This is a genomic window from Serratia sp. NPDC087055 (genome assembly GCF_044900985.1).
Classification (GTDB): domain Bacteria; phylum Pseudomonadota; class Gammaproteobacteria; order Enterobacterales; family Enterobacteriaceae; genus Serratia.
In genome coordinates this window covers 173,015-227,506 of sequence record NZ_JBJDOG010000006.1, presented here as the reverse complement: position 1 = coordinate 227,506, position 54,492 = coordinate 173,015, and the positions used below count along the sequence as shown (strand labels likewise).

Here is a 54,492-nt window from a genome sequence, read left to right as displayed (position 1 = left end):
AAAGCACGTGCAGAACCGCCGTAGGTTTTAGCCAGAACGGTGGTGATTGCTGCAGTCAGGGTAGTTTTACCGTGGTCAACGTGGCCGATAGTACCAACGTTAACGTGCGGTTTGGAACGTTCAAATTTTTCTTTAGACACGGCTATATTCCTTACTCTTATGCTCTCCCCTCATGGAGAGAGCACTGATCAATGTGTTAAACCCGAAAGCTTATTTACCACGGGCTTCAATAACGGCCTGAGCGACGTTGTTCGGCGCATCATCGTACTTCAGGAACTCCATGGAGTAAGAAGCACGGCCTTTGGTCAGAGAACGCAGTTGTGTCGCGTATCCGAACATCTCGGACAACGGAACTTCAGCGTGAATCTGAACGCCAGTAGCGTTAGATTCCTGACCTTTCAGTTGACCACGACGACGGCTAAGGTCACCGATGACGTCACCAGTGTTCTCTTCCGGCGTTTCAACTTCAACCTTCATGATTGGCTCAAGCAAAACAGGTTTCGCTTTTTTAAAGCCATCTTTAAAGGCGATAGACGCGGCCAGTTTAAACGCCAATTCGGAGGAGTCAACATCATGGTAAGAACCGAAATGCAGACGCACACCGAGATCAACTACCGGATAACCGGCCAGTGGACCAGACTTAAGCTGCTCCTGGAGGCCTTTATCAACGGCAGGGATGTATTCCGTTGGGATCACACCGCCTTTAATGTCATTGATGAACTCGTAGCCTTTCGGGTTTGAGCCCGGCTCCAGTGGGTACATGTCGATAACAACATGACCGTACTGACCACGACCACCAGACTGCTTGGCGTGCTTACCTTCGATATCGGTAACTTTCGCGCGAATCGCTTCACGGTAAGCAACCTGTGGTTTACCGACGTTCGCTTCAACGTTGAATTCACGCTTCATGCGGTCAACGATGATGTCGAGGTGCAGCTCACCCATACCTGCGATGATAGTCTGGTTAGTTTCTTCGTCAGTCCAAACGCGGAATGATGGATCTTCTTTAGCCAGACGACCCAGAGCCAGACCCATTTTTTCTTGGTCAGCTTTGGTTTTTGGTTCTACCGCGATAGAAATTACCGGCTCAGGGAATTCCATACGCTCCAGAATGATCACATTGTCTGGATCACACAGAGTGTCACCGGTAGTCACGTTCTTCAGGCCGATTGCCGCAGCAATGTCGCCTGCGCGAACTTCTTTGATCTCTTCACGTTTGTTCGCATGCATCTGAACGATACGGCCCAGACGCTCGCGATCCGCCTTCACGGAGTTCAGTACGGTGTCACCGGAGTTAACCACACCTGAGTACACACGGAAGAAGGTCAAGTTACCTACGAACGGGTCGGTAGCGATTTTGAACGCCAGCGCCGCGAACGGCTCATCATCGGTAGAGTGACGAACAGCTGGAGTATCTTTACCGTCATCCAGCATACCGTTGATTGCAGCAACGTCAGTAGGAGCTGGCAGGTAATCAATTACCGCATCCAGCATCGCCTGTACGCCTTTGTTCTTAAATGCAGAACCACAAGTCACCAGGATGATTTCGTTGTTCAGCACGCGCTGACGCAGAGCTTTCTTGATTTCTTCCTCGGTCAGCTCATCGCCGCCCAAGTATTTGTCCATCAGCTCATCTGAAGCTTCCGCTGCAGATTCAACCAGGTTCTGGTGCCATTCAGCAGCCAGCTCTTGCATGTCTGCAGGGATCTCTTCGTATTCGAAGGTCACGCCAGCATCAGCTTCGTTCCAGTTGATAGCTTTCATTTTCACCAGGTCAACAACACCGGTGAATTTCTCTTCCGCGCCGATAGCCAGTTGCAATGGAACTGGATTCGCGCCCAGACGAGATTTGATCTGACCAACAACTTTCAGGAAGTTAGCACCCATGCGGTCCATTTTGTTAACGAACGCGATGCGTGGAACTTTGTATTTGTTAGCCTGACGCCATACGGTTTCAGACTGCGGCTGAACACCACCAACAGCACAGTAAACCATTACCGCACCATCAAGAACACGCATAGAACGTTCTACTTCGATGGTGAAGTCAACGTGCCCTGGGGTGTCGATGATGTTTACGCGGTGCGGCTCGAACTGCTTGGCCATACCAGACCAGAAAGCAGTAGTCGCTGCAGAAGTGATGGTAATACCACGCTCCTGCTCCTGTTCCATCCAGTCCATGGTGGCTGCGCCATCATGAACTTCACCGATTTTGTGGTTTACACCGGTGTAGAACAGAATACGTTCGGTAGTGGTCGTTTTACCGGCGTCGATGTGGGCGCTGATACCGATGTTACGATAGCGCTCAATGGGTGTTGTACGAGCCATTTGATTCCTCTATTGCCTTAGGCGTTCAAGTTCAGTTAACCCAAGCGGGTTGGCTTCTTGAAGCGCCCGCTTGGTTAGCATAACTACTGCGTGGCAATTACCAGCGGTAGTGGGCGAACGCCTTGTTAGCTTCGGCCATACGGTGAACGTCTTCACGTTTCTTAACAGCAGAACCTTTGTTCTCAACTGCGTCAGAAAGCTCGTTCGCCAAGCGCAAAGCCATGGATTTATCACCGCGTTTACGAGCAGCATCAACGATCCAACGCATTGCCAGAGCATTACGACGGACCGGGCGAACTTCAACTGGTACCTGATAAGTAGAACCACCAACGCGGCGAGACTTAACTTCTACAGTCGGGCGTACGTTGTCGAGAGCTACTTCGAAAGCTTCCAGGTGATCTTTACCAGAACGCTGAGCCAGGGTCTCCAGCGCGGTATAGACGATTGCTTCTGCAGTAGATTTTTTACCATCTACCATCAGGATATTTACAAATTTGGCCAACAGTTCGGATCCGAACTTAGGATCTGGAAGGATTTTACGTTGGCCGATTACGCGACGACGTGGCATGGAAATACTCCGTTGTTAATTCAGGATTGTCCAAAACTCTACGAGTTTATTTTGACATTAAAGTGAAAATGTTTGGCCTTACTTAACGGAGAACCATTAAGCCTTTGGCTTCTTCACGCCGTACTTGGAACGAGCTTGCTTACGGTCTTTAACGCCGGAGCAGTCAAGTGCACCACGAACGGTGTGGTAACGCACACCTGGCAAGTCTTTTACACGACCGCCACGGATCAGGATCACGGAGTGTTCCTGCAGGTTATGACCTTCACCGCCGATGTAGGAGGTAACTTCAAAACCGTTAGTCAAACGCACACGGCATACTTTACGCAGTGCGGAGTTTGGTTTCTTAGGAGTGGTGGTATATACGCGAGTACATACGCCACGTTTCTGCGGGCAGGCTTCCAGCGCTGGAACGTTGCTTTTAGCAGCCTTCACAGAGCGTGGTTTGCGTACCAGCTGATTAATTGTTGCCATTAAAAAGCTCCTGGTTTTTGCTTCGTTTGTTGCTTCGTAAACATGTGATAAATCCCCCCGTATGCACTACTGGCAAAGTACGGGACGCAGAATTTTATGGCTGAGCAGTTGAGGTGTCAAGAAATATACAACATTACTCTCATCACCAAGCCATTTGGCTGCGGTGTTTTTCGGTTAATTCGACGAAATGATTATAGCCGACAACAGTAATATTGTGCGAAAAATGACCAACCAATCCTCTGGCTTCCAGGTCGTTCTGCAGCGCATAAAGGGATATGGGGGCGCTGAGTAGCAATTCAAGGTGCGCGCTGCCAGCCAAGCCAGCCAGCACGCCATCTTGCAACAACAGCAAGTCATCACCTGGGGCAGTTAAGCGCAGCAATGCTGGCAAATCACATTGTGTGGGGGAACGGCTAAGGGTATACAGCATCAGGATTTCCTAAAAAGTCATCACCACGTCATAGCTGGCCAACTGCAGGCGCAACGCATCCGGTGGCAGTATTTCAGCATCCAATACCCAGTCGGTCACCTGACCCAAACCGCGTTCCTGTAAGGATGCCTGGCACAGATAGCATTGCTCAACGTCATACAACGGCAACACGCCGAAGGTCGCAATGTAATTACGCGCCAGAATTTTTTCCGGCTGCTGCCCTGGCAAAAGCTGCAGTACGCCGTCGCCAATAAAAAACACACCCACCTCTTCGCTCAACGCAGACGTGGCCAGCAATGCATCCAGCCCTTCCCTGCCACCGGCACTACCATGAGGACTCTGGGTAAAAACAAAAGCGACTCGTTTCATAAACTCTCTCAGAACTGCACCAAACGGTCACAGCTCAGCGAAGCCTCCGCCAATGACCCCAGCCCGCTGAGGATGAAACCCGGCTGAAGATTGGCGGTAGCCAGCCCCTGCTGGGCAGCCTCTTGCTCGTCGGTCACTCCACGTCGCAGCGCGGCTGCCACACAGACATTGAGTGCAATACCGTGCTGTTGCGCCAGTTGCGTCCAGCACCGTACCAAATCGAACTCATCACCGGCCGGTGCCGTCAGTTGATTGGCGTTCAATACGCCTTCACGGTAAAAAAACACGCTGGAAAGGCGGTGCCCTTTAGCTAAAAGGGCAAGTGCAAATTGATAGGCACTGCTAGCCTGCTGGGTGCCATACGCCGGGCCAGTGACCAAAAGACAGTAATCCAACATCAACGTTCGGTTCCCAACAGATCGCCGCTTTTGAACTGGCGAATGTACAAGTACACCGTGTGTTTGGAGATATTCAGCCGATCCGCCACCTGGTTGATCGCATCCTTGATATCAAAAATACCCTTCTCGTAGAGGTTCAGTACCACCTGGCGATTTTTCGCATTGTTGGAGACAGTGCGATCGGCATTCACTTCTTCAATGGTGAACTCCAGCGTTTGCGCCACCAAGTCGTCAACGGAGGACGCAAAGTTGACCGACGGGGCGACATCTTGCGTTTCCGGTGGCATGAAGGTCTGCATGACCTGGGAGAAGGGAACATCGAGGTTCATGTTAATACACAGCAAGCCAATCACTCGCTGCTCGCGATTGCGAATGGCGATAGTTACCGACTTCATCAGCACGCCGCTCTTGGCGCGGGTAAAATAGGCTTTCGACACGCTGCTATCGTCACCCGCCATGTCGTGCAGCATACGCAGCGCCAGATCAGTGATCGGCGAACCGATTTGCCGACCGGTATGTTCGCCGTTAGCAATGCGCACCGCAGAGCATTTCAAATCTTCCAGTGCGTGCAGCACAATTTCGCAATGCCCGCCGATTAACATCGCCAGGCCATCAACAACGGCTTCGTAAGACTTCAGAATTTCATGATCCGTCTGAGTAAACGGACGTTCATTCAGCAAATCAAGTTCGCTGGCTTCGCTGGATAAAAGCGAATTAGACATCGAAAATACCACCCTCAAAGATCGCCTGTGCCAGGGGGCGCAGCTAAAACTGCTCGTGCAGGCTGCTTTCCACAGGCGGCGCACCCTTGTGATAAAACAGGGTGGGCTGGCTGATATCAGTCTGAAACAGCACGACGAACGTCCGCAGGCCGAAACGACCAGGAACAGTTTTAGATACACGCCCTAAGGGGCAGGCGCATGACTTATAAGCCCGGATTATTAGTCTAGCAAAACAACCAGAGTAAAATCCTTGCGTTTGCGCGTGGTATTGACGTTAAGCCCGATGCCCGGCAGGCGTCAAGCGATCAGTGGGTAAGGCGTGAAAGTGGCACGTAATTGGGTGTGCTAAAATAAAGCCGCCGCGAAGAATATTCGCGGCGGTGAGGTACTCAGACAGGCTTATTGCGCTTTAGCATCAGCCGCTGCGTCAGCGGGCTTCTCTGCCTTAGCGTCGGCTTTTGGTGCCGCTTTCACGTCCAGCAGCTCAACGTCGAATACCAGGGTGGAGTTAGCCGGGATGCCCGGAACGCCAGTTTTACCGTAGGCCAGTGCCGGTGGGATAACCAGCTTGATTTTGCCGCCTTTCTTGATGTGTTTCAGGCCTTCAGTCCAACCTGGGATCACACCGTCCAAACGGAACGACAGCGGCTCGCCACGGGTGTATGAGTTGTCGAACTCGGTGCCGTCGGTCAGGGTGCCTTTGTAGTTCACCACAACGGTATCGCTGTCTTTAGGCGCAGCACCGGCACCTGGTTTTTCTACCTGATACAGCAGGCCAGATTCAGTTTTCTTCACGCCTTTTTCTTTAGCGAAGGTGTCGCGGTACTTAGTGCCTTTCGCTTCGTTATCTTTCGCGTCCTGCTCCATCTTCGCCTGAGCGGAAGCCTTCACGCGTGCTTCAAAGCTCTGCAGCGTTTTTTCGATATCTGCGTCGTTCAGTTTGCTCTTGTTAGCAAAAGCGTCTTGAACGCCTGAGATCAACTGGTCTTTATCCAGTTTAATGCCAAGCTTTTCTTGCTCTTTCAGTGAGTTGTCCATGTAACGACCCAGTGATGCACCCAGTGCGTAAGCCGCTTGTTCGTCATCATTCTTGAACTTGCCAGTGCTTGGCGCCGCGTCAGCAGGTTTCGCCGCTTCTGCCGGTTTAGCTGCATCAGCAGCCATGACGTGGGTCGCATTCAGAGCAAAAGCCATGGTGGTTGCCAGAAGCGTGACTTTAAACAAAGATTTCATCCATTTCTCCAGTGTCTGAAGCGGTGCCCCAAACAATCATTAAGTAAGATAACCGGGCTACTATAGCTGTCCGAAAGAAAACAAAACAGTCACACAGGTAACCAATCGAGTCAAAGTGTGACTCCCGCTTTAAACAGAAGTTTCGTTTAATGTGCTACCCGCATGATAAATCAGATTTTTCTTTCATCCCGCAGCGCAACAGTAACAAATACCGTCAAAGCAAGCGCTCTATTTTTCAGCACTTTACACAGGCCCCCGCGCTTTCGTGAAGTTGCCTCACGGAGCGGGTGAAATAGCACAGCGCAAAGCCAGCGGTAGCTGTTAACATAGTGTCAGATCCAGGATTAAACCGTGTCAGAGGTAGCATCATGCACAACGCCGATACCCAAAGCCTGTTAATGCGGCTTGAAGAGCTGGAAAGCCGCCAGGCCTTTCAGGAAGTCACCATCGAAGAACTCAACCAAACGGTGGTACAACACCAGCTTGAAATGCTGAAATTGCAGGACCACCTGCGCGTTCTGACCGACAAACTGCGTTCGACCCAAACGTCGATGATCGCCTCGCAGTCGGAAGAAACGCCGCCGCCACATTATTGACAGACCATAAAAAAGGCAGCCCCAGGGCCGCCTTTTTTTTGCCGTTACTGCGCTGCGATTAGTGGCAGCCGCAACCGCCGTTACCGCAACCGCCTTTCTTAGCCTGATCCTGGCCATGCGCGTGGTCATGGTCGTGATCGTGGCCATGGCCGCCGCAGCAACCTTCACCGTGTTCGTGGTGATGATCGTGCTCGCCGTGTACGTGACCGTGCGCCAGTTCTTCAGCAGTAGCTTCGCGAATCGCGACAACTTCTACATTGAAGTTCAGGTTCTGGCCAGCCAGCATGTGGTTGCCGTCAACCACGACGTGATCGCCGTCCACTTCGGTGATTTCGACTGGAACTGGGCCCTGATCGGTATCAGCCAGGAAACGCATGCCAACTTCCAACTCGTCAACGCCCATAAAGACGTCTTTAGGCACACGCTGCACCAGGTTTTCGTCGTAGTTGCCGTACGCATCGTTAGCGCCAACATTCACGTCAAAACGATCGCCAGCTTCGTGGCCTTCAAGTGCTTTTTCCAGACCTGCGATCAGAGAACCATGCCCGTGCAGATAGTCCAGCGGCGCACTCACCGGAGACTCATCAACCAACACACCGTCTTCTGTACGTACTTGATAAGCCAGGCTGACCACCAAGTCTTTTGCTACTTTCATGATATCTCCTACCGTTAGACACTTGGCGCAACTGTCTTTGGGCTACGCCTTAACCGGACAGATTGTATCGGAAATCTGCCCCGCTGTACCCTTCAGCATAAAAAAACGCGCCCGATAACGCTACTCAGGATGGAAAATACCGATCACCTGCTCCTGCGGCCTCACGTGTTTTGCGACCTGCTCTTCGGTCTGTCGCTGATGGTGGCCACACTTAACGCACTCGACCACTTCAACCTGGTCTTCGCGCCAAACGGCCAGCGTATCCATAGCTTTGCAGCTTGGGCAAACGGCTCCGGCAATAAATCTTTTGCGTGTTGCAGACATCTCAGTGCTCCAAATTATTCGTATTCATCCCAGCCGTCGAACTGGCGACTCTCTTTTTGCATTTCTCGGTGGAAAAGTTCTTCCAGCTCGCGCCGCGCTTCTTTCACGCGGGAAATCTGCGCCACATCGCCGTGATGTGGTGGCATCAGCTCACGTAGCATCCGCATATCCAACCGACGGAAGTGTTGCTGAGCACGATAGGCCTGATGCGGATGCATGCCCTGCTCCATTAGCGCTTTGCGCCCCAGTTCCAAGGCACTGGAGAAGGTTTCACGAGTAAACTGTTTGACCCCCGCCTGCAATAATTCGTGCGCCTCCACGCGACCACGTGCACGCGCCAAAATGCTCAGTTCGGGAAAATGCTGCTGACACAGGCGCACAATTTCCATCGTGTCCTCCGGCTCATTACAGGTGATCACAATCGACTTGGCCTTCGCTGCCCCGGCTGCCCGCAGCAATTCCAGCTCGGTGGCGTCACCGTAATACACCTTATAACCGTAGCGACGCAGCACACCGACGGCGCTGACGTCCCGTTCCAATACGGTAATACGCATCTTATTGGCCATCAGCAGCCGGCCGATCACCTGACCAAAACGCCCGAAGCCGACGATAATCACCTGCGGATCGTCATCTTCCACGTACGGCGTCTCTTCGTCTTCGTCTTCGTCTTTGGCGTTGTAGCGGCGTACCAAAATACGGTCGATAATCTGCATCAGTAACGGCGTAGTCATCATCGACAACGTTACTACCACCAACAGCAATGCAAGCTGATCGGGCTGCAAGACCTTCTGTGCACCCGCGGCCGAAAACAGCACGAAGGCAAATTCCCCACCTTGGCTAAGCACGCCGGCAAACTGCAAACGCACGGAACTGCGCAGCCCAAAAATACGCGACAGTGTATAAAGCACGCCTGACTTGATCGTCACCAGCACCACAACACCGAACAACACTTCGACCAAATGGGTATAGAGTACGCCGATATTTAACGCCATACCCACCGAGATAAAAAACAGCCCCAGTAACAGCCCTTTGAACGGCTCGATGGCGATTTCCAACTCATGGCGATATTCACTTTCCGCCAGCAGCACACCCGCGATAAAGGTGCCAAGCGCCATCGACAGGCCAAGCGCATCCATAAACAACGCGGCCCCGAGCACCACCAACAATGCGGCGGCAGTAAAGATCTCTCGCACTCCAGAAGAAGCGATGTAGCGGAACAGTGGCCGTAGCAGGAAACGCCCACCGATCAGCATGCCGCCGAACGCCGCAACCTTGAGTGCAATTTGTGCCCAATCGTCACTGCTACCACCGGCACCGGCCAAAATCGGGATCAGGGCCAGCGCCGGGATCACCGCCATATCCTGGAACAACAACACCGAGAATCCCAGTTGCCCGCCCTCATTGCGGTTCATACCTTTTTCGCGCATTAATTGCAGCGCCATGGCCGTTGAAGACATCGCCAGTCCTATGCCCCCAATCACAGCGGCCTGCCAAGCGAAATGGGTAAGGTAGAGCAACGCCCCCAGTACAGCGGCGGTAATCAGCACTTGTCCCGCGCCGACACCAAAAATGGAACGCCGCAGCTCCCACAGCTTGCTCGGGTTCAGTTCCAGCCCGATGATAAACATCAGGAACACCACACCCAACTCGGAAAAGTGCAGGATCTCGTCAACGTCGCGAATGAAGCCCAGCCCCCAGGGGCCGATGGCAATGCCGGCGATCAGGTAGCCCAATACGGCGCCAATCCCTAACCGGCGGGCGATCGGTACCGTAACCACCGCGGCGAACAGAAACAGTAAAATTGCGGTCAATAAGGCGGAGCCTTCCATGTTCATCTCCCTCCCTGTGGCAGCGGATGACGCAACCAGTCACCGTACGCGGCAGCATGGCTTTCCAGCACCTCTGGTTTCTGCCTGCGTGCCCAATACACCAGCATCGGCGTCATCCAGTGCATGTGGCACATGGCGGCGGTCAGTTCGAACGGCCGCAAAATATCTTCCATCGGATAACGGTTATAGCCGCCAGTACGGTAGGCACCCTCAGGCTCACCGGTGGTGATCACCGAACGCCAATACTTTCCCGTCAGCGCATTGCCGCCGATACCGCTGGCAAAGCCGCGCGACAGCACGCGATCCAACCATTCTTTCAGCAGGGCCGGGCAACTGTAGGTATAGAGAGGATGTTGAAAAACAATGACCTGGTGTTCACGCAGCAATTGTTGTTCGTGGTGAATATCAATAAAAAAATCAGGATAGTGCGCGTATAAATCGTGCACGGTGACATGTTCCAACTGCTGCGCCGGTCGAAGCAAAACCCGATTCGCTACCGAGTCCTGGGATTCCGGATGGGCATACAGCAGCAAGACCTTCGGCGGCTGTGACATCATTCCCCTCCAAAGCGTCGTCAGAGTAGCGGTTTTCCGTTACCATGGTCCGCAAAGACTAATAATAGGACAGCATACCCGTCGCTTTTCAAACTGCAGCGGTGCTACCTGCGTGCGTTAACCCCAGCCACTTACCTTAGTAGCTCCTGGGATAAGCGCCCTTGTCGCCTGGCTGCAACGTGAAATTCATAGGGCATATAAGGCCTGTTAATTTAGAATCACCTCAATTTAACATACTCTGAACATACGGCGCTTTATGATTGTATTCTCCTCGCTACAAATCCGACGCGGCACCCGCGTCCTGTTGGACAACGCCACGGCGACGGTTAATCCAGGTCAGAAGGTCGGTCTGGTGGGAAAAAACGGCTGCGGAAAATCAACGCTGCTGTCATTGCTGAAAGGCGAAATGACCGCAGACGGCGGCAGCTACACCTTCCCAAGTAACTGGGCTTTGGCCTGGGTAAATCAGGAAACCCCTGCGCTGGATGTACCGGCGCTTGAGTATGTGATCGACGGCGACCGTGAGTTCCGCCAACTTGAAGCCGAATTGCAGTTGGCAAACGAAAAAAACGACGGCCACGCCATCGCCACACTGCACGGTAAACTGGACGCACTCGACGCCTGGACCATTCGCTCACGCGCCGCCAGCCTGCTGCATGGCCTGGGCTTTTCCAACGAGCAGTTACTCAATCCGGTTCGCGCCTTCTCAGGCGGCTGGCGCATGCGTTTGAACCTGGCGCAGGCGCTGGTCTGTCGCTCAGACTTACTGCTGCTCGATGAACCGACTAACCACTTGGATCTGGATGCGGTGATCTGGCTGGAACGCTGGTTGAAGGGTTATCAAGGTACGCTGGTGCTGATTTCGCATGACCGTGACTTCCTTGATCCTATCGTCGATAAAATCCTGCACATTGAGCAAGAAACCATCAACGAATATACCGGCAATTACTCCTCATTCGAACGCCAACGCTCGACCAAATTGGCACAGCAACAAGCGCTGTACCAGACCCAACAGGAGAAAGTGGCGCATCTGCAAAGCTACATTGTTCGCTTCCGGGCACAGGCGACCAAAGCCAAGCAGGCGCAGAGCCGCATCAAAATGCTCGAACGTATGGAGCTGATTGCACCGGCCCACGTCGATAACCCGTTCAGTTTCAGCTTCCGTCAGCCAGAAAGCCTGCCAAACCCTTTGCTACGTATGGAAAAGGTCAGCGCAGGTTACGGCGACAAAGTGATCCTGAAATCGATCAAGCTGAACCTGGTACCCGGCTCGCGTATCGGCCTGCTGGGCCGCAATGGGGCAGGTAAATCCACGCTGATCAAAATGCTGGCCGGCTCGCTGGAGCCACTGAGCGGTGAGATTGGTCTGGCGAAGGGCATCAAGCTGGGTTACTTCGCCCAGCATCAGTTGGAGTTTTTGCGCGCCGACGAATCCCCCTTGCAACATCTGAGCCGTATAGCACCCCGAGTGCTGGAACAACAACTGCGCGACTATCTGGGCGGTTTTGGTTTCCAGGGCGATAAGGTCACCGAGGTCACCGAGCGCTTCTCCGGCGGCGAAAAGGCACGACTGGTACTGGCCTTGATTGTCTGGCAGCGCCCTAACCTGCTGCTGCTCGATGAACCCACTAACCACTTGGACCTGGACATGCGCCAGGCGCTCACCGAAGCGTTAATCGACTTCGAAGGCGCGTTGGTGGTGGTATCGCACGACCGTCACCTGTTGCGCTCCACCACTGACGATCTCTATCTGGTGCACGATGGCCAGGTCGAGGTGTTCGAAGGCGATCTTGACGACTATCAGCAATGGCTGAGCGACCTGCAACGGCAGGAAAACCAGCAAGATGCGCCAGACAAAGAAAACAACGCCAACAGCGCACAGGCACGTAAAGATCAGAAACGCCGCGAGGCCGAATTCCGCACCCAAACCCAACCGCTGCGCAAGCAGATCGCCAAGTTGGAACTGCAGATGGAAAAACTGGGTGCCGAACTGACGGCGATAGAAGAGAAACTGGCGGACTCGGCGCTGTACGACATCAGCCGTAAAGCTGAGCTGACCGAATGCCTGCAAAAACAAAGCCAGACCAAATCCGCACTGGAAGAGACGGAAATGACCTGGCTGGATGCGCAAGAGCAGTTGGAAAGCCTGGCCCAGGAATTTGAATCTTAACATTCAAGGCAGCTATCGTTATCGGAGAATGCCTGTACGGGGGCGAGCTCACACCGCCGCTGCGCCGTGCAGACATTCTTACGCGCGATAAAAAGGTTTATCCCCCAGAATGGTCGCGCGGTGCATAATACGCCGCTGCGGCAGATAATCCGCGTTGGCGTAATGCTGCGTCACGCGGTTATCCCAAATGGCAATGTCATTTTCCTGCCAGCGCCAACGCACCTGGAATTCCGGTTTGGTAATATGCGCAAACAGGAAATTCAGCAGTGCATCGCTTTCCTTTGGTGCCAAATCAACAATCCTGGTGGTAAAGCCTTCATTGACGAACAGTGCCTGACGACCACTCACGGGATGGGTCCGCACCACCGGATGCAACAAAGGGGGATTTTTCTGCACCGCCAACTGCCAGCGCTGGTGTTCCTCTTCGCTACCACGATGCTTATGCTCCGGGAATGACTTGGTAAAATCATGTTCCGCCCTCAACCCCGCCAACAATTGCCTGAACGGTTCAGACAACGCGTCATAAGCCGCAATACCGCTGGCCCACAGCGTGTCACCACCGGCAGAAGGCAGCGTTTTCGCCGCCAAAATTGCCCCCAGCGGCGGGTTTTCGATAAAGGTCACGTCGGTATGCCAGTTATCATTATCCGGCGGATTATTATCATGGGTATCCAGCACGATGATCTCTTTCACATCGGCGGCCTGCGGGTAGACCGGGTGGATGTGCAGATCACCGAAGCGACCGGCTAAATTACGCTGCTGCAAGGGTGTAATTGGCTGATTACGCAAGAACAGCACTTGGTGTTTCAGCAAGGCATGGTAAAGCTGCTCGAATTGGCCGTCGCCCAAGGGTCTTGCCAGCTCAACGTTTTCCACCAGCGCACCGATATAGGGGCCCAACGGGATGATATTCAAACGTTCGTTCATTGTTGTACTCCATGCCACGGGGTCAATCGGCGCTGCAAGGCGCGCAGCCCCAGCTCCAACCCAAATGCAATAATCGCAATCACGCCAATGCCAGCCAGCACCACATCGGTAGCCAGAAACTCACCGGCGGATTGCACCATAAATCCGAGGCCGCGAGTGGCGGCAATCAACTCCGCGGCCACCAACGTCGACCAACCGACCCCGAGCCCAATACGGATGCCGGTCAAAATCTCAGGCAGTGCGCTCGGCAACACCACAAAACGCAGCACCTGCCAGCGGCTGGCGCCCAAGGCTTGGGCAGCCCGCACACGAACCTGAGCCACACTGCGCACGCCAGCGACGGCCGACAATGTTACCGGGGCGAAAATCGCCAGATAAATCAGTAATATCTTTGAGGTTTCGCCGATGCCGAACCAAATCACCATCAGGGGTAAATAGGCCAATGGCGGCACCGGCCGATAAATTTCAATCAGCGGATCGAGAATGCCACGCACCGTCTCATTCAATCCCATCGCGATCCCCACCGGGACCCCGATAATCACCGCGGCCAGCAGCGCTACCAGAATGCGCCCCAGGCTGGCGGCCAAGTGTTGCCACAGCGTGGCATCCATAAAGCCCTGCGGGCTGGCAATCGTGATGAGCTGATGCAATACCTGCTGCGGAGCAGGCAAAAATAATGGGCTAATCAGGTTCAGCGCCGTGACACCCCACCAGGCGGCCAATACCAACAACAAGGTCGCACTGCTTAGCCAGACATTACGCGGTACGCTAAACCGACGACGCACAACCACCTGCGGCTGAGCAACCTCTTTGAGAGCGGAATGCAGACTCATAGCAAGGCCTCGCGCTGTTGGAATACTTTGCCCAGCACATATTCGCGCTGCGCGATAAATTCGGGATCGGATTTGATTGAACGGCAAGCCTCGCCGTCGGCATAACGCTGGCCGAAGTTCAGCGACAAACGTTCCACCACCTGGCCCGGCCCCGGCGACAACAGCAACAGCTCGCTAGCAAGGAACACCGCCTCTTCAATATCATGGGTGATCAGAAGCACCTGCTTGCCGGTATCACGCCAAATGGTCAGTAACAGCTCCTGCATTTGCTCACGGGTAAAAGCATCCAGCGCGCCGAACGGCTCATCCAGCAATAGCAGGCGAGGATCGGCTGCCAGCGCACGTGCAATACCCACCCGCTGCCGCATGCCACCGGAAAGCTGCCAGATGAAATGCTGTTCGTAACCCGCCAAGCCGACGTGCTGTAACATCTGCTGCGCCACCTGGCGACGCTGTTGTTTGCCAACGCCGGCCAGCTGCAGGCCAAACTCAACGTTATCCACCACATTGCGCCACGGCAGTAAACCCTCATGCTGGAACACCACGCCCCGCTCGGCGCCAGGGCCATTCACGGTCGTTCCATCCAGCGTGATGCTGCCAGCTGAAGGCTCAATAAACCCGGCGATCAAATTCAGCAGCGTGGTTTTGCCGCAGCCCGAGGGGCCAAGCACCACCACCAGTTGCCCTGCGGCAATTTGGAACGAGACGTCGCGCAGCGCTGGACGCCCCTGATATTCTGCTGAAAGGTGATTAACGTTTAGCATTCTGCTCCCTTACGACTGCGGCGCAGCCTGCACCTGTTTTACAAAACGATCGGTGACATAGGCACTGTAATCACTGTCGACCTGTGGAATTTTGCCCTGTTGTTTGAGGAATTCCGCCGTATCGTGAATAGCCTTGTCCACCGGCTGACCCAACTGGGTGATCTGCTCCGCAACCGGCAGGTAGGTATTGCCCTTCACCAAGACCGGTATCTGCTCTTCCGGCACACCGCTTAGACGGGCCAGCGTGCTGAGATTTCCTTTGTCCTTCAGCCACTGATCCGGCTGCGCCAGATAGGCTTTTTGGGCATTCAGCGCACTGGCAGCAAAGGCCGTTACCACTTCAGGATGTTTTTCTGCAAAGTCTTTACGCACCACCCAGACATCAAGGGTCGGAGCCCCCCACTGTCCGACCTCAGCAGAATCCGTCAGCACCTTGCCTTGTTTGGCCAACTCATTGACCACCGGTGCCCAGACATAGGCCCCGTCGATATCACCGCGTTGCCAGGCAGCGGCAATGGCCGGGGGTTGTAAATTAAGAATGTTGACCTGCTCAGGTTTGATACCCCAGTGCTTCAACGAGGCTAGCAGGCTGTAATGGGTGGTAGAGATAAAGGGCACAGCGATGCGTTTGCCGATCAAGTCCTGTGGACTTTTAATCGTCTTCTTCACCACCAGGGCCTCGGAGCTGCCAAGTTGTGAGGCGATCAAGAACACTTCGATAGGGAGTTTCTGGCTGGCGGCTACTGCCAGTGGACTGGAGCCGATATTACCGATCTGCACGTCGCCGGAGGCTAACGCACGCAACACGCTTGAGCCGCTGTCAAACTTACGCCAGTCAACGGTGGCACCGGACTGTTTAGCGAAGCTATTTTCCGCCTGCGCTACCTTGGCAGGTTCCGCCGACGTTTGGTACGCCACGGTCACGTCCACTGCGTAGGCGCTGGCCGTACTGAGTGACAACACCAGAAGTGCCGCGCTGCGTAATGAAAAGAGTTTGCTCGCCATGGTCCGCTCCAATGATAAAAGTCTGTTCAGTTGCTGACAGTTTTATCTGAGCGGTGACGAGCTATAAAAGAATAAAAAAAACTTCGTTATTACCCTAGAGAATATGAATTGCAGGAAATCATCATCACGCCAACAGCTCCCCACGCAGGAAAACCCGGGCGTAACCACCAATCAAGGTGCGATCCCCCTTCAGTTCGCAGAACAATTCACCACCGCGCACCGAAACCTGGCGTGCGCGCAGTTGATGACGCCCCAGACGAGCGGTCCAATACGGCATCAACGTGCAGTGTGCTGAGCCGGTTACCGGGTCTTCGCCGCCGTCGAGGGTGAAATAGCGGGAGACAAAGTCTACCGTTTCGCCCGGAGCACTGACGATCACCGCACGGCCGGTCAGGGCAATTAATGCCGGAACATCGGGGTGTACTGCCCGTACCTGCGCTTCATTTTCCAGCACCACCAGCAGCGCATTGGCCTGCCACACTTCCTGCACAGGGATCCCCAATAGCGCCGCCAACCCGGCAGGCTCTTCGATCTTCTGCGGTGGCCGAGACGGGAAGTCCAAAATCAAACGTTCACCATCCTCGACATCACGCTTAACGTACAGGTCGCCGCTTGCCGAGCGGAACCGAATATCTTGCAACGCCGGGTTTACCGCACTGAATATCACGTGCGCCGCCGCTAACGTGCCATGGCCACACAGATCGACCTCGCGCTGAGGTGTAAACCAGCGAATAGCCGACATATCGCCATCGTCCCAGACAAAACTGGTCTCCGGCAGACTCAGTTCATTGGCGATAGCCTGCATCTCTGCGGCCGACAATGGATGCTTCAGCAGGCAGACGCCGGCAGGGTTGCCACGGAACCCTTCGCCGGTAAAAGCCGCCACGTGGAAGTAATTTTCTGCCATCTGCAATTCCTTAATGCCAGATGAGTAACACACAGGCCGCCGTCAGCAGCCCCATAGAAACATTAAAGATGATCCAGGCCTTTTTGCTGCGCAACAGGCGGCCAATCACCGTACCAAATCCCAGCCAAATCACCCCGGCGACGATATTCACCACCAAAATGCCCAGCGAGATTGCCAGAATCGACGTATTGTATTTATCGCCCGCCAGGCTGAAGCTTGCCACCGCCCCCAATGCCATCAACCAGGCCTTGGGGTTAAGGAACTGCAACAGCCAGCCCTGGTACAGACGTATCGGTTTGGGTGGCGCCACATCGGTTTCCAGTTTTTCATAGGCTGCCGTCGCCACTTTCCACGCCAGCCACAGCAGGTACAGGCTGCCGAGAATTTTCAGCACCAGGTGCAATGCGGGGTAAACCAGTATCAGGCTACCCACGCCGAACGCCACCAGCAGCAAAATACTTTGCATGCCCAACATGATGCCAATCATCAGCAGCAGTGAGCGCATAAAACCAAAGTTGGCGCCGGAAGTTGTCAGTAACATATTGTTTGGGCCAGGCGTGATCGCAGCAACCCACAAGAAGCCTAACATCGAAAGAAATAAACTCGGTTCCATGAGGTGGGTGCTCCTCACCCAGGGGGATTTTTTGCAGTATTATTGTTAACTCAGGTAGTGAAGCTAACAGCGCACTATTAATCTCACAATAGCCGCCAAAAAGATTTTTATTCACGTTATGCATGAATCCTTTCGCCCTTTGACCGGGGCCAGTAATCCACATTTACAGACACTGTTGCCACGGTTGGTGCGCCGCCGCGTGCAGCTAAAACCGCACTGGCAAAGGCTGGAATTGCCCGACGGTGATTTTGTCGATCTTGCCTGGAGCGAAGATCCCGCCCTGGCCAGCCACAAGCCACGCGTGGTCCTGTTTCACGGGCTGGAAGGGAGTTTCTATAGCCCCTATGCCCACGGTCAGCTCAGCGCCTGGCGCGAAAAAGGGTGGCTCGGCGTGGTGATGCATTTTCGCGGCTGTAGCGGCGTCCCCAACCGTAAATCACGTATTTATCATTCCGGCGAAACGGAGGATGCACGCTTCTTCCTGCAGTGGCTACGAACCACCTACGGAGAAGTACCAACCGCCGCGGTGGGCGTCTCGCTCGGCGGCAACATGTTGGCCTGCTATCTGTCCCAGCAAGGAAACAAGAGTCTGCTGCACGCTGCCGTCGTGGTATCTGCGCCGCTGATGTTGGAACCTTGTTCATGGCGAATGGACCAAGGCTTCTCACGGGTTTATCAGCGATACTTGCTCGGGCAATTGAAACAGAATGCCACCCGTAAATTATTGCACTACCCAGACACCCTGCCGCTTAAGCTGACGCAGCTTAATGCGTTGCGCCGCATCCGTGACTTTGACGATGCCATTACGTCACGCATCCATGGTTTCAACGACGCCACTGACTATTACCGTCGTTGCAGTGCCTTACCGCTGTTGCCGGCGATCCAAACACCGCTGCTGATCATCCATGCCAAAGACGATCCCTTTATGACCGCCGAGGTGATCCCCGACGTGGCCACACTGCCGCACAATATCGAATACCAGTTGACCGAGTTTGGCGGCCACGTCGGCTTTGTCGGCGGCACGTTGAACAAACCCCATATGTGGCTGGAATACCGTATTCCATCCTGGCTTGCCCCTTATCTGGAAACAACCTCGTGATTATCCCCTGGAAAGAACTGGAAACTGAGACCCTTAATAGCCTGATCGAGTCCTTTGTGCTGCGAGAAGGGACGGACTACGGTGAGCACGAACGCTCGCTGGAGCAAAAAGTGGAAGATGTGCGCCGTCAGCTGAAAAATGGCGAAGTATTGCTGGTGTGGTCAGAACTGCATGAAACCATCAACATCATGCCGCGAGGGCAGTTCCGTGCCGGGCAAGAAGAAATTTAGTCTTGCTCGGTTCTATGACTGACGGAAAAAATCAGGTAACAATGGGCTATTGCAAACCAACGCGCGGAATTTTGCCCTTGGCGAAAGGGCGTCAAACAGACCAATAACCATAACTGACGCCTGCGCATTTAACACGGAGTGAGCACCACTATGTCCGCCAAACATCCCGTTATCGCAGTGACCGGTTCTAGCGGAGCCGGCACTACCACGACCAGCGTGGCGTTCCGTAAAATCTTTCAGCAGCTGAATATCCGCGCCGCAGAGCTGGAAGGCGACAGTTTCCACCGCTATACCCGACCGGAAATGGATGCAGCTATCCGTAAAGCACGCGATCTCGGCCGTCATATCAGTTATTTCGGCCCCGAAGCCAACGACTTCGGCCTGCTGCAACAAAGCTTTCTCGACTACGGCAAGAACGGTACCGGCCGTTCACGCAAGTATCTGCATACCTACGATGAAGCGGTGCCCTATAACCAGGTTCCCGGTACCTTTACACCTTGGGAGCCTTTACCGGCACCGACTGACGTGCTGTTCTATGAAGGGCTACACGGCGGCGTTGTGACCGAACACAACGACGTGGCCAAACATGTCGACCTGCTGGTTGGCGTGGTGCCTATCGTGAATCTGGAATGGATTCAGAAGCTGATCCGCGATACCGGTGAACGCGGCCACTCCCGTGAAGCGGTGATGGACTCGGTGGTACGTTCGATGGAGGATTACATCAACTACATTACGCCGCAGTTCTCACGCACCCATATCAACTTCCAGCGGGTACCCACGGTCGACACGTCGAATCCGTTTGCCGCCAAGGCGATCCCTTCGCTGGACGAGAGCTTTGTGGTGATTCACTTCCGCGGCCTGGATCAAATCGACTTCCCCTATTTACTGGCGATGCTGCAGGGATCCTTTATCTCACACATCAATACGCTTGTGGTGCCGGGCGGCAAAATGGGGCTGGCGATGGAGCTGATCATGGCACCCTTGGTGCAGCGTCTGCTGGAAGGCAAAAAAATCGAATAAGTGGATAGAGCGCGGCGATGGGCCGCGCCTTTTCGCCATTAGACCACGTCGCGGATTTCAAAGCTGTGAGTCACGCTGGCGGCCTTACTCAGCATCAATGACACCGAGCAGTATTTCTCCGCCGAAAGGTTCACCGCCCGCTCAACGATTTTGTCGCTCAGATCTTTACCGCTCACGATAAAGTGCAGGTTGATATGGGTGAACAGCCGCGGTGCTTCTTCACGTCGTTCAGAAGTCAGCTTGACCTCGCAATCACGCACATCATTACGCCCTTTTTGCAGGATCGACACCACGTCGATAGCACTACAGCCCCCTACCGACATCAGCACCATTTCCATCGGGCTGGGCGCTTTGTCGCCCGCATTGCCGTCCATCAACACCTGATGGCCAGACGCGGATTCACCCAGAAACGTTAACCCTTCCACCCACTTAACTCTTGCCTGCATACTGGTCACTCCGGTTAATTTCTTAAAATCAGGGTACGCTTTCGCATAGAAACTGGCAACGGAACCTGATGCTAATCATGCTGAAGCGAGACAACACAAGACACCCGCCTCACTCTGTGCTACAAACAGAGCCGCAATAAATCTTTCCGGGACACTGATTTCAGGGAAACTCCCAGGGAAAGGCTCCTTTACCGGTATGTTAACAGAATGTAGCTTGCAGCTCTCCCGGCAAGTTAATATGCTAGAGCGACAGCGTATATTTATGACACGCCTCAAAATCTGCTGATAGCCACCATTAAAACAACGGCGACAACAGGTTTTACAGGGAACTCTGACCCCTGTGACACAAGGCAGCGATAACAACAGAGGATAACAGCGAATGGTTCTCGGCAAACCGCAAACAGACCCTACTCTCGAATGGTTCCTGTCTCATTGCCATATCCACAAATATCCATCCAAAAGTACGCTGATTCACCAAGGTGAAAAAGCCGAAACGCTTTACTACATCGTCAAAGGCTCCGTCGCGGTGCTGATTAAGGATGAAGAAGGTAAAGAGATGATTTTATCCTACCTTAACCAGGGGGATTTCATCGGCGAGCTTGGATTATTTGAAGAAGGTCAGGAGCGTAGCGCCTGGGTTAGGGCGAAGACCGCCTGCGAAGTGGCTGAAATTTCCTACAAGAAATTCCGCCAGTTAATTCAGGTCAACCCGGACATCCTGATGCGCCTGTCAGCCCAGATGGCAAACCGTCTGCAGATAACATCTGAGAAAGTGGGTAACCTCGCCTTCCTGGACGTTACAGGCCGTATCGCGCAAACACTGCTGAACCTGGCGAAACAACCTGATGCCATGACCCATCCTGATGGTATGCAGATTAAAATTACTCGTCAGGAAATTGGCCAAATCGTCGGTTGTTCACGTGAAACCGTTGGCCGTATTCTGAAAATGCTTGAAGATCAAAACCTGATCTCCGCCCACGGCAAAACCATTGTCGTTTACGGCACGCGTTAATCACTGAAAAAACGGCGCGATGATTCGCGCCGTTTTTTTATGCCCCAAGTCATCATGTGGCGCAGACTGATTTACCACCCGGAAGTCAACTATGCACTGCGGCAAACGCTGGTGCTGTGCCTGCCAGTGTTACTCGGCCTGTTGATCGGCCAACTGCAATACGGCCTATTATTTTCCCTGGTTCCTGCCTGCTGCAATATTGCCGGGCTAGACACCCCTCACAAACGCTTCTTCAAACGTCTGATTGTCGGTGGCTCTCTATTTGCACTCAGCAGCCTGCTATTACAGCAAGCATTACTTTGGCACTTGCCGTTGCCGGTGTTGATGCTTGGCCTGGCACTGCTTCTCGGCGTCAGCGGTGAAATAAGTCCGTTACATGCCCGCCTGTTGCCCGCCTCGCTGGTTGCCGCCATTTTCTCCCTCAGTATGGCCGGTACAGTTCCGCTTTGGCACGCACCGCTGCTATACGTCGTGGGTACCGCCTGGTACGGGCTGTTTACCTGGTTTTGGTTCACGCTGTGGAAAGAACAACCGATGCGCGAATCGCTCAATCAGCTCTATTTGGAACTGGCGGACTACTTTGAGGCCAAATATTCGCTGCTGACCCAGCATACCGATCCACAGACCGCATTACCGCCACTGTTGATACGCCAGCAAAAAGTGATGGATCTGATCACCCTGCTGTATCAGCAGCTTAACTTTCTACCGCACGCCAGTAACCTCGAACAAAAGCGCCTACAGCGTACTTTTCAGGTCGCACTGGATCTGCAGGAACACATTACCGTCAGTCTACATCTGCCGGAAGAAGTGCAAAAACTGGTGGAGCAAAGCCAGGCCGAAGCCATCATCCGCCGCAATGCACAGGTGATTGCCGGCCGGCTGCGCACGGTGGCACACGATATTCTCTATCACCAGCATTCTCAGCGTTTCAATATGGACAATGAACTGGCGGCACTAGAGAAAGTGGCAGCGCAGCACCCGGATAACCCCGTTGGGCAGTTCTGTTACTACCATTTCAGCCGTATTGCCCGTCTGTTACGCACCCAACACCCGCTTTACCGACGCGATCTGATGGCCAACCAAAACCGTTTGCCGTTCTGGCCTGCACTGGTCAGTTACCTGTCATTTAAATCCAACGCCCTGCGCAATGCGGCACGCCTGGGTGTCACACTGGCTGCCGGCAGTAGCCTCGGGATGATTTTCAACTTACCGAAGCCTTACTGGATACTGTTGACCATCATGCTGGTGAGCCAGAATGGCTACAACGCCACCCGGGTACGTATCCAGCACCGTGCGCTTGGCACCCTGGTTGGGCTGGTGCTCGCCGCCGGCCTGCTGCAACTGCAGTTGCCTGAGGCTGAAACGCTGAGCGTAATGCTGGTTATCACCCTGCTGGCCTACTTGGTCTCGCGTAAAAACTACGGGTTGGCAGTGATTGGTTTTACGGTAACGGCGGTCTACACCTTGCAATTACTGGCGCTAAACGGTACCCATTTTTTGGTTCCACGCCTGATCGATACCTTGATCGGTTGTGTGCTGGTGTTCGGCAGCACCATCTGGTTATGGCCACAGTGGCAAAGCGGTTTGCTGCGTAAGAACGCTCACCAAGCGCTGGAGAACGATCAACAGGCATTGCGTTTACTGTTGGAAGAGCAAGAGCCCGATCCCAGTGCGCTGGCCTATGCCCGCATGCAGGTCAATCAGTCACACAATGCGCTTTTCACCTCGCTTAATCAGGCAATGCAGGAGCCGGGGTTTGAATCGAGCTATCTGGCGGATATGCGCCTGTGGGTGACACACAGCCAGTTTATTGTTGAGCATCTTAATGCAATGACCATTCTGGCGCGTGAACACTATATGCTGACGCCAAAGCTGGCGGAGGAGTATCTGCAAACCTGTGAAATCGCGCTGCAAAGCTGTCAGCAGCGCCTGGAATACGACGGGCCGAGCAGCAACGCCATCATGCAGCCGCCGGATCTCCACCCAGAGATGCCGATTACCGAGATGGAACGCCACCTGCGGCGCATTTTGTCGCACCTGAGCGTGATGCACACCATTTCGTCACTGGCCTGGCGCCAGCGTCCGCACCACGGCATCTGGCTGAAGCGTAAATTACGCGATCAATAAGGGCGCCGTAGGGCGCCCTTAGGTTGATGACATAGTGCTCTGTTGTTTAGTGGGAGGGGCGCGCCCCGTAATCCATGCAACGCATTAAGCGTTAATCACATCCTGCACGGCCAACTCAAACAGTGCCATACCCTCGTCAATATCCTGAGTCTCCACCACCAGCGAAGGAGCAAAGCGGATCACATTTGGCCCGGCGTTAAGAATCATCAGCCCACGTGCAGCGGCAGCGGTCAGGAAGTCACGCGCTTTACCCTGATATTGCGGTGTCAGCTCAGCACCAATCAGCAGGCCCATGCCACGGATGTCGCTGAAGATACCGTACTTCTCGCCCACCTTCTTTAACGCCTGCACGTACAAACCATGGCGCAGTTCAATGCCGCTCAGCACCTCTGGCGTATTGATCACGTCCAGTGCGGCTTCTGCCACGGCACAGGCTAGCGGGTTGCCACCGTAGGTGGTGCCATGAGTGCCTACCTGCATTACCGACGCAATGTCTTCGGTGGTCAACATGGCGCTGACCGGGAAACCACCACCGAGAGCTTTGGCTGTGGTAAGAATGTCCGGCGTCACACCATAATGCATGTAAGCGAACAGTTTGCCGCTGCGCCCCATACCGCTTTGTACTTCATCGAATACCAGTAGCGCCTGGTGCTTGTCGCAGAGTTCACGTACGCCTTTGAGGAATTCGGCATTTACCGGGGTAATACCGCCTTCACCCTGAATAGGTTCCATCACTACCGCACAGGTGTGGTCATCCATCACGGCTTTTACCGCAGCCAGATCGTTGAACGGCACGTGCACGATATCCGCAGGCTTCGGCCCAAAGCCGTCAGAATACTTGGCCTGCCCACCCACTGAGACGGTGAAGAGCGTACGACCGTGAAACGCGTTATAAAACGCGATGATTTTGGTTTTGTATGGACTATGCCGGGTAATCGCGTAATGGCGTGCCAGTTTGAAGGCCGCCTCATTGGCTTCCGCACCGGAGTTGGCGAAAAACACCCGATCGGCAAACGTGGCCTGGATCAATTTGGTGGCCAAGCGCAGCGCCGGTTCGTTCGTGAAGACGTTGCTGGTATGCCACAGGGTTTCACCCTGCTCTTTCAGCGCCGCCACCAGCGCCGGGTGGCAATGCCCCAACGCCGTCACCGCGATGCCGCCGGAGAAATCGATGTACTCTTTCCCCTGTTGATCCCATACACGGCTGCCTTTACCGCGTACCGGCACGAACTGAGCAGGTGCATAAACAGGCAGGATAACCTGATCAAAGGTACTGCGGCTTACTGCGGATTTTTCGGTCATTATTGGGTCCACCCTAGGGGTTCTTCAGCGTAATCTTGATGATCAAGTGAAAATATAATCACAAAATATGCATAAAAAACCAATAAAGGGCAAACGCAAATCACCTTCCCGGCGAAAAAAAAGCTAACGGTTTAACTTTTAAGGAAATTATCCAGCAGTTGGTGCCCCTGTTCGCTGAGAATGCTCTCAGGATGGAACTGCACCCCTTCCAGCGCCAACTGGCGGTGGCGAATGCCCATGATCTCATCGTGCACACCGTCGCGCTCACTCCAGGCCGTCACGTCAAAACAGTCCGGCAGCGTCGCGGCTTCAAGCACCAACGAGTGATAACGGGTCACCGTCAGCGGATTGCGCAACCCGTGAAAAACACCAGAATCAAAATGGCGGATCGCCGAGGTTTTGCCGTGCATGACTTCTCGTGCCCGCACCACCTTAGCGCCAAAGGCCTGCCCCAGCGCCTGATGGCCCAGACAAACACCGAGAATCGGCAATTTACCGGCAAAATGACGGATGGCATCCAGCGAAATGCCGGCTTCGTTCGGCGTGCAGGGGCCGGGAGAAATCACTAAACGCTGCGGCGCCAGCCTTTCGATGTCGGCCAGTTGCAGCTCATCGTTGCGCTTTACCACCACCTCGGCGCCCAATTCGCAGAAGTACTGGTAAAGGTTGTAGGTAAAAGAGTCGTAGTTATCGATCAACAGCAGCATAGTCTTTCCAACGGGCATCATCGTAGGGGGCAAATACCTTGCCCCGATTTACACGGGCGCAGTATACAACGCCCCTACAATATCGCCGCTACCGATAATTTCAGCTTACTTTTTGCGACCGCCCATAATCGAGCCCAGTACACCGCGCAAGATCTGACGGCCCAGATCGCGTGCCATGCTTTTGGCCGCAGTCTGGACAATGCCATCATGCTTGCCGCCGCGCGGGCCGGTAGAACCAAACAAGATTTCATTCAGCCCCCCCATCAAGCCGCCACCCGCCTGCTGTTGTGCCTGAGGTTGCTGTGCAGACTGGCCTGCTTGCGGGGTGCCGACGGTAGAAAACCCCTGAGCCGACAGCTTTTCATAGGCCGACTCACGGTCAACCATATCTTCGTAACGCCCATACAACGGCGACTTATTGATCGCACTGTTGAGCCCTTCCGCCCCCAGCATCCCCATTTTGGATTCCGGCGCGATCACCATCGCCCGCTCCACCACATTAGGACGCCCTTTTTCGTCGAGGAAAGAGACCAACGCCTCGCCAACGCCCAGCTCAGCGATCGCCGTTTCGGCATCAAAGGCCGGGTTGGCACGCATGGTTTGTGCCGCGGCCTTCACGGCTTTCTGATCGCGTGGCGTAAAGGCCCGCAACGCATGCTGCACGCGGTTGCCCAACTGCCCCAGCACGCTGTCCGGGATATCCAGCGGGTTCTGGGTCACAAAGTAAATTCCGACACCTTTGGAGCGGATCAAACGCACAACCTGTTCGATTTTGGTCAGCAAGGCCGCCGGCGCATCGTTGAACAACAGATGCGCTTCATCGAAGAAGAACACCAGCTTTGGCTGTTCTGGATCGCCCACTTCTGGCAGGTGTTCGAATAGCTCGGCCAGGAGCCACAGCAGGAACACCGAATACAGCTTCGGCTGATTAATCAGCTTATCTGCCGCCAGCAGGTTGATAACACCCTGCCCATTGGCGTCAGTTTTCATCAGGTCATTGATGTCCAGCATCGGTTCGCCGAAGAACATATTGGCACCCTGTTCTTCCAGCGTCAGTAACCCGCGCTGGATCGCACCTACCGAAGCGGAAGAAATATTGCCGTATTGAGTCTGGAACTGTTTGGCGTTGTCCCCCACATACTGCACCATCGCGCGCAGATCTTTCATATCCAGCAGCAGCAACGCATTATCGTCAGCAATTTTGAATACCAACTGCAGTACACCGCTTTGTACGTCGTTCAGATCCAGCAAGCGGGCCAGCAGTAACGGCCCCAGATCAGACACGGTGGCGCGGATCGGGTGGCCCTTTTCACCGTAGATGTCCCATGGAATGATGGTGCAAGCTTGCGGCTGCCAGTCAGTGACGCCTATTGCCGCCAAACGCGCCTGCAATTTCTCCGAGGGCACGGCTGCGGTGCCAATCCCTGAGAGATCGCCCTTTACGTCCGACAAAAACACCGGCACGCCAATACGTGAAAACTGTTCAGCCATTTTTTGCAGCGTCACGGTTTTACCCGTCCCGGTCGCACCGGTGATCAGACCATGGCGGTTCGCCAACGCGGGCAAAATAACCAAATCTTGTACCGGTTTCCCGTCTTTCATCGCTTTGGCAATAATCCGTGCTTCACTCATTTTCGTTTCCTTGGGCGCTCTGACACGGCGCAAAAAGCGCCTGTTGATGTCAATAAAGCTATAAGCGCGGCGTAACCCCGTCAAGGACAAACAAAAAGGGCGTCATCAAGACGCCCACAAAGCCAATATTTTCAGAATCTACCTAGCCCCGCAGCCCCAATTCTTCCTTCAGGGTTTTCAGGTAGCGGCGGCTGACCGGCACCGGCTCCCCTACCGGCATGATCATTTCTGCCGCACCACTGTCATCGAACCGAATTTCACGCACCTGCTCCAGGTTGACCAAATACTGACGATGGCAACGAACCAACGGCGTTCGGAGTTCCAACGTCCGTAGCGTCAGCTCGGTGAAACACTCCATGCCGTCATTACGTACAACAAACACCCCACTCAATCGTGAACGGACAGCCACCACCTCATCAAAACGCAGTAGATAAATACGGCTGTGGCCCGTGCAGGGAATGTATTTCAGGTCACCGGCGCTTTCATCCAACACGGCCATATTTTGTTGCCCGCGATGCTGTTGCAAACGCTGCAACGTTTTGCTCAACCGCTTGGGTTCCGCCGGTTTCAACAGGTAATCAAAGGCGTGTTCTTCGAAAGCCCGCACCGCGTATTCATCATAAGCGGTCAGAAACACGATATGCGGCATGCGGTTGGGATCGAGCATGCCAACCATCTCCAACCCGGTGATTCGCGGCATCTGTATATCCAGAAAAACAACGTCAGGTTGCAGCCGATGGATGCCGCTGATGGCTTCTATTGCGTTAGCACATTCACCAACAATGCTGATCCCCTCTTCTGCTTCCAGTAAATGCCGCAGGTTATCGCGCGCAGAAGGCTCATCATCGACAATCAGTACGTTTAACATCAGGCTGCCCTCGCCAAGGGTACATTGAGCGTAATACGGGTGAATAATTGCGGCTCACAGGCCACCTGCACGCCATAGCCATCGCCGTAGCGTACACGAATACGCTTATCCACCAGGTTCATTCCCAGCCCGCTGTTATTTGCCTTCGGTTGGAATAGGCCTGCATTGTCAGTCACCTGCAGGAGTAAACACCCGTCTTCAAGGCGCGCACCGATATCGATTTTCCCTACGCCCAGCAGCTGAGACGTGCCGTGCTTAATGGCATTTTCAACAATAGGTTGCAGTGAAAATGCCGGTAACCGCACCGCCAGCAACTCTTGCGGCAACGACATGGAGATCTCCAGCCGATCGGCAAAGCGCGCCAGTTCGATCTGCAAATAGGCGTTCACATGTTCAAGCTCATCGGCCAGGCTAACCTCGTCATCTGAACGTTTCAGGTTCTTGCGGAAAAAGGTAGAAAGGTACTGCACCAACTCGCAGGCCCGGTTACCGTCACGCCGGATAACCGCCACCAGCGTATTCAGCGTGTTAAACAGGAAGTGCGGGTTGACCTGCGCATGCAGCAATTTGATTTCCGACTGCGCCAACAACTGTTTATGGCGCTCATACTGCCCGGCCATAATCTGTGCGGATAACAGGCTGGCAATCCCCTCGCCCAACGTCCTATTGATGGTGCTGAACAAACGGCTCTTGGGTTCGTAGAGTTTGATGGTACCAATCACCCGTTGGTTTTCACCACGCAGTGGGATCACCAGCGTTGAGCCCAGTTTGCAAGCGGGGTTGATCGAACAGGAGTAGGAAAGCTCATTGCCATCAGCGTAAACCACTTCGTTGTTGTCGATCGCGCGGTGTGAGTGACACGATGAAATCGGCGTGCCAGGCAGGTGATGGTCGTCACCGATGCCCATAAACGCCAGCAGCTTCTCGTGGTCGGTGATCGCCACGGCGCCAATCCCCAGCTCCTGGTAGATAACCCGTGCCACTTTCATGCTATTTTCCTGATCAAACCCCTGTCGCAAGATACCTTCGGTACGCTCCGCTATCTTCAACGCCTTGGCCGAAAACGCCCCGGTGTATTTCTCGAACATCGCTCGTCTATCGAGCAGGATTTGCATAAACATCGCGGCACCCAGGGTATTGGCGATCAGCATTGGCAACGCAATGTGCTCCACCAGCCGCAGCGCTTCGTCAAACGGACGGGCAATCGCCAGAATAATTGCCATTTGCAGCACTTCAGTGACGAGCGCTACCCCCGCGACAAACAGCGGATTAAACAGCAAATCGATGCGACGATGGCGCATCGCGATACTGTGCACGACGCCGCCCACCAACCCTTCAGCCACGGTGGATACCGCGCAGGCAACATCGGTCATGCCGCCCAGGGTGTAGCGATGCAGCCCCCCCGTCAGCCCGACCAGAAAGCCCACCGAAGGTCCGCCCAACAGGCCACCCAGAACGGCGCCGATCGCGCGGGTGTTGGCAATTGAACCTTCTACATGCAGGCCGAAATAGGTACCCATGATGCAGAACACAGAGAAGATGACGTAGCACAATAGCTTGTGCGGCAGGCGAATGGTCACCTGCGTCAGCGGAATGAATAACGGGGTTTTGCTCAGCAAATAAGCAATGACAAGATAGACGCACATTTGCTGTAGCAACAGCAGAACCTGGCTAAATTCAAACATGGCAGCAGCTCATCCCTTAACAAAACAAATGCATCCCCACGTGGTTGACGTTGCAGCAAGGCGACAAGGGCGAAAATCCTCAGGAACTTACGCAGGTAAGTGACTGGGGTGAACGCACGTAGCCAACAATGTTGCGGCTTCAGGCAAGAGGGGTATAACGCCGGGTTTCCGGTCTGATTATGAGCTGGCGATTAAAGCATGTGGCGGGGGAAAAAACAGTGATGCAGGCAAGGCTTCCAGGGGAAAGCAACGCAGCCGGCCCGCTTGGGGCCGGCGCAAAATCATTATGGCAGCACTTTTGCGGACAGAATGACGATAGGCTTACTCGGGACATTCTGGTACGGACCAACGTTACCGGTGGGTGCCTGGGAGATTTTATCCACGACATCCATACCTTTGATCACTTTACCGAACACCGCATAGCCGAAATCACGTTGGCCGTGATCCAGAAAGGCGTTATCCGCCACATTCAGGAAGAACTGGCTGGTAGCGCTGTCTTTGTCGGCAGTACGCGCCATCGAAATGGTGCCGCGCAGGTTACGCAAGCCGTTATCCGCTTCGTTCTTGATTGGCGCCTGGGTTGATTTTTGCTGCATATCCGCAGTAAAGCCACCGCCCTGAACCATAAAGCCCGGGATCACGCGGTGGAAAACGGTGTTGTTGTAATAGCCGCTGTTCACGTAGTCGACGAAGTTCTTGGTGGAAACCGGAGCCTTCTGACTGTCGAGCGCTAATTCGATATTCCCTGCCGACGTGGTCAGCATGACATGAGTTTCACCGGCGGCGAACGCAGCGGGCGCCATTGCTGTCAGGGAACACAGCGCAACGAAGGTCACTAAAGTACGTTTGAACATTAACGGGTCCTTTCTCTGGGAGACAAACAACGGAAAAGCGCCTTGATTCTAAAGAGCCGCACCTGCGAGTGCCAGCCATTTACCTATATTTACGTAATTGTGGGATATATCTCAGTCACCCCCGAAATTTACTGCCAAAAGTATGATCGCCTTAGACCTTTTTGCCAACCGCATCACGCATTTTTTGCCCTTTTTACCCCTTCGTCACTTTTTGCGACACAACTCCCGGTTTCGTTTCTCATTCTGGTTAATCTAAACAAATGAGAGCGCTCTCATTTTGAGGCGACACTGAAAACAATGACTATCCGCCGGCATGACTGTCGCGCATTAACTGGAGAAATAATGTGAGTGAATTGATGACTGAAACTGAAATCAGCCCCGATTTTGAAAGTACCATCATGGAGCTGCTGGTGTTCTCCGGTGGTGCCCGCAGCAGTGCGCTGATGGCGCTACAGCAAGCGCGTGCCGGCGACTTTACCGCCTCGGCCAAGCATATGGCCGAGTCCAAAGCATCGGTAAAAAAAGCCCATCGTATTCAGACCCAGCTGATCGGTCTGGACGAAGGCTGCGGCAAACTGACTATCAACCTGATCACCGTTCATGCCCAAGATCATTTGATGAATGCCATGGTGATCCAGGATCTGGCGGACGACATGATTGAACTGTACCGCCGTCAGGCCCAGTTGGAGGTTCGCGCATGAACACGTTGAAAATCGCTGTTATTGGCGGCGGCAGCAGCTATACACCTGAATTGGTCGATGGGTTGATCCAACGTATCGAAGAGCTGCCGGTGACTGAATTGGCACTGGTAGACGTTGAGCCTGGGCGTGAGAAAGTAGAAATCATTGCCGCACTGACCCAACGCATGTTGGCACGCCACGGGTTAGAGCAAGTGAAGGTTAGCGTGCATTTCGAGCTCGATGACGCGATTCGCGGAGCCAGCTTCGTATTGACGCAGTTCCGCGTCGGGCAACTGCCGGCACGCGCCGCCGACGAGCGTTTAGGGCTGAAATATGATCTTATCGGCCAGGAAACCACCGGCGTTGGTGGCTTTGCCAAAGCGCTGCGCACCATTCCAGTCATGCTGGATATTGCACGCAGAGTAGAAAAATTGGCACCCGATGCCTGGATCATCAACTTTACCAACCCTGCCGGCATTGTCACTGAAGCGGTCTCTCGTTATACCAAAGCGAAAATTATCGGCCTGTGCAACGTGCCGATCAGCATGCATCACATGATCGCCAACATGCTGAAGGCACCTTATAGCGAAGTACAGCTGCAGTTCGCCGGCCTCAATCATATGGTGTGGGTACATCAGGTTACGCAAAACGGTCTCGACGTGACCGACCAGGTCATCAACATGCTGTGCGACGGTGCAGCTCTGACGATGAACAACATCAAGGAAGAGCCGTGGCAGCCTGATTTCCTGCGTGCCGTCGGTGCGATCCCATGCCCGTATCACCGCTATTTCTATCAGACCAAAGAGATGCTGGCTGAAGAAATTGCCGCAGCGGCCGAACGCGGCACCCGCGCCGAGCAGGTGATGAAAGTAGAGAAAGAATTGTTTGAACTGTATGCCGATCCACATCTCGACAGCAAACCGGAGCAGCTCAGTTTCCGTGGCGGATCATACTATTCAGAAGTCGCGCTGGAGCTTATCCGTGCGATCCATAATAATCTCGGTACGCAATTAGTCGTCAATACAGCAAACCGTGGTGCTATTCGCGGTTTGCCAGACGACGCTGTGATAGAAACTAACTGTATCGTCGATGCGCAGGGTGCACATCCGCTGACGTTTGGCACCTTGCCAGACGCCATGCACGCGCTAACCCAGCAGGTCAAAGCCTATGAACGTCTGACCATCGACGCTGCCGTACATGGCTGCCGACGTAGCGCTCTGTTGGCGTTGGTTACCAACCCACTGGTGGGCAATGCTAACGTGGCACAACCCCTGCTGGATGAAGTGCTGGCGGTGAATGCGCCTTATCTGCCACAGTTTAAATAACTGTCTGGCAAGCCAGAGTCGCTGATAGATTGCTATAACGAGTATGTCGGGGTTCGGTTCGCCGGACCCGTTTCTTTGCCGTAATCAGGAGTCGGATGATGGTGACACTGGAAGATGTCGCAGCTTTGGCAGGCGTGTCCCGCGCCACCGTGTCACGCGTAGTGAATGGCGATACCAACGTTAAAGGGCAAACCCGCGAGAAGGTTGAGCGCGCGGTGACTCAGCTCGGCTACACCCCCAATCCTGCCGCCCGTGCGCTGGCCTCCAGCCACAGTAATACCCTGGGACTGGTCACCACCTCGTATCGTGGCGGCTTCTTCGGCGCACTGATGGACTGCGTCCAAACCGAAGCCGAATCTCACGGCAAACAACTGCTGGTAACCCAGGGACGTAACAGTGCGGAAAATGAATGGCAGGCGATTCAGCGGCTGTTCAGCCTGCGCTGTGATGGCGTGATCCTGCACGTACGCTTTCTCAGCGATGACCAACTGCGCCAATTGGCGACAGAGCAACGCCGCTTTGTGCTGCTCGATCGTCTGGTGCCTGGCCTGGAAGACCGCTGCGTCACCTTCGATCATCCACGCGCCAGCCAAATGGCAACACAGCAGTTGATCGATGCCGGTCACCGACACATCGCCTGTATCAGCGGGCCGCGTGACCGCCCTTCCAGCCGATTGCGGCTCGACGGTTTTGAACAAGCGATGCAGTCTGCACATATCAAACCGGTCGCCTGCGTCGAAGGGCTCTACGATCTTGAAAGTGGCTATCGCTGCGCCGACCAGCTGCTGCAAATGGAAACTGTCCCGACCGCAATCTATTGCTGTAACGAAGAGATGGCTATAGGTGCTTTATTGGCGATCAACGAGCACCGTTTGCGGGTACCGCAAGATATCTCATTAATTTGTTATGACAGCGGTGAACGCGCGCCCTTCGTGCGGCCTGCTCTGACCAGCGTGCATTTCCCCATTACCGAAATGGCACAGTACGCTGCACGTCTGTTGATTGACCCGACCACCGCCGGTGCGCACTTCTCGCCAAAAGTCATCAGCCGTGATTCGATCGTGACGGCAAGAAAATAGATCACAAAAATATCTCAGCAGCTTTCATTGATTGCATCAAAAAATCGACAGCCATCACAAAAACTCCCGTTGTCTGTGCTAGGATCCGCTCCCTGGTGGCTTGATCGGGACTTTTTTCTGCTTTTGCCAGGAAAAACCAGCGGCCTTAATCCAGCGTTATACCCTATGAATTTCAAATTGCAGTCAAGTGTCCAGTGCATTTATCCCCTGGTATTGTAGGGGCGTTGCATGCAGCGCCCGTGTTAATCGGGGCGAATTTATTCGCCCCCTACGGTGACTGGGATCAATGGACGCAGGCAACCACGCTGCGGTTTGAAAGGCGACGGGAGTAATCCTAACAGACATAATCAGGCCTATATAATGAATGACAGCAACCGTCTACGGCTTACCTGGATCAGCTATTTTTCTTACGCGCTGACCGGTGCTTTAGTTATCGTCACAGGGATGGTGATGGGAAACATTGCAGAGTACTTTAATCTGCCGGTTTCCAGCATGAGTAATACGTTTACCTTTCTCAACGCCGGTATTTTGATTTCGATCTTCCTTAATGCCTGGCTGATGGAAATTATCCCGCTGAAACGCCAACTGATGTTTGGCTTTATCTTGATGGTATTGGCTGTCGCAGGACTGATGGTGAGCAAAAGCTTAACCATGTTCTCGTTATGCATGTTTATCTTGGGTGTGGTCAGCGGTATCACCATGTCGATAGGCACCTTCTTGATTACCCATATGTATGCGGGCCGCCAACGCGGTTCACGTCTGCTGTTCACTGATTCCTTCTTCAGCATGGCGGGGATGATTTTCCCGATTGTCGCCGCAATGCTGCTGGCGCGTCAGATTGGTTGGTACTGGGTGTACGCCTGTATCGGCCTGCTGTACGTGGGCATCTTTGTGCTGGCCTTGTTCTCCGAATTCCCGGTACTGGGCAACAAAGGCGCCGACGCGGGTCAGCCGGTAGCGAAAGAAAAATGGGGTATCGGCGTATTGTTCCTGTCGATCGCCGCATTGTGCTACATCCTCGGTCAGCTCGGCTTCATTCAGTGGGTACCGGAATACGCCACCAAGTCCTTCGGGATGGATATCAGCCAGGCAGGTAAACTGGTGAGCGACTTCTGGACGTCGTACATGGTCGGTATGTGGGTGTTCAGCTTTATCCTGCGCTTCTTTGATTTGCAGCGTATCGTCACCATTCTGGCCGCGTTGGCGACTGGCGCAATGTACCTGTTCGTCAGCACCGACAACCCGGAACACCTGGGCTACTACATTATGGCGCTGGGCTTCGTTTCAAGTGCGATCTATACCACGCTGATCACACTGGGCTCGTTGCAGACCAAGGTTTCCTCACCGAAACTGGTTAACTTCATCCTGACCTGCGGCACCATCGGCACCATGCTGACCTTCGTGGTTACCGGCCCGATTGTCGCAAAAGGTGGCGCGCACGCGGCGCTCACTACCGCTAACGGACTCTACCTGGCAGTATTCGTGATGTGTCTGCTGCTCGGTTTCGTGACCAAGCACCGCAGCCACGGCCACGTAACGCACTAATCTGCTACCCTGATGTGAAAAGGGCGCCTCGGCGCCCTTTTTTATCAGTTCAGTCTGCACCTTAGCGCCGGAAATCCACCTTCTCATCCTGTGTCAGGTACAACGTAGTCTCCGCTGGCTGGGTTTCGGCAATCACCGCCCCTTCACGTATTGAATAGCGCACTGGCGTCTGCCGGCGCACGGCATCAAACCCGCTTTCTGCAGGCAGGATCACCAGATTGGCACTGTTGCCTGCCACCAAGCCGTAATCCGTCAGGTGCAACGTCCGCGCACTGTGGCTGGTGATCAATTTCAATCCGTCGTCTATCTGGCCATATCCCATCAGTTGGCACACGTGCAGCCCCATGTGCAGCACCTGCAACATGTTGGCGGTACCCAGCGGGTACCAGGGATCGAACACGTCGTCATGACCAAAGCAGACATTAATCTCTGCTTCCAGCATCTCCTTCACCCGGGTAATACCACGCCGTTTAGGGTAGCTGTCGAAGCGCCCCTGCAAGTGAATATTCACCAGCGGATTCGCAACAAAGTTGATGCCGGACATTTTCAGCAGGCGGAATAGCCGCGACGTGTAAGCACCATTGTAAGAATGCATCGCCGTGGTGTGGCTAGCCGTCACCTTGGCTCCCATACCCAGCTTCAGCGCCAGGGCGGCGACGGTTTCAACAAAGCGTGACTGCTCATCATCAATCTCGTCACAATGCACGTCCACCAGCCGATCGTACTTTTGCGCCAGGGCAAACGCCTTGTGCAACGACTCCACGCCGTATTCACGGGTGAACTCAAAGTGTGGAATGGCCCCCACCACGTCAGCCCCCAGCCGCAGTGCCTCTTCCAACAGCGCCTCTCCGTTGGGATAAGACATGATGCCCTCCTGCGGAAAAGCGACGATCTGCAAAGTGACCCAGGGCGCGACCTCTTGCTTCACTTCCAGCATCGCTCGCAACGCCGTCAAGGTAGGATCCGAGACGTCAACGTGAGTACGCACATATTGCACGCCGTTGGCGATCTGCCACTTCAGCGTCTGCCAGGCCCGTTGCTTAACGTCTTCATGGGTGAGCAGCGCCTTGCGTTCAGCCCAGCGTTCAATGCCTTCGAACAGGGTACCAGACTGGTTCCAAGTCGGCTGTCCGGCTGTTTGGGTCGTATCCAGGTGAATATGCGGTTCAACAAATGCCGGCATCGCCAACCCACCCTGCGCATCCAGCACATCACTTCGCCACTCCGGCCCTTCCGGCTGCGGCACGATATGAGCGATGCGCCCCTGTTCAATGGCCAGTTGCCAAAGACCTTCATGCCCGCTTAATCGCAGGTTATCGATAAACTTTAATGGACTCTTGGCCACCCTTCACCTCTGCTGTTCCAACCTGTTTTCTTCATCATACTGGTAGCGGATCATACTGACAAAGCCGCCTTGGGGTGGCTCCCCCCACCATTACTCCCAAATGAGTAAAATTCGTATCAACTGGCTCGTTTCAGCTAAAGATGAATAAAAACCGCAACTTATCAAATATCGATAAAAATCATCTATATACCACATTAGAGGTATATGGAGGGACGATTGATTTGCATCAATAAATTGCCCGTTGGGAAGAATAAGGTAACCCTAGGAAACCAGAATTTTGAGGCAATAATGAGCAGAGTCAAACTTGCTGTCATCGGGAACGGCATGGTCGGCCACCGATTCATAGAAGATCTGTTGGAAAAAGCAGACAAAGACCAGTTCGACATTACCGTATTTTGTGAAGAACCGCGTATCGCTTACGATCGCGTTCACCTGTCTTCTTATTTCTCTCACCACACTGCCGAAGAGCTTTCGTTAGTGCGTGAAGGCTTTTACGAAAAACAGGGCGTTAAGGTATTGGTTGGCGAGCGCGCCATTACCATCAACCGCAGCGAAAAAGTCATTCACTCCAACACCGGCCGTACGGTGTACTACGACAAGCTGATCATGGCCACCGGTTCTTACCCGTGGATACCGCCGATCAAAGGCGCCGAAAGCCAGGACTGTTTCGTCTACCGCACCATTGAAGATCTGAACGCCATCGAAGCCTGCGCACGCCGCAGCAAACGCGGTGCGGTCGTCGGTGGGGGCCTGCTGGGATTGGAAGCTGCAGGCGCATTGAAAAGCCTGGGTGTAGAAACCCACGTCATTGAGTTCGCGCCGGTACTGATGGCAGAGCAGCTCGACCCGATGGGTGGCGATCAACTTCGTCGCAAGATCGAGCGTATGGGCGTAAAAGTCCATACCGGTAAAAATACCCAGGAAATCATCAACGGCGGGGAACAAGCACGCAAGACCATGCAGTTTGCCGACGGAACCGCGCTGGAAGTCGACTTTATCGTTTTCTCCACCGGCATCCGGGCCCAGGACAAGCTGGCTCACCAGTGCGGCCTGGCGACCGCACGCCGGGGTGGCATCGTGATTAACGACAGCTGCCAGACGTCCGATCCAGACGTTTACGCCATCGGCGAATGTGCGTCATGGCGTGAGCGTACCTTCGGTCTTGTCGCTCCTGGCTATAAAATGGCGCAGGTCGTGGCCGACCATCTCCTGGGCCGTGAAAACACCTTCCTGGGTGCAGACATGAGCGCCAAGCTGAAACTGCTGGGTGTCGACGTCGGCGGCATCGGTGATGCTCACGGTCGTACCGAAGGCTCTCGTAGCTACGTTTATCTGGATGAGAGCAAAGAAGTTTATAAACGCATCGTGGTCAGCGCAGACAACAAAACCCTGCTTGGCGCGGTGCTGGTCGGTGACACCAGCGATTATGGCAATTTGCTCCAATTAGCGCTTAACGCCATCGAGCTGCCAGAAAATCCGGATGGCCTGATCTTGCCAGCGCATGCGGGCAGCAAACCGGCTATCGGCGTCGACTCACTGCCGGAAACGGCCCAAATCTGCTCCTGTTTCGACGTCAGCAAAGGCGACATTATCAAAGCAGTCAGCATGGGCTGCCACACCGTCGCGGCGATCAAGTCCGAAACCAAAGCCGGTACCGGGTGTGGCGGCTGTATTCCACTGATCACACAGGTGCTGAACGCCGAGCTGAGCAAACAGGGCATCGAGGTTAATCACCACCTGTGCGAACACTTCGCCTATTCGCGTCAGGAGCTTTACCACCTGATCCGCGTCGAAGGCATTAAATCCTTCGATGAACTGCTAACCAAATACGGCAAGGGCTACGGATGCGAAGTCTGTAAACCGACCGTCGGCTCGCTGTTGGCTTCCTGCTGGAATGAGTACGTGCTTAAACCGCAGCATACGCCGTTGCAGGACACCAACGATAACTTCCTCGGCAATATCCAGAAAGACGGTACCTACTCGGTGATCCCACGTTCCGCCGGTGGCGAAATCACACCGGACGGACTGATGGCCGTTGGCCAGATCGCCAAGGAATATAATCTGTACACCAAGATGACCGGCTCCCAGCGTATCGGCATGTTCGGCGCGCAGAAAGACGACCTGCCAGCCATCTGGAGCAAACTGATTGCCGCCGGTTTTGAAACCGGACATGCCTACGCCAAGGCGTTGCGTATGTCGAAAACCTGCGTCGGCAGTACCTGGTGTCGCTTTGGCGTCGGCGACAGCGTCGGGTTTGGCGTCAAGCTGGAACACCGCTACAAAGGCATTCGCACCCCGCACAAAATGAAGTTTGGCGTTTCTGGCTGCACCCGCGAATGTGCTGAAGCTCAGGGCAAAGACGTCGGCATTATCGCCACCGAGAACGGCTGGAACCTGTATGTGTGCGGCAACGGTGGCATGAAACCACGCCACGCCGACCTGCTGGCGGCGGACCTCGATAGTGAGACGCTGGAGCATTACCTCGATCGCTTCATGATGTTCTATATTCGCACCGCCGATAAGCTGCAGCGTACGTCGGTATGGCTGGAAAGCCTGGAAGGCGGCATCGATTATCTTCGCAAAGTGATCATTGACGACAAGCTGGGCATCAACGCTCAACTGGAAGCCGAGATCGCCCGCCTGCGCGATGCGGTGATCTGCGAGTGGAAAGAAACCGTTGAGCACCCGGAATCCCAGGTGCGTTTCTCCCACTTTATCAACAGCAACCTGCGTGATCCGAACATCCAGGTCGTCGCCGAGCGCGAACAGCATCGGCCGGCGCGTCCAGATGAACGTATCCCTGTCACCTTACTGGAAGCTGAGGAGAACAACGCATGAGCCAGTGGATAACCCTTTGCCCCATCACCGATATCCTGCCCGGTACCGGCGTATGTGCCCTGATCGGCGACCAGCAGGTCGCGATATTTCGCCCTTACGATGACGAACAGGTCTTTGCTATTAGCAATATTGACCCCTTTGCCCAGGCCAGTGTGTTATCACGCGGCCTGATCGCCGAGCATCAGGGGGAATTGTGGGTTGCCAGCCCACTCAAAAAACAACATTTCCGCCTGCACGACGGCTACTGCCTGGAAGATGACAGTCGCTCCGTTGCGCATTTCACCAGCCGGGTTCTGGACGGCATGGTGCAGGTCGCGGCCTGATTTTTTTACTTTAACCTCAGGGGAAGCAGCATGTTCACCGATACCATCAACAAATGCGCCGCCAACGCAGCGCGGATCGTCAGGCTGGCGAAACACAGCCCGCTGGGCTTTTGGATCAGCTCGGCGATGGCCGGGGCCTACGTCGGCCTCGGCATCATTCTTATTTTCACACTCGGCAATCTGGTCGACCCGTCCATCCGACCGCTGGTGATGGGGGCCACCTTCGGCATCGCACTGACTCTGGTGATCATCGCCGGTTCCGAGCTGTTCACTGGCCACACCATGTTCCTGACGTTAGGCGTCAAAGCTGGGACCATACGCCAAAGTCAGATGTGGGCAGTTTTGCCACAAACCTGGCTGGGCAATCTGTTGGGCTCAGTGCTGGTCGCGCTGATGTACTACTACGGCGGGGGCAGCCTGCTGCCAGTGGACACCAGCCTGGTGCATACCGCAGCGTTGGCAAAAACCACCGCGCCGGCGGAGGTCTTATTCTTTAAGGGCGTGCTGTGTAACTGGCTGGTCTGCCTGGCAATTTGGATGGCGATTCGCGTTGAGGGTGCCGCAAAATTCATCGCTATTTGGTGGTGTCTGCTGGCCTTCATTGCGTCCGGCTATGAACACTCCGTCGCCAACATGACGCTGTTTGCCCTGTCCTGGTTCGGCCATCACAGCGACGCCTACACCCTGAGCGGAATAGGCCATAATCTGCTGTGGGTGACATTGGGTAATATTGTGTCCGGCTCAGTGCTGATGGGCCTGGGTTACTGGTATGCCACACCGCGTGCCGAACGACCTCAAACCGAAAAAGCGGCAACACGTCAGACCGCGTAACATTTTTGGGGCGCCTTGCGCCCCTCTGCTGATTGCCCCGAGGATTGCCGATGGACTACCTGCCAATTTTCTGCCAACTGCAACACAAAGCCTGCCTGCTGGTCGGTGGCGGTGAGATTGCCGAACGCAAAGCTCGCCTGCTGCTGGACGCCGGTGCAGCACTGACCGTCAATGCCTGCACATTCACCCCACAGTTTCATGAGTGGGCCGCGCAAGGACAGGTTACGCTGTCGGAGGGCGAATTTAGTGCGGTATTGCTGGCAGAGAAATGGCTGGTGATCGCCGCTACCGATCGGGTCGAGGTCAACGCACTCGTGTATCAATGCGCCAACCAACAACGGGTGTTCTGCAACGTGGTGGATGATCCTAAGCGCGCCAGCTTTATCATGCCGTCGATTATCGATCGCTCACCTATTATGGTCGCAGTGTCCTCCGGCGGCAAAGCGCCGGTGCTGGCACGTCTGCTACGTGAAAAGCTGGAAGCGGTTCTGCCCCAACATCTGGGGAAGTTGGCGCAATTGGGCGGTTCATTGCGTCAGCGGGTGAAAAAGCACTTCAGCGACATGGGTTCTCGCCGTCGTTTTTGGGAAAAGCTCTTTGCCCATGATCGCCTCGCACAATCGCTGGCCAATAATGACGCAGCACTGGCGGAACGGCAGATCGAGGCGTTGTTCAACCATCAACCGCAAGATCACGGCGAAGTGGTGTTGGTGGGGGCTGGCCCGGGCGATGCAGGTTTGCTGACGCTGAAAGGCCTGCAGCAAATCCAGCAGGCTGACGTGGTGGTTTATGACCGGCTGGTCTCTGATGATGTTATGACGCTGGTACGCCGCGATGCCGAACGTATTTTCGTTGGCAAGCGTGCGGGCCACCATTGCGTGCCGCAGGAACAAATCAATCAAATCCTGTTGGAGCAAGCACAGCTGGGTAAACGTGTTGTACGGCTGAAAGGCGGTGATCCGTTTATCTTTGGACGCGGTGGTGAAGAACTGGAAACGCTGGCGGCAGCCAATATTCCGTTCTCCGTAGTGCCCGGTATTACTGCCGCCTCCGGCTGTTCAGCCTACAGCGGTATTCCTCTCACTCATCGAGACCATGCGCAAAGCGTACGGTTAGTGACTGGCCACGCCAAGCGCGACGGCGGGCTAGATTGGTCAACACTGGCTGCCGGGCAACAAACGCTGGTGTTTTATATGGGTCTGACTCAGGCGGCAGACATCCAACAGCAACTGATCGAACATGGCATGCCTGCCTCAACCCCAGTTGCGCTGGTTGAGAACGGAACGTCCTGCCGCCAGCGGGTGATCGAAGGGACATTGAGCCAGCTGGGAAGTTTGGCTCAACAGGCTGCCAGCCCAAGTTTAATCATTGTCGGCAGCGTGGTGAGCCTGCGTAGCAAGCTGAATTGGTTCTCCAGCCAAGAACTCGCACCGCCGCTGGCCCAGATGGCCTAGCCCCATACGTAAAAAAAGCGGCCAATGGCCGCTTTTCTTTTTTTCACCAAGGATTACTGCGGTGACACAAACCCGACAGCCTGGTAAACCTTCGCCAGGGTTTCCTGTGCACGCGCACGCGCTTTGGCCGCACCGTCACGCATGACCTGTTGCAACAGGGCTTCGTCGTTGCGGAAACGGTGATAACGCTCCTGAAGCTCACCTAACATACCGGATACCGCTTCAGCCACAGCGCCTTTCAAGTGACCATACATTTGGCCTTCGAACTCGGCTTCCAACTGGGCGATACTTTTGCCGGTCACGCCGGAAAGGATATCCAACAGGTTAGACACCCCCGCCTTGTTCGCCACGTCATAACGGACTACCGGTGGCTCTTCGGAATCGGTCATCGCACGCTTGATCTTCTTCATCACCGCTTTCGGATCTTCCAACAGGCCGATAACGTTATTGCGGTTATCGTCCGACTTGGACATCTTCTTGGTCGGTTCTTGCAGCGACATCACGCGAGCGCCAGACTTAGGAATAAACGGCTCCGGCACTTTGAACACATCACCGTATAGCGCATTGAAACGCTGACCGATATCACGGCTCAGCTCCAGGTGCTGCTTCTGGTCTTCACCGACCGGTACCTGGTTGGTTTGGTACAACAGGATATCTGCGGCCATCAGCACCGGGTAGCTGAACAAACCGGCGTTGATGTTCTCGGCGTAACGCGTGGACTTGTCCTTGAATTGAGTCATGCGACTCAGTTCGCCGAAGTAGGTGTAGCAGTTCAGCACCCAGCTCAGTTGCGTGTGCTCCGGTACGTGCGACTGCACGAAGATGGTGCTCTTTTGCGGATCAATACCACAAGCCAGATACAGCGCCAGCGTATCCAGCGTCGCCTTGCGCAACTTGTCTGCGTCCTGGCGTACGGTGATGGCGTGCAGATCGACGATGCAATAGATGCAGTCGTAATCGTCCTGCATCTTAACCCACTGACGCAGCGCACCCATGTAGTTGCCGATAGTCAGTTCGCCGGACGGCTGCGCGCCGCTAAATACGATGGGCTTACTCATGTTTAAAATTCCTGATTCTCTAAAGAGGACAGCCCAAGAGCGGGCAACAAGTCGGCAAAGCGCTCCAACACGCGGTCGGGATGGCTCAGGGCAATAGCTTCGCCGTAGTTATAACCGTAGGTCAGCGCGGCGCTTGGGCAGCCTGCGCCCTGTGCAGCCTGAATATCGTTACGGGAATCGCCGACGAACAGCAGCTCGTTGGCGCGCAAGCCAAGCTTGCCAAGAACCAGATACAACGGTGCGGGGTGCGGCTTTTTTTCTACCACATCATCACCGCCGATAATCAGCGAGAAATAATCGATAATGCCCAATGCGGTCAGTAACGGCGCAACAAACGGCGTAGGTTTATTCGTCACCAGAGCCATTGGATAACCTTGCGCGGCCAAACTCGCCAGCGTTTCCTTTACCTGTGGAAACAGGCGGCTGCCGCTGTCGACCGTTTGTGCGTAAAAATGGTCAAAACGCGCGCGCAGTTGCAGGCAATGTTCCGGGGTGGCTTCAACTTCGGCCCAACGCAGTGCACGTTGCACCAACACGTCGGCGCCATTACCAATCCAGGTGCCGACCCGCGCTTCACCCGCCTGCGGCAGACCCATTTCTGCTAACGCCAAATCGATAGCGGCGGCAAGCCCTGGGGCACTGTCGACCAGGGTGCCATCAAGATCAAAGGCGAGCGCACGGATCGCGCCGAAATCAGCCATGTGTCACCTTTGCCAATTCACTGCGCATTTCATCAATCACGCGGCGGTAGTCCGGCTTACCGAAGATAGCGGAGCCCGCAACAAACATGTCTGCGCCTGCCGCAGCGATCTCGGCAATATTATCGACTTTGACGCCACCATCCACTTCCAGACGGATATCGCGGCCGCTTTCGTCGATCAACTTGCGCACCTGACGCAGTTTATCCAGGGTGCCGTGAATAAACGACTGCCCGCCAAACCCTGGGTTGACCGACATCAGCAAAATCACGTCGACCTTGTCCATCACGTAATCAAGGTAACTCAACGGCGTTGCCGGGTTAAAGACCAGACCGGCTTTACAGCCGTGTTCTTTAATCAGTTGGATTGTACGATCGACGTGCTCGGAGGCTTCCGGATGGAAAGAGATGTAACTGGCACCTGCTGCGGCAAAGTCCGGCACAATGCGGTCGACCGGTTTTACCATCAAATGCACGTCAATGGGTGCGGTAATGCCGTAGTTACGCAGCGCCTGACAAACCATTGGCCCGATCGTCAGATTGGGGACGTAATGGTTATCCATCACGTCAAAGTGCACTACGTCGCCACCAGCGGCCAGCACATTAGCAGTGTCCTCACCCAGGCGGGCAAAGTCTGCTGACAAGATGGACGGGGCAATCAAAAATTTTTTCATCCGCTCTCTCCAAACGTAGGGTTCGAATCGTTATACCCCTCGTTTTTCAAGCCACAACCTTGTTGGCCGCGACTCGAAATCCCTGGGGTAAATACACCGGAGTGTTCCCGGCTTAGCGATACAGCGCCAAAAGCTCATTCACTTTGCTGCGACCGAGAATATTTCTGCTGATGGTACGCCGCGCTTTCACCACGTACAACGATGCATGCTGGTACCAGTCACGCGTCAACTCGGTATCATGATTGGAAATCAATACGGGCACTTGGCTTTCTACCGAAAGCTGATGCGCCATCAACGCCAGGCTCTGCTGGTCCGCCATGCTGAAGCTATTTGTGTGGTAAGCGGTAAAATTCGCCGTCGCCGAGAGTGGCGCATAAGGCGGATCGCAATACACCACCGTACCGCGCTCAGCTTTTGCCATGGTATCGCGGTAATGCTCACAGACAAAAGTCGCGTTGCGGGATTTTTCAGCGAACCAATATAACTCTTCCTCAGGGAAGTACGGTTTCTTGTAACGTCCGAATGGAACGTTGAACTCACCACGCAGGTTATATCGGCACAAACCGTTGTAACAGTGGCGATTCAGATAAAGAAACAGCAGCGCACGGCGGTAAGGATCGTTACTCGTATTAAACTCTGCGCGCAGCAGGTAAAACTGATCCGACTTATTGAATTCATCGGTGAAAAGAAGGCGGGCATCACGCACGAAGTCATCCGTACGTAGCTTAACGATGTTATACAGATTAATAAGATCGCTGTTGATGTCGGCGAGAATATAGGCGTCGTATTCTGTGTTCAGGAAGACTGAACCCGCACCCACGAAGGGCTCGATTAAGCAGTCGCCTGCTGGTAGATGACGACGAATCTCGTCCACCAGCGGGTATTTTCCACCAGCCCATTTTAAAAAAGCGCGGTTTTTCTTCATGCCGTCAATTAGCTACTTATTATACAATTCAGAGCGGCGGATTGTACTCTGTTTCAGACAGCACATCAGCGCACAAATTTAAGTGATTGATACCCTTCATCCTTCAAGCCGCAGCATCATTGGCCACGCACAGTTATTCGACCTGTCCGCAGGCCACTTCAGTCATCTGTTACGAGTAAACAGGTACCCGCCGATTAACACGGGCGCAGCATGCTGCGCCCTTACAATGACTGAAATTTCTGCTCTTGCCGCCTGGCAGCAGCTTGAAATCTATCGGGTTACTTTTTCAGATCCTGTTGAACCTGACCTACAGGCCGGACCCAAGGTTTTTTCGCCTGAACATCCGCAGGCAACGTCGCGATTGCGCGCTTCGCTTCTGCTGAAGAGGCATAGTTGCCGCTTACCAGTACATACCAAGGTTTGCCGTTACGCTGGGTTGAATACACCAGGTAATGCTGCAACTTCTGCTGCTTGGCGTAGGCATTAAGCGTATCGGAGCGCGAGGCACTGCTCAGTTGCAGAGTATAATGGCTCGCCGGTGCAGACTGAAGTGAGCCACCATTGCCGCTTACCGTGCCCGCTTTCGCACTCGCTGCCCCCGCTTTGCTGGAGGATGCTGGCGCTGGCGTATACACCGTGGTTGGCGTTTTATGCTGTGTGGCCGTAGCCGCTGGCTTACTGACGTTTTTCGCCGGTACTTTATGTTGCTGTGGTGCCGTGCCCTGCACTTGGCGTGCAGCTTCTTTCGCCGCAGCCCCGTTCATCAGGGTAGCCGGTGCTGTCGGCAGCGTTGACATCGGGCCGCTCATGCCCTGCGTCGCCGCATCAACCTGGCCCTGCTGCGCTGACAGTGCATCCGACATATTGCCTGGCAGATCAACACGCTGTTGCGCGCCGCCCTGCGCTGGCTGCGGTTGCGCTTCCGTCGGCGTACTGGAGATAGGTGGAACGTTGACCGTTTGCGGCTGAGACGTGCTGCTCACGCCGTTATTGTCATTGGTGTCAGTGGTACCGCCTGGCACACCGGTATTACCGGCAGTCAGCGACGACGAGCCCGACAGGTTGATGTCCTTGGCTGCGCCATTCTGTGCCCCTTCCTGTGCCGCTTCGTGCTTGGTTGGCGCCTTCAGCGCTGAACCAATACCGACAATCAGCAACAGCAACACCAGAATACCGATACCAATCATTAAGTGCTGACGTGAAACAGCAAAGCGTGGTCCCGGAGCCGGTTTACGCGAACGTGCAGGACGACGATCGCTGCTATCAGGTCTGAGATCGTCTTCCGGTTTAAACTCATCCATCTGAAACCCTCCAACTAGAGGCAAAAGCCCACCACTGTAGACCTACCGTGGCACGAGCAGATTAACCCGATCATGGCAAAGCGACGCCAGTCATGCTTTGCACATTAATTAATATAGATGTAAACGGCGGCTAAGCCACTGTTACTTCGTCCGATTTACTTAGACAGTCTGTTCAGGAAGGCAAGCTGCGATCGAAGCAAGCACCGTTTCATGCCCCACTCCGCCACGGACCTCCGCCTGGCCAATAGCCGTCGGCAGTACCAGGCGCAGTTCACCGGCCAGTACCTTCTTATCACGCATCATATGCGGCAGATAGGATTCCGGCGCCATTTCCTGCGGACCACACACCGGCAAACCCGCGCGCAACAACAGTGCTTTGATACGTTCAATATCGTCGGCACTGAACTGCCCGAGACGGTGCGCAGTTTCCGCCGCCATGACCATACCGGCAGCAACGGCTTCCCCATGCAACCATACACCATAGCCCATTTCGGCTTCGATCGCATGGCCGTAAGTATGACCCAGATTCAGCAGCGCACGCAGACCGCTTTCGCGTTCATCGGCAGCAACCACCTCGGCCTTCAGCTCGCAACAACGGCGGATACAATAGGCAAGTGCCTGCATATCCAACGCCATCAATGCATCGATATTGTTTTCCAGCCAGACAAAGAAATCGCGATCGAGAATAATCCCGTACTTGATCACTTCTGCCAGACCCGAGGAGAGTTCACGCGCCGGCAAGGTTTTCAGGCAATCCAAATCAACCACCACAGAAGCCGGTTGATAGAACGCGCCGATCATGTTTTTACCGAGCGGATGATTGACGGCGGTTTTACCGCCAACGGAAGAGTCCACCTGCGACAGCAGCGTGGTAGGAACCTGAATAAAGCGGACACCACGCTGATAACAGGCGGCGGCAAAGCCGGTAAGATCGCCAACCACGCCGCCCCCGAGGGCGATTAGCGTGGTATCACGACCGTGCGGCTTTTCCAACAGTGCCGAGAACACCTGCTCAAGCACGGCAAGGGATTTATACTGTTCGCCATCAGGTAAAATCACCTGATCCACCATGACGCCAGCCTGCTCCAGCACCTTCCGGACGTGGTCCAAATAGAGTGGCGCCAGGGTTTGGTTGGTGACCAGCATGACCTGTTCACCTGACTTCAGCGGCATAAAAGAAGCCGGATCGTTAAACAATCCGGCGGCTATGGTAATCGGGTAGCTGCGCTCCCCAAGCGTTACGGTAATTCTCTCCATGTCGCGCTCAGTTCTCAATGTGGTTTATCCCCGCTACTGCGGGGAACACAATCAGTCTTTCCGCATTTGCCGTGGCGAACACGGAAACCGCAATCAGTTACTTTCCAGCATGTTGATAATCTGGTTGGCAACCACTTTGGCGCTTTGATCGTCGGTGCGGATGGTGACATCTGCAATTTCTTCGTACAACGGATTACGCTCTTTCGCCAGCGCTTCAAGCACTTCACGCGGAGGAGAATCAACCTGCAACAGCGGACGTTTTTTGTCGCGCTGAGTACGGGCTAACTGCTTCTCGATAGTGGTTTCCAGGTACACCACCACGCCACGGGCAGACAGACGGTTACGCGTTTCACGCGATTTAACCGAACCACCGCCGGTAGCCAGCACGATGCCTTGCTTTTCCGTCAGTTCATTAATGACTTTTTCTTCACGATCGCGGAAACCTTCTTCACCTTCCACGTCGAATACCCAGCCCACGTCAGCTCCGGTACGTCGCTCAATTTCTTGATCGGAGTCGAAAAACTCCATATTGAGTTGCTGAGCTAACTGACGGCCAATAGTGCTTTTGCCGGCACCCATAGGCCCAACCAGAAAGATATTGCGTTTCTCTGCCATGTTTTTCGGTATTACTAAGACAATTCGTTAATGTTAACCCGCCCCGCCAATCAAATCAGCGGCGGGACCTAAACTGAAACCTCATGAACGATAGTGCGAGATCAGACGGAAAATTATCTCAACACTCTTGGTAGTTTGGCAACCGAATAAATCGCAATCCACGCCGCAGGAGGGAAACCATACGTTTTTAACGGCGTCTTGGCGCTAACAAAAAAACCTCGGTGCTCAATTCGGTAACCCTTGTAAGCTAAATCGGCCGCAGCGTCAAACGCAGATGCCCCCAAGGTGATAAAAAAGTGCATCTGCTCATCAACTTTAGGCGATTTTCACCAAACCGGGCACCTTGCCGCTCAGGCCTTAATCAATGTCGGAGTAATAAATATCACCAGCTCGCGCCTTTTATGCTGTTTGCTGCTTTGTTTAAACAAGGATCCCAGCAGTGGTACATCCCCCATACCGGGCACTTTGTCCGCCCCCTGAGCACTATGACGTTGAAAAATACCGCCTAAAACCACGGTTTCTCCGTCTTTTAGCGTCACTTGGGTTTTGATCTCCTGTTTATCTATTGCCAGTGTCTCGCCTGCAGCACGGCTGATTGAACGTCCGGGCATGTTCTGGCTGATGTGCAATGTCAGGGTGATTCGCCCGTTGGGCAAAATTCTCGGCGTGACTTCCATGCCCAGAACGGCCTCTTTGAACTCCATCGAGGTTGCCCCGGTGGAGCCACTGCTCACCTCGTAGGGGATTTCCGTGCCTTGTTTAATACTGGCAGTTTGCAAGTTCGCCGTCAGCAAACGCGGGCTGGCGATGATTTCCACCCGATTTTCCTGCTCCAGTGCCATCAGTTCCAAATCCAACAGACGCCCACCGATCCGAGCCAGGTGAAAACCGGCGCTGAGTGCACTACGTTCCAGCGGCAAATTGACATTAAAGCCGTTCATCCGCCAGGATGTCGCCGGTTTTTCATCCGGTGCCAGGCCCCAGCGCACGCCAAGCTCACGCAAACTCTCGCTATTGATGGTGACGACATGCGCCGCTAGCTGTACCTGTGCCAACGGTGCATCCATTTCCGCAATGCGCTGCGTTAACAGCGCCACAACCGGCGCAGTATCGCGAACCAACACCGCATTGGTGCGCTTGTCCGCCACCACGCTACCACGCTCACTCAGTAACATACGGTCCTGGGCGTTGAGGCTTGCGGCAACTTCAGTGGCATCAGCATGGCTCAACGACAGAGTCACGCTGTACAGTGGCTGTTTTTGTGCCAAGGCTTGTTGTTGTCGCTGCTTCTCCTGCTCATTGGGTTCTGGGTGAACCATCATGACATTGCCCTCCAGGGTCATCGACAGCTTCCCCATACGCAGGATCACGGCCAATGCCTGCTGCCAGGGCACGTTATCCAGCCTCACCGTCAGATTGCCCTCCACACCCACAGCAGTAACCACATTCAGTTGCCGGTAATCTGCCAACGCCTGTAACACGACGGTAACCGGCGCATCCTGAAACTCCAACGAGATAGGACCTTGATCCTGTGCGGCACCCGTAATGGCCGCCCCCCATAACAGCACTCCCACCCAACGGCATCCTTTCATTTTTTTTCTTCCTTATGAGGGGTTCCCAGCACCAACACCACCGTATTCTCAGTAGTCGGGCACTCAGCATCTACCTCGACCTCTTCCCGTTTTAGGGTTAATCGTTTTGCCTGCACCTTATCCACCTGCCAACGCCCAGCCAGCAAGGTTTGATGAGGCGCCAACCGCAACCACTGCCCGCTGGGGGTGATAACCCAGGCATGGCGCAATGCCCCCAGCCCGATGGTCCCCTTCAATTGCCAACTCGCCGGTGACTCGACCGCTGACACGCAGCCTGACAAGGGCAATGGGCTAAAGGGATCCCGCTGCTGCGCCATTAACCCCAGCGGCAGTAACAACAACCAGACTACACAGCGTTTATTCATTGATATTCAACGCCGTAGCCTCTGCCAACGCCGCGTCCTGAAAAGTAAAATGCGTGGTGAGCCTCCCCGCCTGCGCTTCAACGGACATTTCAGCAAGGCGCAGTTGGGCAGGTAAGTTCTCCAACAGTATTAATAACCTGTCGTAATTGAGATGCAGCCTCAGCATTCGCTGCGCCGAACCTTCTTGCTGGTGCCAGCGTTGCAGCTCCGCACCGATGCGTTGCAAAACCGCCATCAAATCCCCCTGGGGGGTTGGTCGCTGTATGATCTGTTGAAGATTTTGGTGCACCGCTTCAAGCGTTGGCATGCGAGCCACCTGTTCCGACAACAATTCAATGCGTTGTGTGAGCCGCCGATGCTCTATCGCGGTCTGTTCCAACTGCTGCCATTCCCCCTGCAGCAGCAGGACAAACAACAGTGCCAGTCCACTCAGCACCAGGCCCTGTATCGCCAGCAGCGAGCCCCGCGGCAGGCTCGACCATCTCGCCATCCAACGCGGCGGTGGCTTAGTCATCCCGGCGGCTCCATTGCGCGACCAACGCAAATGAAAATAGGCCATCCTGGCGCCGCGCTACGTCTGCCAGACGGTAACTCTGCAATAACGGCACTGTTGCCAATTGCTGCTCAAACTGAACCACCGCCTCATAACGGCGGCTGAGCCCCCGCAGACTGATGCTTTGCGCCTTGCTCTCAAATGCAATAAGCCACATCGATGAGGGCAACAGCGTTGAGAATTGCTGTAACAACCGCAGATAACGTCGGTTATATGCCAGGTTCTTATCGTGCTGTTCCGCCAGCGCGGTTAAACGGGACAGGCGCGCCATCGCCTGTTGCAAGCGCTGATGACGATCGGTCAGTTCCGCTTGCTGGCGGACCAACACCAACAGTGCCTCATGCCGCTGCGCCTGTTGCTGACGTAGCAAACCCATAATCACCGTCAACACAACCAGCATGAGCGCCCATTGCAGCGCAAACACGCGCAGCCAAAAGGCACCGCGCCGACGCTGAACCTGTATGCGCCAGGGCAAAAGATTCACCTGGTACATCAGCTATCTCCTCCACGCAGCGCCAGACCGCCCGCCAAGACGAATGCCGCCGGCAAGCGGGGTAACGGGGGCCGGAGCTGGCTAAAAGCACTGAACGGCGACCACGGCACGCACCCTGACGGCGGTTGCTCATCTATTACGCTGCTATAGTAAATCTGATGCTCACCGCATGATGGGCTGGCAGCATGCATTGCCGCCAGAGCCTGGCGCGCGCCGTCCGCCTCCCCCGCCGACACAAGACCATAGGCGGCACGTTGCGGGGTGGCCCACAGCCATTCTTGGTCGAGGCGATGCAACAGACCGGCATTGGCCGGTAGCCCTGCCGCTGCCGCCATAATGCGCAGCGCGCAAGGTGTGATATCCACCACCTGTGGCTGTAAATTGGCTTGCTGCAGGCAATGCAGCCATTGTTGCAATTCCTGTTGACGTGCCGCGGTAAGCAGCAGCGTGGTGGGATCTGAGGGTGAACAGCGGTAGTCCAGCGCCAGTGTTTGGCTATCCAGTGGGAACTGTTTGAGCCCCTGACTGGTGATGTAGTCGCCACGTGCGGGTTCTTTTAGCCTGACATCCGGCAACGGCAAGCTGTGCTGTAAAACCCGTTGTGCGGGCAGAGCAATGCGTAAGGAAATATGTCTTGGTAACTGAACTCGCCATTGTCGCAGTGCATGAATTAATGCATCGGTCTGCACCAGACAACCTTCACGCAACACCGGTTGTGGCAACGTTTGTTGCCACCAGTGACGCAGTTGCCAGCCATGCCGGCGGCGCTGGGCCGCCAGCGCGCGAACGCAGTGGCTTTGTATATCCAGCCCCACCTGCCATGCTTGAGTGAACATATTTCGCCCGACCTCCATATCGTCAGATGATAAAAGAACATATCCATGTTGCAGGCTTGCCTTTATACTACCGCGCGGTTGTTTATAAACTGCCCAAATGACATGAAAATGGGAAATCTCAGGTGAAGTTCGTAAAGTATTTACTAATCCTTGCAGTGTGTTGCATCGTGTTGGGGGCAGCCTCGATCTTTGGCTTGTACAAATATGTCGAGCCACAGTTGCCTGACGTTGCAACGCTGAAAGATGTGCGGCTGCAAATACCGATGCAGGTTTACAGCGCCGATGGCGAACTGATCGCCCAATACGGTGAAAAACGCCGTATTCCGCTAAAACTGGACCAAATTCCGCCGGTCATGGTGCATGCGTTTATCGCCACCGAAGACAGCCGTTTCTATGAGCATCACGGCGTCGACCCCGTCGGTATCTTCCGTGCAGCCTCTATTGCGCTGGTCTCCGGCCATGCGTCACAGGGGGCGAGTACCATTACCCAACAGTTGGCGAGAAACTTCTTCTTAAGCCCGGAACGCACCCTGATGCGCAAGATCAAGGAAGCCTTCCTGGCCATTCGCATTGAACAAATGCTGACCAAAGACGAAATTCTTGAGCTGTATCTGAATAAAATCTATCTGGGGTATCGCGCCTATGGCGTAGGGGCTGCGGCTCAGGTTTACTTCGGTAAAGACGTCAGCCAACTCAGCTTAAGCGAAATGGCGACGATCGCCGGTCTGCCGAAAGCCCCATCAACCTTCAACCCGCTTTATTCACACGATCGCGCGGTCGCGCGCCGCAACGTGGTGTTGTCGCGCATGCTGGATGAGCACTACATCACCCAGGCGCAGTTCGATCAGGCACGCAGTGAAGAATTAGTGGCCAATTACCATGCGCCGGAAATCAGCTTCTCCGCACCTTATCTCTCCGAGATGGTACGCCAGGAGATGATCAAGCGTTATGGCGACAACGCCTATACCGACGGCTACAAGGTCTACACCACCATCACCAAGAAACTGCAGTTGGCGGCGCAAGAGTCTGTACGTAATAACGTGCTGGCGTATGACATGCGCCACGGCTACCGCGGCCCATCCAACGTGCTGTGGAAAGTCGGTGAAGCGGCATGGGATCAAAAACAGATCGTCGATTCACTGAAGAATCTGCCTAACTACGGCCCGCTATCACCTGCTGTGATCACAGCAACCAGCGCCGAAGAGGCGACGGCAATGATGGCAGACGGCAGTAATATCGCCTTGCCGATGTCTACCATGCGCTGGGCCAGACCCTACAAGTCCGATACTCAACAAGGCCCGACGCCGAAACGCGTCACCGATGTGGTGCAAGCCGGCCAGCAGGTTTGGGTGCGGAAGGTTGGCGAAAACTGGTGGCTGTCACAAGTGCCGGACGTCAACTCAGCGCTGGTCTCAATCAACCCGAATGACGGTGCAGTAAAAGCACTGGTCGGTGGGTTTGACTTCAACCAGAGCAAATTTAACCGTGTGACTCAGGCGCTGCGCCAGGTCGGTTCCAATATCAAACCCTTCCTGTACACCGCCGCAATGGATAAGGGCCTGACGCTGGCAACTATCCTGAATGACCTGCCGATCACCCGTTGGGATCCCGGTGCGGGTACCGACTGGCGTCCGAAGAACTCCCCACCAACCTACGATGGTCCGATTCGTCTGCGTCAGGGGCTGGGGCAGTCGAAGAACGTGGTCATGGTACGTGCGATGCGGGCGATGGGTGTCGACTATGCAGCAGAATATCTGCAGCGCTTCGGCTTCCCGGCTCAGAACATCGTGCATACCGAATCGCTGGCTTTGGGCTCTGCTTCATTCACCCCAATGCAGCTGGTGCGCGGTTACGCAGTATTGGCCAACGGCGGTTACCTGGTGGATCCGTACTTCATCACCAAGATTGAAGATGATAACGGCAACACCGTGTTCGAAACCAAACCGCGAATTGTCTGCAGCAGCTGTAATTTGCCGGTAATTTATGGTGATACTCATCGCTCAGCCGTGCTTTCCGAAGACAACATTGAAA

At 54.6% G+C, this 54,492-nt stretch carries 55 protein-coding genes (1 of these 55 running past the window's edge); 16 read left to right on the top strand and 39 right to left on the bottom strand.

Annotated elements, in window-relative coordinates:
• From ACI2J2_RS21955 to fkpA, 9 genes are all read right to left on the bottom strand, one after another.
• Positions 1-140, bottom strand: a 140-nt coding sequence (locus ACI2J2_RS21955) for a GTP-binding protein (RefSeq protein ID WP_230050329.1), incomplete at its 3' end; no start/stop codon positions are given.
• Positions 141-210: 70 nt separating this feature from the next.
• Complete coding sequence (gene fusA, locus ACI2J2_RS21950) at positions 211-2,325, bottom strand: elongation factor G (RefSeq protein WP_209639060.1); 2,115 nt, start codon at positions 2,323-2,325, stop codon at positions 211-213.
• A 97-nt stretch (positions 2,326-2,422) separates the two neighbouring features.
• The gene (gene rpsG, locus ACI2J2_RS21945; RefSeq protein ID WP_012147229.1) at positions 2,423-2,893 is read right to left on the bottom strand and encodes a 30S ribosomal protein S7; all 471 of its coding nucleotides are present in this window, start codon (positions 2,891-2,893) and stop codon (positions 2,423-2,425) included.
• A 96-nt stretch (positions 2,894-2,989) separates the two neighbouring features.
• Entirely contained in the window at positions 2,990-3,364 is a 375-nt protein-coding gene (gene rpsL, locus ACI2J2_RS21940) for a 30S ribosomal protein S12 (protein WP_004930426.1), read from the bottom strand.
• 142 nt (positions 3,365-3,506) lie between these two features.
• Positions 3,507-3,794 (bottom strand): sulfurtransferase complex subunit TusB, encoded by a 288-nt coding sequence (gene tusB / locus ACI2J2_RS21935; protein WP_209639062.1) that lies wholly within the window; start codon positions 3,792-3,794, stop codon positions 3,507-3,509.
• 9 nt (positions 3,795-3,803) lie between these two features.
• Positions 3,804-4,163 (bottom strand): sulfurtransferase complex subunit TusC, encoded by a 360-nt coding sequence (gene tusC, locus ACI2J2_RS21930; RefSeq protein WP_265556007.1) that lies wholly within the window; start codon positions 4,161-4,163, stop codon positions 3,804-3,806.
• An 8-nt stretch (positions 4,164-4,171) separates the two neighbouring features.
• The gene (gene tusD / locus ACI2J2_RS21925; RefSeq protein WP_404760850.1) at positions 4,172-4,561 is read right to left on the bottom strand and encodes a sulfurtransferase complex subunit TusD; all 390 of its coding nucleotides are present in this window, start codon (positions 4,559-4,561) and stop codon (positions 4,172-4,174) included.
• Positions 4,561-5,283: a transcriptional regulator gene (locus tag ACI2J2_RS21920; RefSeq protein WP_209639066.1), complete on the bottom strand. Its 723-nt coding sequence runs from the start codon at positions 5,281-5,283 to the stop codon at positions 4,561-4,563. Before ACI2J2_RS21920 ends, tusD begins: the two co-directional genes overlap by 1 nt.
• Positions 5,284-5,682: 399 nt before the next feature.
• Positions 5,683-6,516 (bottom strand): FKBP-type peptidyl-prolyl cis-trans isomerase, encoded by an 834-nt coding sequence (fkpA, locus tag ACI2J2_RS21915; protein WP_209639069.1) that lies wholly within the window; start codon positions 6,514-6,516, stop codon positions 5,683-5,685.
• A gap of 368 nt (positions 6,517-6,884) precedes the next feature.
• On the opposite strand from fkpA, the gene ACI2J2_RS21910 reads away from it, so the two are divergent.
• On the top strand, positions 6,885-7,112 hold the full coding sequence (locus tag ACI2J2_RS21910; protein WP_209639071.1) for a SlyX family protein: 228 nt from the start codon (positions 6,885-6,887) through the stop codon (positions 7,110-7,112).
• A gap of 58 nt (positions 7,113-7,170) precedes the next feature.
• On the opposite strand, the gene slyD is transcribed toward ACI2J2_RS21910, so the two are convergent.
• From slyD to kefG, 4 genes are all read right to left on the bottom strand, one after another.
• Positions 7,171-7,767, bottom strand: coding sequence for a peptidylprolyl isomerase (slyD, locus tag ACI2J2_RS21905; RefSeq protein WP_209639073.1), 597 nt, complete (start codon positions 7,765-7,767; stop codon positions 7,171-7,173).
• A 120-nt stretch (positions 7,768-7,887) separates the two neighbouring features.
• Positions 7,888-8,091 (bottom strand): YheV family putative zinc ribbon protein, encoded by a 204-nt coding sequence (locus ACI2J2_RS21900; RefSeq protein WP_209639075.1) that lies wholly within the window; start codon positions 8,089-8,091, stop codon positions 7,888-7,890.
• Between the two features lie 14 nt (positions 8,092-8,105).
• On the bottom strand, positions 8,106-9,920 hold the full coding sequence (kefB, locus tag ACI2J2_RS21895) for a glutathione-regulated potassium-efflux system protein KefB (RefSeq protein WP_404760849.1): 1,815 nt from the start codon (positions 9,918-9,920) through the stop codon (positions 8,106-8,108).
• Between the two features lie 2 nt (positions 9,921-9,922).
• Positions 9,923-10,474 (bottom strand): glutathione-regulated potassium-efflux system ancillary protein KefG, encoded by a 552-nt coding sequence (gene kefG, locus ACI2J2_RS21890; protein ID WP_209639452.1) that lies wholly within the window; start codon positions 10,472-10,474, stop codon positions 9,923-9,925.
• Positions 10,475-10,730: 256 nt separating this feature from the next.
• Between kefG and ACI2J2_RS21885 the strand changes: the two genes are divergently transcribed.
• Entirely contained in the window at positions 10,731-12,644 is a 1,914-nt protein-coding gene (locus ACI2J2_RS21885) for an ABC transporter ATP-binding protein (protein WP_404760848.1), read from the top strand.
• Between the two features lie 78 nt (positions 12,645-12,722).
• On the opposite strand, the gene tauD is transcribed toward ACI2J2_RS21885, so the two are convergent.
• From tauD to ACI2J2_RS21855, 6 genes are all read right to left on the bottom strand, one after another.
• On the bottom strand, positions 12,723-13,571 hold the full coding sequence (tauD, locus tag ACI2J2_RS21880) for a taurine dioxygenase (protein WP_209639081.1): 849 nt from the start codon (positions 13,569-13,571) through the stop codon (positions 12,723-12,725).
• Positions 13,568-14,404, bottom strand: coding sequence for a taurine ABC transporter permease TauC (gene tauC / locus ACI2J2_RS21875; RefSeq protein WP_404760847.1), 837 nt, complete (start codon positions 14,402-14,404; stop codon positions 13,568-13,570). The genes tauD and tauC overlap by 4 nt, the downstream gene beginning before the upstream one ends.
• A complete protein-coding gene (tauB, locus tag ACI2J2_RS21870) occupies positions 14,401-15,168 on the bottom strand; it encodes a taurine ABC transporter ATP-binding subunit (RefSeq protein ID WP_265556012.1) in 768 nt (255 codons plus the stop codon). The genes tauC and tauB overlap by 4 nt, the downstream gene beginning before the upstream one ends.
• Positions 15,169-15,177: 9 nt before the next feature.
• Positions 15,178-16,173 (bottom strand): taurine ABC transporter substrate-binding protein, encoded by a 996-nt coding sequence (gene tauA, locus ACI2J2_RS21865; protein ID WP_404760846.1) that lies wholly within the window; start codon positions 16,171-16,173, stop codon positions 15,178-15,180.
• 124 nt (positions 16,174-16,297) lie between these two features.
• Positions 16,298-17,080 (bottom strand): PhzF family phenazine biosynthesis protein, encoded by a 783-nt coding sequence (locus ACI2J2_RS21860; protein ID WP_209639089.1) that lies wholly within the window; start codon positions 17,078-17,080, stop codon positions 16,298-16,300.
• A 10-nt stretch (positions 17,081-17,090) separates the two neighbouring features.
• Positions 17,091-17,693, bottom strand: a complete 603-nt coding sequence (locus ACI2J2_RS21855) for a LysE family translocator (protein ID WP_209639091.1) — start codon at positions 17,691-17,693, stop codon at positions 17,091-17,093.
• Positions 17,694-17,811: 118 nt separating this feature from the next.
• On the opposite strand from ACI2J2_RS21855, the gene ACI2J2_RS21850 reads away from it, so the two are divergent.
• From ACI2J2_RS21850 to ACI2J2_RS21840, 3 genes are all read left to right on the top strand, one after another.
• On the top strand, positions 17,812-18,792 hold the full coding sequence (locus tag ACI2J2_RS21850) for a hydrolase (RefSeq protein ID WP_209639093.1): 981 nt from the start codon (positions 17,812-17,814) through the stop codon (positions 18,790-18,792).
• Complete coding sequence (locus ACI2J2_RS21845) at positions 18,789-19,022, top strand: YheU family protein (RefSeq protein ID WP_012147255.1); 234 nt, start codon at positions 18,789-18,791, stop codon at positions 19,020-19,022. The genes ACI2J2_RS21850 and ACI2J2_RS21845 overlap by 4 nt, the downstream gene beginning before the upstream one ends.
• Positions 19,023-19,172: 150 nt before the next feature.
• A complete protein-coding gene (locus ACI2J2_RS21840; RefSeq protein ID WP_209639095.1) occupies positions 19,173-20,042 on the top strand; it encodes a phosphoribulokinase in 870 nt (289 codons plus the stop codon).
• Between the two features lie 38 nt (positions 20,043-20,080).
• Here the strand turns inward: ACI2J2_RS21840 and ACI2J2_RS21835 are convergent, their stop codons facing one another.
• Entirely contained in the window at positions 20,081-20,488 is a 408-nt protein-coding gene (locus ACI2J2_RS21835) for an OsmC family protein (protein WP_404760845.1), read from the bottom strand.
• Positions 20,489-20,867: 379 nt separating this feature from the next.
• Here ACI2J2_RS21835 and crp point away from each other — a divergent pair, with 379 nt between their 5' ends.
• A complete protein-coding gene (gene crp / locus ACI2J2_RS21830) occupies positions 20,868-21,500 on the top strand; it encodes a cAMP-activated global transcriptional regulator CRP (protein ID WP_004718520.1) in 633 nt (210 codons plus the stop codon).
• 54 nt (positions 21,501-21,554) lie between these two features.
• Positions 21,555-23,627, top strand: a complete 2,073-nt coding sequence (locus ACI2J2_RS21825) for a YccS/YhfK family putative transporter (protein ID WP_265556096.1) — start codon at positions 21,555-21,557, stop codon at positions 23,625-23,627.
• 84 nt (positions 23,628-23,711) lie between these two features.
• Here ACI2J2_RS21825 and ACI2J2_RS21820 read toward each other — a convergent pair whose 3' ends face one another.
• From ACI2J2_RS21820 to ppiA, 6 genes are all read right to left on the bottom strand, one after another.
• Positions 23,712-24,929: an aspartate aminotransferase family protein gene (locus tag ACI2J2_RS21820; protein WP_404760844.1), complete on the bottom strand. Its 1,218-nt coding sequence runs from the start codon at positions 24,927-24,929 to the stop codon at positions 23,712-23,714.
• A gap of 131 nt (positions 24,930-25,060) precedes the next feature.
• A complete protein-coding gene (locus tag ACI2J2_RS21815; RefSeq protein WP_404760843.1) occupies positions 25,061-25,636 on the bottom strand; it encodes an aminodeoxychorismate synthase component II in 576 nt (191 codons plus the stop codon).
• A gap of 105 nt (positions 25,637-25,741) precedes the next feature.
• Positions 25,742-27,268, bottom strand: a complete 1,527-nt coding sequence (locus ACI2J2_RS21810) for a helicase HerA-like domain-containing protein (protein ID WP_209639101.1) — start codon at positions 27,266-27,268, stop codon at positions 25,742-25,744.
• A gap of 142 nt (positions 27,269-27,410) precedes the next feature.
• A complete protein-coding gene (btsR, locus tag ACI2J2_RS21805; RefSeq protein WP_265556023.1) occupies positions 27,411-28,136 on the bottom strand; it encodes a two-component system response regulator BtsR in 726 nt (241 codons plus the stop codon).
• Entirely contained in the window at positions 28,136-29,821 is a 1,686-nt protein-coding gene (locus ACI2J2_RS21800) for a sensor histidine kinase (protein ID WP_209639105.1), read from the bottom strand. Before ACI2J2_RS21800 ends, btsR begins: the two co-directional genes overlap by 1 nt.
• A 284-nt stretch (positions 29,822-30,105) precedes the next feature.
• Positions 30,106-30,675, bottom strand: coding sequence for a peptidylprolyl isomerase A (gene ppiA / locus ACI2J2_RS21795; protein WP_037424983.1), 570 nt, complete (start codon positions 30,673-30,675; stop codon positions 30,106-30,108).
• Between the two features lie 356 nt (positions 30,676-31,031).
• On the opposite strand from ppiA, the gene ACI2J2_RS21790 reads away from it, so the two are divergent.
• From ACI2J2_RS21790 to tsgA, 4 genes are all read left to right on the top strand, one after another.
• On the top strand, positions 31,032-31,376 hold the full coding sequence (locus tag ACI2J2_RS21790) for a PTS lactose/cellobiose transporter subunit IIA (RefSeq protein WP_209639460.1): 345 nt from the start codon (positions 31,032-31,034) through the stop codon (positions 31,374-31,376).
• Positions 31,373-32,680, top strand: a complete 1,308-nt coding sequence (locus ACI2J2_RS21785) for a 6-phospho-beta-glucosidase (RefSeq protein ID WP_265556025.1) — start codon at positions 31,373-31,375, stop codon at positions 32,678-32,680. The genes ACI2J2_RS21790 and ACI2J2_RS21785 overlap by 4 nt, the downstream gene beginning before the upstream one ends.
• Positions 32,681-32,778: 98 nt before the next feature.
• Complete coding sequence (locus tag ACI2J2_RS21780; RefSeq protein WP_404760854.1) at positions 32,779-33,759, top strand: LacI family DNA-binding transcriptional regulator; 981 nt, start codon at positions 32,779-32,781, stop codon at positions 33,757-33,759.
• Positions 33,760-34,119: 360 nt separating this feature from the next.
• The gene (gene tsgA, locus ACI2J2_RS21775) at positions 34,120-35,304 is read left to right on the top strand and encodes an MFS transporter TsgA (protein ID WP_209639110.1); all 1,185 of its coding nucleotides are present in this window, start codon (positions 34,120-34,122) and stop codon (positions 35,302-35,304) included.
• A gap of 61 nt (positions 35,305-35,365) precedes the next feature.
• Here the strand turns inward: tsgA and ACI2J2_RS21770 are convergent, their stop codons facing one another.
• Positions 35,366-36,649 (bottom strand): cytosine deaminase, encoded by a 1,284-nt coding sequence (locus ACI2J2_RS21770; protein ID WP_209639112.1) that lies wholly within the window; start codon positions 36,647-36,649, stop codon positions 35,366-35,368.
• Between the two features lie 288 nt (positions 36,650-36,937).
• Here ACI2J2_RS21770 and nirB point away from each other — a divergent pair, with 288 nt between their 5' ends.
• From nirB to cysG, 4 genes are read left to right on the top strand one after another with little or no spacing between them, the layout of a single operon-like run.
• A complete protein-coding gene (nirB, locus tag ACI2J2_RS21765; protein ID WP_209639114.1) occupies positions 36,938-39,487 on the top strand; it encodes a nitrite reductase large subunit NirB in 2,550 nt (849 codons plus the stop codon).
• Entirely contained in the window at positions 39,484-39,810 is a 327-nt protein-coding gene (gene nirD, locus ACI2J2_RS21760) for a nitrite reductase small subunit NirD (protein ID WP_265556026.1), read from the top strand. Before nirB ends, nirD begins: the two co-directional genes overlap by 4 nt.
• 30 nt (positions 39,811-39,840) lie before the next feature.
• The gene (nirC, locus tag ACI2J2_RS21755; RefSeq protein ID WP_209639118.1) at positions 39,841-40,641 is read left to right on the top strand and encodes a nitrite transporter NirC; all 801 of its coding nucleotides are present in this window, start codon (positions 39,841-39,843) and stop codon (positions 40,639-40,641) included.
• 50 nt (positions 40,642-40,691) lie between these two features.
• Entirely contained in the window at positions 40,692-42,095 is a 1,404-nt protein-coding gene (gene cysG / locus ACI2J2_RS21750) for a siroheme synthase CysG (protein WP_404760842.1), read from the top strand.
• A 53-nt stretch (positions 42,096-42,148) separates the two neighbouring features.
• Here the strand turns inward: cysG and trpS are convergent, their stop codons facing one another.
• The 12 genes from trpS to pilM all read right to left on the bottom strand — a co-directional run bounded on the left by trpS (position 42,149) and on the right by pilM (position 52,461).
• The gene (gene trpS, locus ACI2J2_RS21745) at positions 42,149-43,153 is read right to left on the bottom strand and encodes a tryptophan--tRNA ligase (RefSeq protein ID WP_209639122.1); all 1,005 of its coding nucleotides are present in this window, start codon (positions 43,151-43,153) and stop codon (positions 42,149-42,151) included.
• A gap of 2 nt (positions 43,154-43,155) precedes the next feature.
• Positions 43,156-43,854 (bottom strand): phosphoglycolate phosphatase, encoded by a 699-nt coding sequence (locus ACI2J2_RS21740; protein WP_209639124.1) that lies wholly within the window; start codon positions 43,852-43,854, stop codon positions 43,156-43,158.
• On the bottom strand, positions 43,847-44,524 hold the full coding sequence (gene rpe / locus ACI2J2_RS21735; protein ID WP_209639126.1) for a ribulose-phosphate 3-epimerase: 678 nt from the start codon (positions 44,522-44,524) through the stop codon (positions 43,847-43,849). Before rpe ends, ACI2J2_RS21740 begins: the two co-directional genes overlap by 8 nt.
• 112 nt (positions 44,525-44,636) lie before the next feature.
• A complete protein-coding gene (gene dam / locus ACI2J2_RS21730; RefSeq protein ID WP_209639128.1) occupies positions 44,637-45,449 on the bottom strand; it encodes an adenine-specific DNA-methyltransferase in 813 nt (270 codons plus the stop codon).
• Between the two features lie 278 nt (positions 45,450-45,727).
• On the bottom strand, positions 45,728-46,750 hold the full coding sequence (locus ACI2J2_RS21725; protein ID WP_209639130.1) for an SPOR domain-containing protein: 1,023 nt from the start codon (positions 46,748-46,750) through the stop codon (positions 45,728-45,730).
• Between the two features lie 159 nt (positions 46,751-46,909).
• Positions 46,910-48,007 (bottom strand): 3-dehydroquinate synthase, encoded by a 1,098-nt coding sequence (gene aroB, locus ACI2J2_RS21720; protein WP_265556030.1) that lies wholly within the window; start codon positions 48,005-48,007, stop codon positions 46,910-46,912.
• Between the two features lie 93 nt (positions 48,008-48,100).
• Positions 48,101-48,622: a shikimate kinase AroK gene (aroK, locus tag ACI2J2_RS21715; RefSeq protein ID WP_004391482.1), complete on the bottom strand. Its 522-nt coding sequence runs from the start codon at positions 48,620-48,622 to the stop codon at positions 48,101-48,103.
• Between the two features lie 350 nt (positions 48,623-48,972).
• A complete protein-coding gene (gene hofQ, locus ACI2J2_RS21710) occupies positions 48,973-50,214 on the bottom strand; it encodes a DNA uptake porin HofQ (RefSeq protein ID WP_404760841.1) in 1,242 nt (413 codons plus the stop codon).
• Positions 50,211-50,579, bottom strand: coding sequence for a hypothetical protein (locus tag ACI2J2_RS21705; RefSeq protein WP_404760840.1), 369 nt, complete (start codon positions 50,577-50,579; stop codon positions 50,211-50,213). Before ACI2J2_RS21705 ends, hofQ begins: the two co-directional genes overlap by 4 nt.
• Positions 50,572-51,093, bottom strand: coding sequence for a hypothetical protein (locus ACI2J2_RS21700; RefSeq protein WP_404760839.1), 522 nt, complete (start codon positions 51,091-51,093; stop codon positions 50,572-50,574). Before ACI2J2_RS21700 ends, ACI2J2_RS21705 begins: the two co-directional genes overlap by 8 nt.
• On the bottom strand, positions 51,086-51,625 hold the full coding sequence (locus ACI2J2_RS21695; protein WP_404760838.1) for a PilN domain-containing protein: 540 nt from the start codon (positions 51,623-51,625) through the stop codon (positions 51,086-51,088). Before ACI2J2_RS21695 ends, ACI2J2_RS21700 begins: the two co-directional genes overlap by 8 nt.
• On the bottom strand, positions 51,625-52,461 hold the full coding sequence (gene pilM, locus ACI2J2_RS21690) for a type IV pilus biogenesis protein PilM (RefSeq protein ID WP_404760837.1): 837 nt from the start codon (positions 52,459-52,461) through the stop codon (positions 51,625-51,627). The genes ACI2J2_RS21695 and pilM overlap by 1 nt, the downstream gene beginning before the upstream one ends.
• Before the next feature lie 122 nt (positions 52,462-52,583).
• Between pilM and mrcA the strand changes: the two genes are divergently transcribed.
• Positions 52,584-54,492: the 5' portion of a peptidoglycan glycosyltransferase/peptidoglycan DD-transpeptidase MrcA gene (mrcA, locus tag ACI2J2_RS21685; protein ID WP_404760836.1), read on the top strand. Its footprint extends 650 nt past the window's final position; the window shows 1,909 of its 2,559 coding nt (coding positions 1-1,909); the start codon lies at positions 52,584-52,586; its stop codon lies beyond the right edge, outside the window.

Excerpts from the sequence above, each read along its gene's own strand:
- fusA (WP_209639060.1), bottom strand. The coding sequence starts at position 2,325 with ATGGCTCGTACAACACCCATTGAGCGCTATCGTAACATCGGTATCAGC.
- rpsG (WP_012147229.1), bottom strand. The coding sequence starts at position 2,893 with ATGCCACGTCGTCGCGTAATCGGCCAACGTAAAATCCTTCCAGATCCT.
- rpsL (WP_004930426.1), bottom strand. The coding sequence starts at position 3,364 with ATGGCAACAATTAATCAGCTGGTACGCAAACCACGCTCTGTGAAGGCT.
- tusB (WP_209639062.1), bottom strand. The coding sequence starts at position 3,794 with ATGCTGTATACCCTTAGCCGTTCCCCCACACAATGTGATTTGCCAGCA.
- tusC (WP_265556007.1), bottom strand. The coding sequence starts at position 4,163 with ATGAAACGAGTCGCTTTTGTTTTTACCCAGAGTCCTCATGGTAGTGCC.
- tusD (WP_404760850.1), bottom strand. The coding sequence starts at position 4,561 with ATGTTGGATTACTGTCTTTTGGTCACTGGCCCGGCGTATGGCACCCAG.
- ACI2J2_RS21920 (WP_209639066.1), bottom strand. The coding sequence starts at position 5,283 with ATGTCTAATTCGCTTTTATCCAGCGAAGCCAGCGAACTTGATTTGCTG.
- fkpA (WP_209639069.1), bottom strand. The coding sequence starts at position 6,516 with ATGAAATCTTTGTTTAAAGTCACGCTTCTGGCAACCACCATGGCTTTT.
- ACI2J2_RS21910 (WP_209639071.1), top strand. The coding sequence starts at position 6,885 with ATGCACAACGCCGATACCCAAAGCCTGTTAATGCGGCTTGAAGAGCTG.
- slyD (WP_209639073.1), bottom strand. The coding sequence starts at position 7,767 with ATGAAAGTAGCAAAAGACTTGGTGGTCAGCCTGGCTTATCAAGTACGT.
- ACI2J2_RS21900 (WP_209639075.1), bottom strand. The coding sequence starts at position 8,091 with ATGTCTGCAACACGCAAAAGATTTATTGCCGGAGCCGTTTGCCCAAGC.
- kefB (WP_404760849.1), bottom strand. The coding sequence starts at position 9,920 with ATGGAAGGCTCCGCCTTATTGACCGCAATTTTACTGTTTCTGTTCGCC.
- kefG (WP_209639452.1), bottom strand. The coding sequence starts at position 10,474 with ATGTCACAGCCGCCGAAGGTCTTGCTGCTGTATGCCCATCCGGAATCC.
- ACI2J2_RS21885 (WP_404760848.1), top strand. The coding sequence starts at position 10,731 with ATGATTGTATTCTCCTCGCTACAAATCCGACGCGGCACCCGCGTCCTG.
- tauD (WP_209639081.1), bottom strand. The coding sequence starts at position 13,571 with ATGAACGAACGTTTGAATATCATCCCGTTGGGCCCCTATATCGGTGCG.
- tauC (WP_404760847.1), bottom strand. The coding sequence starts at position 14,404 with ATGAGTCTGCATTCCGCTCTCAAAGAGGTTGCTCAGCCGCAGGTGGTT.
- tauB (WP_265556012.1), bottom strand. The coding sequence starts at position 15,168 with ATGCTAAACGTTAATCACCTTTCAGCAGAATATCAGGGGCGTCCAGCG.
- tauA (WP_404760846.1), bottom strand. The coding sequence starts at position 16,173 with ATGGCGAGCAAACTCTTTTCATTACGCAGCGCGGCACTTCTGGTGTTG.
- ACI2J2_RS21860 (WP_209639089.1), bottom strand. The coding sequence starts at position 17,080 with ATGGCAGAAAATTACTTCCACGTGGCGGCTTTTACCGGCGAAGGGTTC.
- ACI2J2_RS21855 (WP_209639091.1), bottom strand. The coding sequence starts at position 17,693 with ATGGAACCGAGTTTATTTCTTTCGATGTTAGGCTTCTTGTGGGTTGCT.
- ACI2J2_RS21850 (WP_209639093.1), top strand. The coding sequence starts at position 17,812 with ATGCATGAATCCTTTCGCCCTTTGACCGGGGCCAGTAATCCACATTTA.
- ACI2J2_RS21840 (WP_209639095.1), top strand. The coding sequence starts at position 19,173 with ATGTCCGCCAAACATCCCGTTATCGCAGTGACCGGTTCTAGCGGAGCC.
- ACI2J2_RS21835 (WP_404760845.1), bottom strand. The coding sequence starts at position 20,488 with ATGCAGGCAAGAGTTAAGTGGGTGGAAGGGTTAACGTTTCTGGGTGAA.
- crp (WP_004718520.1), top strand. The coding sequence starts at position 20,868 with ATGGTTCTCGGCAAACCGCAAACAGACCCTACTCTCGAATGGTTCCTG.
- ACI2J2_RS21825 (WP_265556096.1), top strand. The coding sequence starts at position 21,555 with ATGTGGCGCAGACTGATTTACCACCCGGAAGTCAACTATGCACTGCGG.
- ACI2J2_RS21820 (WP_404760844.1), bottom strand. The coding sequence starts at position 24,929 with ATGACCGAAAAATCCGCAGTAAGCCGCAGTACCTTTGATCAGGTTATC.
- ACI2J2_RS21815 (WP_404760843.1), bottom strand. The coding sequence starts at position 25,636 with ATGCTGCTGTTGATCGATAACTACGACTCTTTTACCTACAACCTTTAC.
- ACI2J2_RS21810 (WP_209639101.1), bottom strand. The coding sequence starts at position 27,268 with ATGAGTGAAGCACGGATTATTGCCAAAGCGATGAAAGACGGGAAACCG.
- btsR (WP_265556023.1), bottom strand. The coding sequence starts at position 28,136 with ATGTTAAACGTACTGATTGTCGATGATGAGCCTTCTGCGCGCGATAAC.
- ACI2J2_RS21800 (WP_209639105.1), bottom strand. The coding sequence starts at position 29,821 with ATGTTTGAATTTAGCCAGGTTCTGCTGTTGCTACAGCAAATGTGCGTC.
- ppiA (WP_037424983.1), bottom strand. The coding sequence starts at position 30,675 with ATGTTCAAACGTACTTTAGTGACCTTCGTTGCGCTGTGTTCCCTGACA.
- ACI2J2_RS21790 (WP_209639460.1), top strand. The coding sequence starts at position 31,032 with ATGACTGAAACTGAAATCAGCCCCGATTTTGAAAGTACCATCATGGAG.
- ACI2J2_RS21785 (WP_265556025.1), top strand. The coding sequence starts at position 31,373 with ATGAACACGTTGAAAATCGCTGTTATTGGCGGCGGCAGCAGCTATACA.
- ACI2J2_RS21780 (WP_404760854.1), top strand. The coding sequence starts at position 32,779 with ATGGTGACACTGGAAGATGTCGCAGCTTTGGCAGGCGTGTCCCGCGCC.
- tsgA (WP_209639110.1), top strand. The coding sequence starts at position 34,120 with ATGAATGACAGCAACCGTCTACGGCTTACCTGGATCAGCTATTTTTCT.
- nirB (WP_209639114.1), top strand. The coding sequence starts at position 36,938 with ATGAGCAGAGTCAAACTTGCTGTCATCGGGAACGGCATGGTCGGCCAC.
- nirD (WP_265556026.1), top strand. The coding sequence starts at position 39,484 with ATGAGCCAGTGGATAACCCTTTGCCCCATCACCGATATCCTGCCCGGT.
- nirC (WP_209639118.1), top strand. The coding sequence starts at position 39,841 with ATGTTCACCGATACCATCAACAAATGCGCCGCCAACGCAGCGCGGATC.
- cysG (WP_404760842.1), top strand. The coding sequence starts at position 40,692 with ATGGACTACCTGCCAATTTTCTGCCAACTGCAACACAAAGCCTGCCTG.
- trpS (WP_209639122.1), bottom strand. The coding sequence starts at position 43,153 with ATGAGTAAGCCCATCGTATTTAGCGGCGCGCAGCCGTCCGGCGAACTG.
- ACI2J2_RS21740 (WP_209639124.1), bottom strand. The coding sequence starts at position 43,854 with ATGGCTGATTTCGGCGCGATCCGTGCGCTCGCCTTTGATCTTGATGGC.
- rpe (WP_209639126.1), bottom strand. The coding sequence starts at position 44,524 with ATGAAAAAATTTTTGATTGCCCCGTCCATCTTGTCAGCAGACTTTGCC.
- dam (WP_209639128.1), bottom strand. The coding sequence starts at position 45,449 with ATGAAGAAAAACCGCGCTTTTTTAAAATGGGCTGGTGGAAAATACCCG.
- ACI2J2_RS21725 (WP_209639130.1), bottom strand. The coding sequence starts at position 46,750 with ATGGATGAGTTTAAACCGGAAGACGATCTCAGACCTGATAGCAGCGAT.
- aroB (WP_265556030.1), bottom strand. The coding sequence starts at position 48,007 with ATGGAGAGAATTACCGTAACGCTTGGGGAGCGCAGCTACCCGATTACC.
- aroK (WP_004391482.1), bottom strand. The coding sequence starts at position 48,622 with ATGGCAGAGAAACGCAATATCTTTCTGGTTGGGCCTATGGGTGCCGGC.
- hofQ (WP_404760841.1), bottom strand. The coding sequence starts at position 50,214 with ATGAAAGGATGCCGTTGGGTGGGAGTGCTGTTATGGGGGGCGGCCATT.
- ACI2J2_RS21705 (WP_404760840.1), bottom strand. The coding sequence starts at position 50,579 with ATGAATAAACGCTGTGTAGTCTGGTTGTTGTTACTGCCGCTGGGGTTA.
- ACI2J2_RS21700 (WP_404760839.1), bottom strand. The coding sequence starts at position 51,093 with ATGACTAAGCCACCGCCGCGTTGGATGGCGAGATGGTCGAGCCTGCCG.
- ACI2J2_RS21695 (WP_404760838.1), bottom strand. The coding sequence starts at position 51,625 with ATGTACCAGGTGAATCTTTTGCCCTGGCGCATACAGGTTCAGCGTCGG.
- pilM (WP_404760837.1), bottom strand. The coding sequence starts at position 52,461 with ATGTTCACTCAAGCATGGCAGGTGGGGCTGGATATACAAAGCCACTGC.